General features: G+C 63.7%; 54 protein-coding genes and 1 tRNA gene (2 of these 55 running past the window's edge). 24 read left to right on the forward strand and 31 right to left on the reverse strand.

The genetic code is table 11. From position 1 onward, the window contains the following. From AC1MGT_RS12065 to AC1MGT_RS12095, 7 genes are all read right to left on the reverse strand, one after another. Positions 1–1,962 carry the 5' portion of a glycoside hydrolase family 3 protein gene (locus tag AC1MGT_RS12065; RefSeq protein ID WP_499500364.1) on the reverse strand. The gene continues 558 nt to the left of window position 1, outside the view, so the window shows 1,962 of its 2,520 coding nt (coding positions 1–1,962); its start codon is at positions 1,960–1,962; the stop codon falls past the left edge of the window. 31 nt (positions 1,963–1,993) lie between these two features. Then, positions 1,994–3,358 (reverse strand): GH1 family beta-glucosidase, encoded by a 1,365-nt coding sequence (locus AC1MGT_RS12070; protein ID WP_499500365.1) that lies wholly within the window; start codon positions 3,356–3,358, stop codon positions 1,994–1,996. 132 nt (positions 3,359–3,490) lie between these two features. Beyond that, positions 3,491–4,549: a LacI family DNA-binding transcriptional regulator gene (locus tag AC1MGT_RS12075; RefSeq protein ID WP_499500366.1), complete on the reverse strand. Its 1,059-nt coding sequence runs from the start codon at positions 4,547–4,549 to the stop codon at positions 3,491–3,493. A gap of 60 nt (positions 4,550–4,609) precedes the next feature. Continuing rightward, positions 4,610–5,671: an ABC transporter ATP-binding protein gene (locus tag AC1MGT_RS12080; protein WP_499500367.1), complete on the reverse strand. Its 1,062-nt coding sequence runs from the start codon at positions 5,669–5,671 to the stop codon at positions 4,610–4,612. A gap of 5 nt (positions 5,672–5,676) precedes the next feature. Beyond that, positions 5,677–6,507: a carbohydrate ABC transporter permease gene (locus AC1MGT_RS12085; protein ID WP_499500368.1), complete on the reverse strand. Its 831-nt coding sequence runs from the start codon at positions 6,505–6,507 to the stop codon at positions 5,677–5,679. Next, positions 6,504–7,397: a carbohydrate ABC transporter permease gene (locus AC1MGT_RS12090; RefSeq protein ID WP_183554617.1), complete on the reverse strand. Its 894-nt coding sequence runs from the start codon at positions 7,395–7,397 to the stop codon at positions 6,504–6,506. The genes AC1MGT_RS12085 and AC1MGT_RS12090 overlap by 4 nt, the downstream gene beginning before the upstream one ends. A gap of 4 nt (positions 7,398–7,401) precedes the next feature. Further along, entirely contained in the window at positions 7,402–8,664 is a 1,263-nt protein-coding gene (locus AC1MGT_RS12095; protein WP_499500369.1) for an ABC transporter substrate-binding protein, read from the reverse strand. A gap of 410 nt (positions 8,665–9,074) precedes the next feature. Between AC1MGT_RS12095 and AC1MGT_RS12100 the strand changes: the two genes are divergently transcribed. Together AC1MGT_RS12100 and AC1MGT_RS12105 are read left to right on the forward strand one after the other, a co-directional pair. Next, positions 9,075–10,082: a response regulator gene (locus AC1MGT_RS12100; protein WP_499500370.1), complete on the forward strand. Its 1,008-nt coding sequence runs from the start codon at positions 9,075–9,077 to the stop codon at positions 10,080–10,082. Positions 10,083–10,526: 444 nt separating this feature from the next. Next, positions 10,527–12,179 carry a methyl-accepting chemotaxis protein gene (locus AC1MGT_RS12105; protein ID WP_499500371.1) on the forward strand — a complete coding sequence of 551 codons (1,653 nt, stop codon included), beginning with the start codon at positions 10,527–10,529 and terminating at the stop codon, positions 12,177–12,179. 105 nt (positions 12,180–12,284) lie between these two features. Here the strand turns inward: AC1MGT_RS12105 and AC1MGT_RS12110 are convergent. From AC1MGT_RS12110 to petA, 6 genes are all read right to left on the reverse strand, one after another. Continuing rightward, positions 12,285–12,360 (reverse strand) — tRNA-Thr (locus tag AC1MGT_RS12110). 26 nt (positions 12,361–12,386) lie between these two features. Continuing rightward, positions 12,387–12,893: a ClpXP protease specificity-enhancing factor gene (locus AC1MGT_RS12115; protein WP_332531908.1), complete on the reverse strand. Its 507-nt coding sequence runs from the start codon at positions 12,891–12,893 to the stop codon at positions 12,387–12,389. Positions 12,894–13,026: 133 nt separating this feature from the next. Beyond that, positions 13,027–13,638: a glutathione S-transferase N-terminal domain-containing protein gene (locus AC1MGT_RS12120; protein ID WP_183554595.1), complete on the reverse strand. Its 612-nt coding sequence runs from the start codon at positions 13,636–13,638 to the stop codon at positions 13,027–13,029. Between the two features lie 98 nt (positions 13,639–13,736). Continuing rightward, a complete protein-coding gene (locus AC1MGT_RS12125; RefSeq protein WP_499500372.1) occupies positions 13,737–14,501 on the reverse strand; it encodes a cytochrome c1 in 765 nt (254 codons plus the stop codon). Between the two features lie 30 nt (positions 14,502–14,531). Further along, the gene (locus tag AC1MGT_RS12130) at positions 14,532–15,944 is read right to left on the reverse strand and encodes a cytochrome b (RefSeq protein WP_499500373.1); all 1,413 of its coding nucleotides are present in this window, start codon (positions 15,942–15,944) and stop codon (positions 14,532–14,534) included. A 2-nt stretch (positions 15,945–15,946) separates the two neighbouring features. Beyond that, positions 15,947–16,561, reverse strand: a complete 615-nt coding sequence (gene petA / locus AC1MGT_RS12135) for a ubiquinol-cytochrome c reductase iron-sulfur subunit (RefSeq protein WP_499500374.1) — start codon at positions 16,559–16,561, stop codon at positions 15,947–15,949. Between the two features lie 224 nt (positions 16,562–16,785). Between petA and mscL the strand changes: the two genes are divergently transcribed. The 4 genes from mscL to AC1MGT_RS12155 are packed head-to-tail and all read left to right on the forward strand — an operon-like array spanning position 16,786 to position 19,475. Then, positions 16,786–17,199, forward strand: a complete 414-nt coding sequence (mscL, locus tag AC1MGT_RS12140) for a large conductance mechanosensitive channel protein MscL (protein WP_499500375.1) — start codon at positions 16,786–16,788, stop codon at positions 17,197–17,199. Positions 17,200–17,237: 38 nt separating this feature from the next. After that, positions 17,238–18,407: a trypsin-like peptidase domain-containing protein gene (locus AC1MGT_RS12145; RefSeq protein WP_499500376.1), complete on the forward strand. Its 1,170-nt coding sequence runs from the start codon at positions 17,238–17,240 to the stop codon at positions 18,405–18,407. A gap of 28 nt (positions 18,408–18,435) precedes the next feature. Then, positions 18,436–19,122, forward strand: a complete 687-nt coding sequence (locus AC1MGT_RS12150) for a DUF2461 domain-containing protein (protein WP_183554585.1) — start codon at positions 18,436–18,438, stop codon at positions 19,120–19,122. Positions 19,123–19,133: 11 nt separating this feature from the next. Beyond that, positions 19,134–19,475, forward strand: a complete 342-nt coding sequence (locus AC1MGT_RS12155) for a cupin domain-containing protein (protein ID WP_332531914.1) — start codon at positions 19,134–19,136, stop codon at positions 19,473–19,475. A 182-nt stretch (positions 19,476–19,657) separates the two neighbouring features. Here the strand turns inward: AC1MGT_RS12155 and AC1MGT_RS12160 are convergent, their stop codons facing one another. The 4 genes from AC1MGT_RS12160 to AC1MGT_RS12175 form a co-directional block, all read right to left on the reverse strand. Further along, entirely contained in the window at positions 19,658–20,686 is a 1,029-nt protein-coding gene (locus tag AC1MGT_RS12160; RefSeq protein ID WP_499500377.1) for an NAD(P)H-dependent glycerol-3-phosphate dehydrogenase, read from the reverse strand. A 278-nt stretch (positions 20,687–20,964) separates the two neighbouring features. After that, positions 20,965–21,423: a protein-export chaperone SecB gene (secB, locus tag AC1MGT_RS12165; protein ID WP_183554579.1), complete on the reverse strand. Its 459-nt coding sequence runs from the start codon at positions 21,421–21,423 to the stop codon at positions 20,965–20,967. A 170-nt stretch (positions 21,424–21,593) separates the two neighbouring features. Further along, positions 21,594–21,857 carry a glutaredoxin 3 gene (gene grxC / locus AC1MGT_RS12170; RefSeq protein ID WP_183554577.1) on the reverse strand — a complete coding sequence of 88 codons (264 nt, stop codon included), beginning with the start codon at positions 21,855–21,857 and terminating at the stop codon, positions 21,594–21,596. A 41-nt stretch (positions 21,858–21,898) separates the two neighbouring features. Next, positions 21,899–22,300 carry a rhodanese-like domain-containing protein gene (locus tag AC1MGT_RS12175; RefSeq protein WP_183554575.1) on the reverse strand — a complete coding sequence of 134 codons (402 nt, stop codon included), beginning with the start codon at positions 22,298–22,300 and terminating at the stop codon, positions 21,899–21,901. Positions 22,301–22,389: 89 nt separating this feature from the next. Between AC1MGT_RS12175 and gpmA the strand changes: the two genes are divergently transcribed. The 16 genes from gpmA to AC1MGT_RS12255 all read left to right on the forward strand — a co-directional run bounded on the left by gpmA (position 22,390) and on the right by AC1MGT_RS12255 (position 38,324). Then, on the forward strand, positions 22,390–23,136 hold the full coding sequence (gpmA, locus tag AC1MGT_RS12180) for a 2,3-diphosphoglycerate-dependent phosphoglycerate mutase (protein ID WP_332531917.1): 747 nt from the start codon (positions 22,390–22,392) through the stop codon (positions 23,134–23,136). A 19-nt stretch (positions 23,137–23,155) separates the two neighbouring features. Continuing rightward, positions 23,156–24,640: a murein hydrolase activator EnvC family protein gene (locus AC1MGT_RS12185; protein ID WP_499504283.1), complete on the forward strand. Its 1,485-nt coding sequence runs from the start codon at positions 23,156–23,158 to the stop codon at positions 24,638–24,640. Positions 24,641–24,657: 17 nt separating this feature from the next. Beyond that, positions 24,658–26,136 (forward strand): S41 family peptidase, encoded by a 1,479-nt coding sequence (locus AC1MGT_RS12190; RefSeq protein WP_499500378.1) that lies wholly within the window; start codon positions 24,658–24,660, stop codon positions 26,134–26,136. Positions 26,137–26,175: 39 nt separating this feature from the next. Then, positions 26,176–26,952: a HesA/MoeB/ThiF family protein gene (locus AC1MGT_RS12195; protein ID WP_499500379.1), complete on the forward strand. Its 777-nt coding sequence runs from the start codon at positions 26,176–26,178 to the stop codon at positions 26,950–26,952. Between the two features lie 140 nt (positions 26,953–27,092). Continuing rightward, positions 27,093–27,548 (forward strand): type II secretion system major pseudopilin GspG, encoded by a 456-nt coding sequence (gene gspG, locus AC1MGT_RS12200; protein ID WP_183554567.1) that lies wholly within the window; start codon positions 27,093–27,095, stop codon positions 27,546–27,548. 9 nt (positions 27,549–27,557) lie between these two features. Next, positions 27,558–28,034, forward strand: a complete 477-nt coding sequence (gene gspH, locus AC1MGT_RS12205) for a type II secretion system minor pseudopilin GspH (protein ID WP_499500380.1) — start codon at positions 27,558–27,560, stop codon at positions 28,032–28,034. A 14-nt stretch (positions 28,035–28,048) separates the two neighbouring features. Then, entirely contained in the window at positions 28,049–28,435 is a 387-nt protein-coding gene (gene gspI / locus AC1MGT_RS12210; RefSeq protein WP_183554564.1) for a type II secretion system minor pseudopilin GspI, read from the forward strand. Further along, the gene (locus tag AC1MGT_RS12215; protein WP_499500381.1) at positions 28,432–29,094 is read left to right on the forward strand and encodes a PulJ/GspJ family protein; all 663 of its coding nucleotides are present in this window, start codon (positions 28,432–28,434) and stop codon (positions 29,092–29,094) included. Before gspI ends, AC1MGT_RS12215 begins: the two co-directional genes overlap by 4 nt. Continuing rightward, on the forward strand, positions 29,094–30,065 hold the full coding sequence (gene gspK, locus AC1MGT_RS12220; RefSeq protein WP_499500382.1) for a type II secretion system minor pseudopilin GspK: 972 nt from the start codon (positions 29,094–29,096) through the stop codon (positions 30,063–30,065). Before AC1MGT_RS12215 ends, gspK begins: the two co-directional genes overlap by 1 nt. Positions 30,066–30,082: 17 nt before the next feature. Next, positions 30,083–31,300 (forward strand): type II secretion system protein GspL, encoded by a 1,218-nt coding sequence (gene gspL, locus AC1MGT_RS12225; protein ID WP_499500383.1) that lies wholly within the window; start codon positions 30,083–30,085, stop codon positions 31,298–31,300. Continuing rightward, entirely contained in the window at positions 31,297–31,815 is a 519-nt protein-coding gene (locus AC1MGT_RS12230) for a type II secretion system protein M (protein ID WP_499500384.1), read from the forward strand. Before gspL ends, AC1MGT_RS12230 begins: the two co-directional genes overlap by 4 nt. Beyond that, positions 31,812–32,585, forward strand: coding sequence for a type II secretion system protein N (gspN, locus tag AC1MGT_RS12235; RefSeq protein ID WP_499500385.1), 774 nt, complete (start codon positions 31,812–31,814; stop codon positions 32,583–32,585). Before AC1MGT_RS12230 ends, gspN begins: the two co-directional genes overlap by 4 nt. Continuing rightward, positions 32,585–34,999 carry a type II secretion system secretin GspD gene (gspD, locus tag AC1MGT_RS12240; protein ID WP_499500386.1) on the forward strand — a complete coding sequence of 805 codons (2,415 nt, stop codon included), beginning with the start codon at positions 32,585–32,587 and terminating at the stop codon, positions 34,997–34,999. Before gspN ends, gspD begins: the two co-directional genes overlap by 1 nt. Positions 35,000–35,003: 4 nt before the next feature. After that, positions 35,004–36,425 carry a type II secretion system ATPase GspE gene (gene gspE / locus AC1MGT_RS12245; protein WP_499500387.1) on the forward strand — a complete coding sequence of 474 codons (1,422 nt, stop codon included), beginning with the start codon at positions 35,004–35,006 and terminating at the stop codon, positions 36,423–36,425. A 3-nt stretch (positions 36,426–36,428) separates the two neighbouring features. Beyond that, positions 36,429–37,649 carry a type II secretion system inner membrane protein GspF gene (gene gspF / locus AC1MGT_RS12250; protein ID WP_499456334.1) on the forward strand — a complete coding sequence of 407 codons (1,221 nt, stop codon included), beginning with the start codon at positions 36,429–36,431 and terminating at the stop codon, positions 37,647–37,649. Between the two features lie 42 nt (positions 37,650–37,691). Then, the gene (locus AC1MGT_RS12255; RefSeq protein ID WP_499500388.1) at positions 37,692–38,324 is read left to right on the forward strand and encodes a hypothetical protein; all 633 of its coding nucleotides are present in this window, start codon (positions 37,692–37,694) and stop codon (positions 38,322–38,324) included. Positions 38,325–38,395: 71 nt separating this feature from the next. On the opposite strand, the gene AC1MGT_RS12260 is transcribed toward AC1MGT_RS12255, so the two are convergent. The 11 genes from AC1MGT_RS12260 to AC1MGT_RS12310 form a co-directional block, all read right to left on the reverse strand. Next, positions 38,396–39,127, reverse strand: coding sequence for a helix-turn-helix domain-containing protein (locus AC1MGT_RS12260; RefSeq protein WP_183554543.1), 732 nt, complete (start codon positions 39,125–39,127; stop codon positions 38,396–38,398). Positions 39,128–39,275: 148 nt separating this feature from the next. Then, positions 39,276–39,479 (reverse strand): hypothetical protein, encoded by a 204-nt coding sequence (locus tag AC1MGT_RS12265; protein ID WP_499500389.1) that lies wholly within the window; start codon positions 39,477–39,479, stop codon positions 39,276–39,278. A 19-nt stretch (positions 39,480–39,498) separates the two neighbouring features. Further along, entirely contained in the window at positions 39,499–40,836 is a 1,338-nt protein-coding gene (gene hslU / locus AC1MGT_RS12270; RefSeq protein WP_499500390.1) for an ATP-dependent protease ATPase subunit HslU, read from the reverse strand. A 13-nt stretch (positions 40,837–40,849) separates the two neighbouring features. Continuing rightward, complete coding sequence (gene hslV, locus AC1MGT_RS12275) at positions 40,850–41,386, reverse strand: ATP-dependent protease subunit HslV (RefSeq protein WP_183554537.1); 537 nt, start codon at positions 41,384–41,386, stop codon at positions 40,850–40,852. Positions 41,387–41,685: 299 nt separating this feature from the next. Further along, on the reverse strand, positions 41,686–42,945 hold the full coding sequence (locus AC1MGT_RS12280; RefSeq protein ID WP_499500391.1) for an STAS domain-containing protein: 1,260 nt from the start codon (positions 42,943–42,945) through the stop codon (positions 41,686–41,688). A 267-nt stretch (positions 42,946–43,212) separates the two neighbouring features. Next, on the reverse strand, positions 43,213–43,662 hold the full coding sequence (dksA, locus tag AC1MGT_RS12285) for an RNA polymerase-binding protein DksA (RefSeq protein WP_499500392.1): 450 nt from the start codon (positions 43,660–43,662) through the stop codon (positions 43,213–43,215). Positions 43,663–43,917: 255 nt separating this feature from the next. After that, on the reverse strand, positions 43,918–44,985 hold the full coding sequence (locus tag AC1MGT_RS12290; protein ID WP_499500393.1) for a CobW family GTP-binding protein: 1,068 nt from the start codon (positions 44,983–44,985) through the stop codon (positions 43,918–43,920). A 160-nt stretch (positions 44,986–45,145) separates the two neighbouring features. Beyond that, positions 45,146–46,096 (reverse strand): tyrosine recombinase XerC, encoded by a 951-nt coding sequence (xerC, locus tag AC1MGT_RS12295; RefSeq protein ID WP_499504284.1) that lies wholly within the window; start codon positions 46,094–46,096, stop codon positions 45,146–45,148. A 5-nt stretch (positions 46,097–46,101) separates the two neighbouring features. Next, on the reverse strand, positions 46,102–46,767 hold the full coding sequence (locus AC1MGT_RS12300; RefSeq protein ID WP_332531935.1) for a DUF484 family protein: 666 nt from the start codon (positions 46,765–46,767) through the stop codon (positions 46,102–46,104). Positions 46,768–46,875: 108 nt separating this feature from the next. Then, positions 46,876–48,156 carry a porin gene (locus AC1MGT_RS12305; protein ID WP_499500394.1) on the reverse strand — a complete coding sequence of 427 codons (1,281 nt, stop codon included), beginning with the start codon at positions 48,154–48,156 and terminating at the stop codon, positions 46,876–46,878. Between the two features lie 206 nt (positions 48,157–48,362). After that, positions 48,363–49,412, reverse strand: a complete 1,050-nt coding sequence (locus AC1MGT_RS12310; protein ID WP_499500395.1) for a porin — start codon at positions 49,410–49,412, stop codon at positions 48,363–48,365. A 484-nt stretch (positions 49,413–49,896) separates the two neighbouring features. Between AC1MGT_RS12310 and AC1MGT_RS12315 the strand changes: the two genes are divergently transcribed. Continuing rightward, entirely contained in the window at positions 49,897–51,564 is a 1,668-nt protein-coding gene (locus AC1MGT_RS12315) for a tetratricopeptide repeat protein (protein ID WP_499500396.1), read from the forward strand. Positions 51,565–51,615: 51 nt separating this feature from the next. On the opposite strand, the gene dapF is transcribed toward AC1MGT_RS12315, so the two are convergent. From dapF to AC1MGT_RS12330, 3 genes are read right to left on the reverse strand one after another with little or no spacing between them, the layout of a single operon-like run. Continuing rightward, positions 51,616–52,467, reverse strand: a complete 852-nt coding sequence (gene dapF / locus AC1MGT_RS12320) for a diaminopimelate epimerase (protein ID WP_499500397.1) — start codon at positions 52,465–52,467, stop codon at positions 51,616–51,618. Between the two features lie 4 nt (positions 52,468–52,471). After that, positions 52,472–53,335 carry an LpxL/LpxP family acyltransferase gene (locus tag AC1MGT_RS12325; RefSeq protein ID WP_499500398.1) on the reverse strand — a complete coding sequence of 288 codons (864 nt, stop codon included), beginning with the start codon at positions 53,333–53,335 and terminating at the stop codon, positions 52,472–52,474. Then, on the reverse strand, positions 53,332–54,183 hold the full coding sequence (locus tag AC1MGT_RS12330) for a lysophospholipid acyltransferase family protein (RefSeq protein WP_499500399.1): 852 nt from the start codon (positions 54,181–54,183) through the stop codon (positions 53,332–53,334). The genes AC1MGT_RS12325 and AC1MGT_RS12330 overlap by 4 nt, the downstream gene beginning before the upstream one ends. 184 nt (positions 54,184–54,367) lie before the next feature. Between AC1MGT_RS12330 and metK the strand changes: the two genes are divergently transcribed. Beyond that, positions 54,368–55,533: the 5' portion of a methionine adenosyltransferase gene (gene metK, locus AC1MGT_RS12335; RefSeq protein WP_258837074.1), read on the forward strand. The gene runs 1 nt beyond the window's last position; the window shows 1,166 of its 1,167 coding nt (coding positions 1–1,166); the start codon lies at positions 54,368–54,370; its stop codon straddles the right edge of the window (only 2 of its three bases are visible, at positions 55,532–55,533).

A 55,533-nucleotide genomic window follows, 5' to 3' on the forward strand; every position in this document is an offset into this window, starting at 1 on the left:
GCTGCAGCCGCCTTGCGGGATCGTTTCATCGAGCTTGCCGAGCTTGGAGCGCGTGCCCGCCTTCAGGCCGTAGCCGTAGGCGAACAGCGGTGCGTACTCCTTGTCGCCGACGTTGAGCTTGACCTGGCAGGCCGACTTCGGCCACGAGAACGGCAGCGTGCCGCGGAAGTCATAGCGCTTGCCGCCTGCGATCAACAGGTCCGACACGCCCTTGCCCTCGGAACCCGGCAGCCAGGCCGAGATGAAGGTGTCCGACAGATTGAGCAGGTCGTTGCCGTACACCGGCCGCCCCGTGACCATCACGGTAATCACGGGTTTGCCCTTGCCGGCCACTGCCTGCAGCACGGCCAGGTCTTCCGGATAGCGGCTGCTGTGGCGCAGCGTGCCGGATGGGTGGATGTCGCCATCGCCTTCCGCATACGGGCGCTCGCCGATGATGGCAATGACTGCGTCGAACTGCGTCACGTCGACGTCTTTCGCGTCGACGCTGAAGCGCACGTTCTCGCTGCCGGCCGCTTCGCGAATGCCCGTCAGGATCGTGTCGGCGTTCTTGAAATCGGCATTCGTGGTGGCGGTGCCCTGCCATGTGATCGACCAGCCGCCGCTCTGGTTCGACAGCTCGTCGGCGCTCTTGCCCACGACGAGGATTTTCTGGCCGCGCTTCAGGGGCAGGGCCGGGCCTTCGTTCTTGAGCAGCACGAGCGACTCGCGCACGGCCTGGCGCGCCAGCGCGCGTGCCTGCATCGCATCGTCCTTGCCCGCATACGCGTTCTGGGCCGGGCTCTTGTCGAACAGGCCGGCGCGCAGCTTGACGCGGATGATGCGGGTCACGGCATCGTCGATGCGCGCCATCGGAATCTCGCCCGACTCGACCTGCTTGATCGTGTTGGCGATGAAGGCTTTCCAATCGTCCGGCACCATGAACATGTCGTTGCCGGCGTTGACCGCCTGGGCGCAGCTGTCGTTGCGGCAGCCTTTCACTTCGCCGATGCCATTCCAGTCGGTGACGACAAAGCCATCGAAGCCCATTTTGTTTTTAAGGATGTCGGTGAGCGCCACTTTGCTGCCATGCAGCTTGCCATGCTCGACGCCGGCCGCCGTGTCGGTCCAGCTGTTAAACGACGACATTACGGTCTGCGCGCCCGCCGTCAGTGCCGGGACGTAGCCGGCGCCATGGATGTTGATCAGGTCAACGGCGCTGGCCTCGGTCACGCCGCGGTCCTTGCCGTTCCTGGTGCCGCCGTCGCCGATGAAGTGCTTGGCCGTCGCAATGGTGTTGGCGTCGTCCTTGAAGGCGCCCTGCATGCCTTTGACGTACTCGCCAGCGTAGGTGCGCACGACTTCCGGATGCTCGGCATAGCTTTCATAGGTGCGGCCCCAGCGATCGTCGCGCACGACGGCCAGCGTCGGGCCGAACACCCAGGCGATGCCGGTCGCGCGCACGGCCTTCGCGGTGGCCGCGCCAATCTCGCGCATCAGCTTCGGGTTGCGCGCTGCGCCCAGCCCGATATTGTGCGGGAACAGCGTGGCGCCCGGCACGTTGTTGTGGCCATGGACCGCGTCGGTGCCCCACACGACCGGCACCTTGATTGCCATGTCGGTCTTCATCGACGCGTCGTGGTACGCCTGCGCCAGCGCCAGCCATTCCTTGGCGCTGGCCGCCTTGTTCCCGTTCGGCCAGCTGCCGCCGCCATTAAGCACCGAGCCAAGGTAGTACTTGGTCACGTCGGCCGGCGTGGCGGTCTTGATCTCGGGCTGCGTCATCTGGCCGATCTTCTGGGCCAGCGTCATCTTGCTGACGATTTCCTGGACGCGCTTCTCGAGCGCGGCGTCCTTCTTGACCGCGCTGGTCACGCGCGGCCAGTCGGCCAGGTTGGTGTCGACCGGGGCGGCATGCGCGAAGGCAGGCAAGGCAAGGGCGATCGCAAGGGCGAGCAGGGAAGGGCGAAGCGTGGCTGTCATGGTTTGTCTCGTTCGTTGTCGTTATAGGAATTCATGCCTGGCGCAGGAACGCGCCGTACCATTTGCCGCTGCTCTTGAGGCGGCGTTGCTGCGTAGCGTAATCGATGTGCACGAGGCCAAAGCGCTTCAGATAGCCCTCGGCCCACTCGAAGTTGTCGAGCAGACTCCAGGCGAAGTAGCCCTTGACTGGCGCGCCGCCGTCGATCGCGGCCTTGAGCGAGGCCAGGTGGCGCATCAGGTAATGGCGGCGCTGCACATCGTCGATCTCGCCGTCGGCGCCCACCACGTCGTCAAAGGCCGAACCGTTTTCGGTCACGTACATCGGGCCCGGGTGGTAGTCGTTCTCGATGCGCAGCAGGAGTTCGGTCAGGCCCTCGGGCACCACGGGCCAGCCCATCGCGGTGATCTCGCCTTCGGTGGGCGGCAGCACCTTGGTGTCCAGCGGCGCGTGGCCGGCGGCATGCGCGACGGTTTCGGGGAAGTAGTAATTCACGCCCATGAAATCGGTCTTGACCGCGATGGCGTCCATGTCGCCCGGCGCGACGTCGGGCGCTGCAGCGCCGACCTGCGCGAGCGTGGCTTCAGGATAGCCACGGCCGAACAGCGGATCGAGGAACCAGCGGTAGCGCAGGCCGTCGTGGCGTTCCTTTGCCGCGCTGTCCTCGGCGCTGTCGCTCGCGGCGCGCAGTGGATGCAGGCTGACGGCCATGCCGACCTGCGCATCCGGCACGTTCGCGCGGATCAGCGGCACCGCCTTGCCGTGCGAGACGAGCACATTATGCGCGACCTGCAGCGCTGCCTTCAGGTCGGTCTTGCCGGGCGCATGCCAGCCTTCGAAGTTGCCGATGATCGCCGTGCACCATGGCTCGTTGTGCGTGATCCAGTGTTTGACGCGGTCGCCCAGCGTGCGCGTCATGGCGTCGGTGTACTCAAGGAAGGCATCGATCGTCGCCCGATGTTCCCAGCCACCCGCATCCTGCAGCGTTTGCGGCAAGTCCCAGTGGTACAGCGTGGCCCATGGTTGCAGGCCCCGTTCGAGCATGCCGTCGACCAGGCGCGAATAGAAATCCAGGCCCTTCTGGTTCGGCGCGCCGCCGCCTTCGCTATAGACGCGCGGCCAGGCGATCGAGAAGCGGTAGGCATTCAGGCCCATGCCGCGCGCGATGTCGAAGTCTTCCGGCCAGCGGTGGTAATGGTCGCACGCGACCAGGCCGTTGGAACCATCGCGGATGGTGCCGGGCGTGGCGGCGAAGCGGTCCCAGATCGACTCCACGCGGCCGTCGTCGCGGCCGGCGCCTTCGATCTGGTAGGACGATGTGGCGCAGCCCCACAAAAAATCGCGGGCAAAATCGCTGCGCTGCGGCGCTTGTGGCTCGGGGCGGTTGGCAGTGGTCATGGGTTTCGCTTTATCTGGTCAATAAGGTCTGAATGAAAATTTTCGGGAAAACATCCAAGTCATTTGGAAAGCTTTCCAGTTCGTGTCCAAAAAAATGGCCGCGCGCGGCCGGTGCTGGCTGCGCCAGCGATGTCATGTTTTCTTGCCCTCGTGTTTGGCTTTGGCTTTGGGTTTGGCCTTGCTGCCTGCGGCCCTGGCCAGCGATGCGCGCATCGTCACGCTGACGGGGAACGTGCGCGCCACCGGGCGGCCCAGCTCATAGCAGCGATTGAGCAGGGCGTTGATGCCGGCCAGCGTCATCTCGCGCCACGGCATGTGCACCGACGTCAGGCGCGGCGCCGCGAATTCGGCGCTGGGCGTGTCGTCGTAGCCGATCACCGACAGGTCGCGCGGCACGCTGATGCCGGCTTCCTGGAAGTACGACAGTGCGCCCACTGCCATCTCGTCGTTGGCGCAGAACAGCGCCGTGCACGGCGTCTTCGATTCGACCAGCGCCTTGGCCGCCAGCCAGCCGCCCTGCGGCGAGAAGTCGCTTTCGGCGATCCAGACCTTGTCGGTATCGAGGCCTTCGGCCAGCAGTTCGTGCATGAAGCCATCGACACGCGCCACGTTGTCGACCAGCGCATTCGGCCCGGCGATGACGGCGATGTCGCGGTGGCCATGATCGAGCAGCGCGCGCGCTGCGAGGCGCCCGCCCAGCGCATGGTCGACCGTGAAGCACTGGCCCGGCAGGTCGGCGAAATCGTGGTTGAGCGAGACGATCGTGCGGCGCTTGGCGCCCAGCGCGGCGATGTCGTCATCGGTCAGCGCGCTGGTCATCATGATCAGGCCATCGCAGCCGCGCTCGATCAGAAATTCGATGCCTTCGATGGCCTGGTTGCGCGCGTCGCCCAGGCCCACGCCAAAGGCCACCACCATGTGCAGGCCGGCCGCGCGCAGTTCGGTATCGATGATCTGCAGGATCGGCGTGTAGAAGGTGCCCGACAACACCGGGATATAGACGCCGACCATCCGGCTGGTGCCGGACAGCAGGGCGCGCGCCGCGTGCGACGGGCGAAAACCCAGTTCGTCGATCGCCTTGCGCACGCGCTCGAGCGTGGCGGGCGAGACCGAGCCTTTGCCGCTGACCACGCGCGAGGCGGTGCCGAGACCGACGCCGGCCAGCCGCGCTACGTCCTTGATTGTCGCCACGTGCGATTCCTGTTCGATGAGTGGATCAAAATAACCGCCAAGCATACTGTATTCATCTGACTATGGCATCCCTGATTGCAGCCGATTGCCGGTGGACCCGTCGAACAACGACACCCGCTGCGCATCGATCGCAAAGCGCACCGATTGACCGGCTGCCAGCGGCCGCGCATCGTGCACGATGGCGGACAATACCTGCCCGGCGCAATCGAGCCACACGACCTGGTGATTGCCCATCGGCTCGACCAGCGTGACGCTGGCCTGCAGCGCGCCCTGCTCGTCGATCCGGAGATGTTCGGGACGCGCGGCCAGCGTCACGGCGCCCGCCGCAACGGCACCTGCCAGTTGCAGCGTGACGCCTCCGGCGCTGAAGCGCCCGGCCGCATCGATGCTGCCGTCAATAAAATTCATCGACGGCGAACCGAGAAAGCCCGCCACGAAACGGTTTGCCGGCGTCTCGTAGACCTCGGCCGGGGTACCGATCTGCTGGATGCGGCCGCCCTGCATCACGACGATGCGGGTCGCGAGCGTCATCGCCTCGGCCTGGTCGTGCGTCACGTAGATCATCGTCGATCCCAGACGCTGGTGCAGCAGCTTGAGTTCGCGCCGCAGTTCGGCGCGCAGCTTGGCGTCCAGGTTCGACAGCGGCTCGTCGAACAGGTACACGCCCGCTTCGCGCACGAGCGCGCGCCCGATCGCGACGCGCTGGCGCTGGCCACCGGAGAGCTGCGCCGGTTTGCGATCGAGCAGGGCGCCCAGCTGCAGCATCTCGGCCGTGTGGCGCACGCGGCGCGTCACTTCCGCCTTCGGCGTGCCGGCGATGCGCAGGCCGAACGACATGTTCTTCTCGACCGTCATCGTCGGATACAGCGCGTACGACTGGAACACCATGCCGATCCCGCGCTCGCTCGGATCGGCGTGGCTCATGTCGCGCCCGCCGATTTCGATGGCGCCACCCGAGACGTCGATCAGGCCCGCGATGCTGTGCAACAGCGTGGACTTGCCGCAGCCCGATGGGCCGAGCAGCACGAGAAATTCGCCCGGTGCGATCTCCAGATCGAGGTCGCGGATGATCTCGTTATTGCCGCGGGTGATGCACAGTTTGCGCAGATGGACATTCGACATGAGGGTCAGCCTTTCACGGCGCCGGCAGCGATACCGCGCACGAACCAGCGTCCGGAGATGAAGTAGATCACCAGCGGCACGGCGGCCGTCAGGATGGTGGCGGCCATGTTCACGTTGTACATGCGGGTGCCGGTAGTGGTGTTGATCACGTTATTGAGCTGCACTGTCATCGGCAGGTTCTCCCGGCCAGCGAACACCAGGCCCAGGATGTAATCGTTCCAGACACCCGTGACCTGCATGATCGCAGCGACCACGATGATCGGCAGCGACATCGGCAGCATCACCTGCAGGAAGATGCGCCAGAAACCGCCGCCATCGATGCGCGCGGCCTGGAACAGCTCGTGCGGCACCGACGCATAGTAATTCCGGAACAGCAGCGTCATGAGCGGCATGCCGAAGATGACGTGCACGACGACGATCGCCGGCAGCGAGCCGAAGACGCCGGCATGCGCCATCATCCACACCAGTGGATAAATCATGACCTGCACCGGAATGAAGGCGCCGGCCAGCAGCACGCCGAACAGCAGGTTCGCGCCACGCGGGCGCCAGAACGACAGCGCATAACCGTTGATCGCGCCAAGCAGGATCGGGATCACGGTGCTGGGCACGGCGATCGCCACCGAATTCCAGAAGCCCTGGCTGACCGCGCCCCAGGCTGCGCGCCACGGATCGAGCGTGGCCACGCCGGGCAGGGCGAACACGTTGCCCATCCTGATCTCGGTCATCGGCTTGAACGACGTGATGACCATGACATACAGCGGCAGCAAAAAGAACAGCGCGGCGCTCAGCAGAAAAGCGTAGACGCCGATGCGGGCAGGGGAGAGGCGCGCTGTCATGCGTGCCCTCCGTTCAAACGCGCGCGGCGGCTGCGCGCATACGCATACGGCGCGAGCAGTGCCAGCACCGGCACCAGCAGCGTCACGGCGCCGGCCGATGCGAGGCCGATGTTCGAGCGCAGGAACAGGTGGTCCATGATGAACTTGGCCGGCACTTCGCTGGCGATGCCAGGGCCGCCCTGCGTCATTGCGACCACGGCGTCGAACAGCTTGACGACGGCGGTCGAGAGCAGCAGGAACACGGTCGCCACGGTGGGGCCGAGCATCGGCAGCACGATCTGCAGGTACACGCGCCAGGCCGGAATGCCATCCAGCCGCGCGGCCTTGTAAATCTCGGGATCGATGCCGCGCAGGCCGGCCAGCATCAGCGCCATGACCAGGCCCGAGGCCTGCCACACGGTGGCGATGACGACGGTGTAGATCACCAGGTCCTGGTGCACGATCCAGTCGAACGAAAACCCGGGGAAGCCCAGCTGGCGCACGGCGCCTTCGATGCCGCTGCCTGGCGCCAGCAGCCATTGCCACACCAGACCCGTGGCGATGAACGACATCGCATACGGATACAGGAACACGGTGCGCAGCAGGCCTTCGCCCTTGACGTTCTGGTCGATGAACACGGCCAGCAGGAAGCCGATGACCATGCAGGCGACGATGAACACCGCGCCGTAGATGGCCAGGTTATGCAGCGACAGCAGCCAGCGCTCGTTGTCAAACAAGCGCACGTACTGCGCCACGCCGATGAATTTATCGGACGGGAAGGTGCGCGACGCCGTGAACGACGTGCGCAGGGTCCACAGCGCGCCGCCGACGTAGGCCAGCAGCACCGTCAGCGCCATCGGCAGCAGGGCGATATGGGGACTGAGGTGCCGGGAGAGTCGGGATGCGTGCATGGCGTCAGTACTTCAAGGCGCGGGCAATGCTGCGCTGGACCTTCTCGACGCGCGTGTCCATATTCCAGTACGCGGTCAGGATGTCCTGCATTGCCCCGTTCTGGTCGGGCGTCAGATAGACCTCTGTCACGCCGACCTGGCGCGAGCGGTCCTTGATGATGGCCACGCCCTTTTGCGCGCACAGGTCGAGCTCACTGGACTGGGCATCCAGGCGCACCGGGATCGAGCCTTTCAGCTTGCTGAACGCGATCTGCAATGCGGGCTGCGAGACGACTTGCGCCAGCAGTTGCTGGGCCTTGATGGCGTCCGGCTTGTCGGTGCGCGGGAAAACGAAGACGTCGCCCTGCATCAGGTAAGGCGTGTCGGGCTTGAGGCCGGCGATGCAGCCATAGTGCTTTCCGGGCAGCTGGCCGGCATTGGTGAATTCGCCCTTGGCCCAGTCACCCATCACCTGAAAGCCCGCGCGGCCACTGATGACCAGCGCCGTCGCATCGTTCCAGTTGCGTCCCGGCGCGCCCGGATCGACGTACGACTTCATGCGCTTGAAGGCCAGCAGCACGTCGCGAAAGGCAGGCGAGAGGATCGTGGCCTGGTCACGGTCGCGGATCACTTTCAGATACAGATCGCGCCCGCCGATATTGGCGAGTAAAGCCGAGAACAGCACGGTCTCCTGCCACGACTGGCCACCGTGAGCCAGTGGGATGAGACCTGCGGCCTTGAGCTTGTCGAGCGCCGCGAAGAGTTCCGGCATGCTCGCCGGTTCGCGCGTGATGCCAGCTTTCTTGAAGGCGGCTTTCGAGTACCAGATCCACGTCTGCATGTGGATATTGAGCGGCACCGCGTAGTAGTGGCCATCGTGCTTGATGACGTCGATCAGCGGCTCGGGCAGGATGCGGTCCCAGTCCTGGGCCTTGGCGACGGCGTCGACATTGTTGAGCATATTCTGCTCGATGACATCGGTGAACTGCTTGGAGGTGTTGAACTGCGCAGCAGTCGGCGGGTTGCCGCCGATGATGCGGTTGATGGTGACGGCGCGCGACTGGTCGCCGCCCGCGATGGCGCTGTCGACCCACACGCCGCCGGCATTGCGAAACGCCTGGGCGACCTGCTTGACGGCGTTCGATTCGCCGCCCGAGGTCCACCAGTGGATGACTTCTGCTTTCGGTGCGGCCGCACTGGCTGGCGCGCTGCCGAGCACGATACTCAGCGCACCTGCAGCGGCGCACAACCATGCGCAGGCTGCTGCCAGGTTGCGGGATTTGACCATCTTGTCTCCGTTCAGTGCCATGTTTTTTTGGCACGTTGGAAACGTTACCATTGGCTTTGCCCGACTATAGCATCGGGTCAATTGACGGTCAAACTAAACTTGCGGATTGTAATTGTTGGAGGAACGTTCTGCCATGGGCAACGTACGCAAGTCCGAAATCAGGCAGCGATCGAAGCGGAAAAAATGCACATGGTTTTCTTCCTCGTGTAGAGTAATAGTTAATCTTTCAAGCGGCGAAAAAGGTGGTTGCCGCACCTGGCGGTTGCACGACGCTTCGGAGGCATGTTGAGAAATTCGAAAATATTTCCACGTGTACGATACCTCGGGATCTACGTTGATCGGGCAGGCCTGTTTGCCTGCCACGCCCGCGCAAGATCAATCGCGCTGACCATTGCGCATGTCAGCAACCCATGAGTCGCCCGACCATTTTACTTGTCGACGATGAGCCCGCCAACCTTGCCATGATGCGCAAGGTGCTCAGCGATGACTACACGCTGGTGTTTGCCCGCAACGGCGCCGAAACAATGGCGGCGCTGCACAAGCATCGGCCGGCCATGGTGTTGCTGGACATCGGCCTGCCAGACATCAACGGCTATGACCTCTGCCTTAAAATCAAGCAGAGCGATACGACCGGGACCATCCAGGTCATTTTCGTGACGTCCTACGCGGACCCTGTGAATGAAGCAGCCGGGTTTTTCGCTGGTGGGGTCGACTACATCACGAAACCCGTGTCGCCGCCGATCGTGCGCGCGCGCGTCGCCAGCCATTTATCCCAGGTGCGCGCGGAATTGCTGGCCAGGAGTTACCGCGAGGCGATCTCGATGCTGGGCCAGGCAGGGCATTTCAACGATACCGATACCGGTGCGCATATCTGGCGCATGGCCGCCTACGCAAAGGCGCTTGCCAAAGGGGCAGGGTGGAGCGCCGAAGACAGCGAGCAACTCGAACTGGCGGCGCCGATGCATGACACCGGCAAGATAGGCATTCCCCAGTCCATCCTGCGCAAACCCGGTCCACTGGACGACGCCGAGTGGGCCATCATGAAAACCCATCCACAAATTGGCTACGACATTCTGAGCAAAAGCGCAGCGCAGGTGTTCCAGCTCGCCGCCGAGGTGGCGTTGTATCACCATGAGAAGTGGGATGGCAGCGGCTATCCGGCCGGCCTGGCCGGCGAGGCCATTCCCCAATCGGCGCGCCTGGTGGCGCTCGCCGACGTGTTCGACGCCCTGAGCATCAAGCGCCCGTACAAGGAACCCTGGCCTGTCGACAAAATCGTGGCCTATGTGGATGGCCGCTCAGGGACGGATTTCGATCCGGCGCTGGTGGCGGTGTTTCACAGGATGCTGCCGGAGTTGCTCGACATACAGCAGACATGGGATGCGCGGAGTAGCGAGCTGCACCCTCGTCAGGGATGATCCAGAAAAAGCCCAACCTGAAGGATGGCTTTTTAAAAATGATGACCAGGATGCAGGGTTAACCCTCGCAGAAGATGGCATTAAGCTGAACCGCATTTGTCGGACTTTTGCTACACAGTGGCATGATAATAGTGGCGAGGTGCAACTTTCCCATGAGAAATTGCGATAAGCTTGGTACATAGTCACCGCTCACATTCACGCGCTGGGAGATCTATGCTACGAGTGCCTTTTCATACCTGCTGCAATGGCAGTGTATATATACACTCGCCCCCGCCTTGAAATACATGCGGGGATGCCAACCGCTTGTTTCATTTCTTCTATTCTTGGCAAATGCCTGATAAACGTTCTATTTTCACAAGAGATTAGAATCGGCTTGTCGAACTACGTCATTCTGCTTGGAACAAATATAACCGACAGTATGGTGTTTCTTAATTCGGAGTCATCATGTACTTTTTCAAGCAGCGTCTTAGTCGGCAACTGACAATCGCTTTTGCGACTCTAGTTTCAATTATTGTGGCCATATCTGCGCTGGCAGTATTCAGCTTGAGTGAAGCCCAGTCCAACTTCGACGGTTTTGTTGGTGATGAGTTCAACCGCGGCAGTGTTGCGCGTGATGTTAGATCATCAGTCAGCGCAAGGGCAATTGCAGCGCGCAATCTTATTTTATTGAATACGCCTGCCGACATCGCTGCAGAAAAGGCTGCAGTGATGGCCGCCCACGAGCGTGTAAAAGACCGTATGGCGTTGCTGAAAAGATTGCTTGATCTGGATAATAAAGCGACGCCAAAAGAGCATCAACTCTACGATGAGTTGGTCCGTATTGAGCAGCGTTATGGCCCTATTGCGCTGTCTATCGTCGAGATGGCGCTGAACGGCAAGAAATCTGAAGCAACTGAAAAAATGAATGCCGAGTGCCAGCCACTATTAAAGAAGCTGATCGCTACGGTGGGCGCATATGCAAAATTGATCACTAGTTCGGCAGAAGGTGAAATCCAGAAATCAGCTGAAAAATTCCGCGCCAAGCGTTTGTTGTTGATCTGCGTGTCGCTAGTTGCCGTAGTCACGGCGATTGCACTTTCACGCTTGATAAAACGCAGCTTGCATCGCTCTTTGGGCGCCGATCCTCACGATTTGAGAAAAGCCGCGAATCAGGTCCGGTCCGGGGACCTGGGTACGTTACCGGAAGCAGCAACCGCGCCGGCAAACAGCGTCATGGCGTCACTTGGAGAGATGCAGCAATCATTGGCAACCATCGTACATAGTGTCCGTCGTTCCTCCGATACGATCGAGTCCGGTTCAACAGAGATTGCTGATCGAAATAAAGATTTGTCGGCGCGGACTCTGGAGCAGGCCAGGCAGTTGCAGGAAAGTGCAAACGCGATGGAGAAAATTACCGGGACTATTCGGGTCAATGCCGACACCGCGGCCCGTGCCAGTGACTTGGCGTTGAGTGCGCGCGCCGCTGCCGAAAACGGCGGTACCATGGTCGACGAAGTTGTCATCACCATGCAAAAAATCACGGCGAGCTCCAAAAAGATTGAAGACATCATTTCTGTAATTGACGGAATCGCCTTCCAGACCAACATCCTTGCGTTGAACGCCGCAGTCGAGGCGGCCCGTGCGGGTGAGCAGGGCAGGGGGTTTGCCGTCGTGGCGAGTGAGGTTCGCGCACTGGCGCAACGCAGCGCACAGGCGGCCAAGGAAATCAAGGTACTGATTATTGACAGCGTCGGCATGATCGGCTCGGGAGCGGGCATGGTGTCAAACGCTGGTGAAGCAATGACCGCCATCGTCAGCGAAGTAAAGAGCGTTGCTGAGCTGATCAGCGAAATCAGCACGGCCACCCGTGAGCAGACCATGAGCATCAGCAGCGTTGGCGAGACCGTCATGGCACTGGATCAAGGCACCCAGCAAAACGCATCACTGGTCGAGCAGATGGCCGATGCCGCAGATGCGCTGAACCAGCAGGCGCATAGCCTGGTGTCGGCAGTGTCAGTATTTAAAGTTGCAGGGGGCAACGATATGACCAGTGACGCAGGCAAGGTGCCATCCAATCGCCGAACACAGTCGCCACTGCAACTGCAAGCGGTGGCGTGACCCTATGTGACCGTGGAATGATCCGGTTCTCACGTTGATCCAGGCTACATGGTGCCCAGAAAGCAAAAAGCCCAATCCTGAGGATTGGGCTTTTTACTGACTAACTGGTGCCGGCTGCCGGTTTCGAACTGGCCACCTGATGATTACAAATCAACTGCTCTACCAAATGAGCTAAGCCGGCGTGATCTTTAGAGCAAGAATTATACGCTATTTGATCCGCGTGAGGGTCGGTCGTCCACCCTTCTTCGGTGGCTCGTCATCGCCACCCGACGGAGGGGCAGACACTTCCGTATCCGGCACCACCGGCGAATCCACGCCCTTGGACGGCACCGCTGACAGCGATGGCCCCGCAGGCGCCGTACCCACTTCTGGCGCCGATCCATCCGACGACGCAGCAGGCAATGCACCCACTTCAAACGCCATCCCCTGGCCATTCTCGTTGGCATAAATCGCCAGCACATTGTGTACAGGGATATAGATCTCGCGCGACACGCCGTTGAAGCGTGCACGGAAGTGAACTGCGTCGTTATCCATCTTCAGTGCCGAGGTGGCGCCGAAGCTGATGTTCAGGATGATCTCGCCCTTGCGGACGTATTCCATCGGCACCGTCGTCGATCCATCGACCTTGACTGCGAGGTAAGGCGTAAAGCCACTGTCGGTGCACCATTCGTAGATGGCGCGCAGCAGGTAGGGTTTGGTGGAGATCTCTGACATGGTGGTATGGGCTAGCAATACAGGCAAAACGGGCGTTCGCGCCAGTCTATCGGATTCGCCCGAAGAACGTCCGATTCCGGCGCGTACGGTGCGGCTGACAACAGGGGGCGGGAATAAGCCCGCCCCAGGTCCATCAACGACGCATCACTTTCTCGGACGGGGTCAGCGCCTCGATGTAGGCAGGGCGCGAGAAGATGCGCTCGGCGTACTTCATCAACGGTGCAGCCGTCTTCGACAGTTCGATGCCGTAGTGGTCCAGACGCCAGAGCAGCGGCGCGATGGCCACGTCGAGCATCGAGAACTCGTCACCCAGCATGTACTTGTTCTTCAGGAACAGCGGTGCCAGCGTGGTCAGGCGGTCGCGGATTTCGGTGCGGGCCTTGTCGTGGATCTTGTCGTTCGACTTGTTGCGCTCGCTTTCCAGCGTGTGCACGTGGACGAACAGCTCTTTTTCGAAGTTGAACAGCATCAGGCGGGCACGGGCGCGCATCAGCGGGTCGGCCGGCATCAGTTGCGGATGCGGGAAGCGCTCGTCGATGTACTCGTTGATGATGTTCGATTCGTACAGGATCAGTTCGCGCTCGACCAGGATAGGCACCTGGCCGTACGGGTTCATCGTCGAAATATCTTCCGGCTTGTTGAACAGGTCGACGTCGCGCACTTCGAAGTCCATGCCCTTTTCGAACAGGACGAGGCGGCAGCGTTGGGAGAACGGGCACGTGGTGCCGGAGTAGAGAACCATCATGGTTTATAGTTCCTTAAGAAACAAAGGGGTGCAGCGCCGAGCACTCACCCCAGAGAAATGATTGCCCGTATTATAGCCAACCGGACAACGAAAGCGAATTACTTCACTTCTTTCCAGTACGATTCATTCAATCGCCAGGCCAAAAAGGCGAAAATCGTCAGGAACAGGAGCACGAATGCCCCCAATCGCTTGCGTGTCGCCTGCGCCGGTTCGGCCATCCAGACCATGTAGGCGACCAGGTCGGCCGTGGCCGTGTTGAACTCCTGCTGGGTCATGGTGCCGGGGCTCACTTGCTCGAAGCCGGCGAAGGTGTGGACCATCTTGCCGGACTCATGCGGATCGGGCTGCTCCGTGAACTTTGCCGTGCGAATCCCCTGCTGCAGCCACATGGCGTGCGGCATCGCGACATTCGGCACCACCATATTGTTCCAGCCGGTCGGGCGCGTCTCGTCCTGGTAGAACGTACGCAGATAGGTGTACAGGTAGTCGGCGCCCGAGCCGCCCGGCGACGCCTTGGCGCGCGCGATCACCGACAAATCCGGCGGCACGGCGCCGAACCAGGCCTTGGCATCGTTCGGTCGCATGGCCGTGGTCATCATGTCGCCGACCTTGTCGGCAGAAAACAACAAGTTTTGCCGGATCTGGTCATCTGTCAGGCCCAGGTCGCGCAGGCGGTTGTAGCGCATTGACGCGGCCGAGTGGCAATTGAGGCAGTGGTTGACGAACAGTTTGGCGCCGTTTTGCAGTGACGCCAGGTCGGCGCGGTCCGGGGCGCGGTCGAGCGGGAAGCTGCCTTCGGCGGCGAATGCCAGGCCGGGCGTCAGGGCCAGGATGGCGAGCAATTTTTTCACAAGCAATGTCATGGGATGTCCTTGTGCGCGGGTCCGAAGGCGTCAGTGCGGGGTGAAGGTGACACGGGTCGGCACCGGCTTGAAGGTGCCCATCGTGCTCCACCACGGCATCAGGAGGAAGAACCCGAAGTACGCCAGCGTGCACACTTGCGAGATCAGCGTGAACGCGGCCGTCGGCAATTGCGTGCCCAGGTAGCCCAGCGTCACGAACACCACGGCAAACACCGCATACACCCACTTGTGCCAGTCCGGGCGGTAGCGCAGCGAGCGGGCCGGTGAGTGGTCCAGCCATGGCATGCCGGCAATGATCATCACTGATGAACCGAACAGCACCACACCCCAGAACTTAGCGTCGAGCACCTGCGGCAGCATGCCGATGATTACCAGCAGCCCGATCACGGCGATGATTGCCTTGGTCGTGAAGGCCAGGCGCGACTTGAACCAGATGAAGACGACGTAGGCGGCGACCGCTGCCATCAGCACATACATGAAGTCGGCCGTGGTGGCGCGCAGCACCGAATAGAACGGCGTGAAGTACCAGGTCGGCGCGATGTGCGACGGGGTCTTCATCGAGTCGGCCGGCAGGAAGTTGTTGTACTCGAGGAAGTAGCCGCCCATCTCAGGTGCGAAGAACACGACCGCCGAGAACAGCAGCAGGAACACGCTCACACCGAACAGATCCTTGGTGGTGTAGTACGGGTGCGACGGGATCGTGTCGAGCGGGTAGCCGTCCGGGCCGATGTGGTCCTTGACTTCGATGCCGTCCGGATTGTTCGAGCCCACTTCGTGCAGCGCCGTCAGGTGGGCCACCACCAGACCGATGATGACCAGGGGCAGGGCGATCACGTGGAAGGCGAAGAAACGGTTCAGCGTGGCGTCCGACACCACGTAGTCGCCGCGGATCCACAGCGACAGGTCACTGCCGATCACGGGAATTGCGCCGAACAGGTTGACGATCACCTGCGCGCCCCAGTACGACATCTGGCCCCACGGCAGCAGGTAGCCGAAGAATGCCTCGGCCATCAGGCACAAAAAGATGCCGAAGCCGAACAGCCAGACCAGTTCACGCGGCTTGCGGTACGAGCCATACATGAGGCCGCGCGCCATGTGCAGGTAGACGACGATGAAGAAGGCCGACGCGCCGGTCGAGTGCATGTAGCGCACCAGCCAGCCCCACGGCACTTCGCGCATGATGTACTCGACCGAGCCGAAGGCCAGCGCCGCGTCGGGCTTGTAGTGCATCGTGAGAAAAATGCCGGTGACGATCTGCAGCACCAGCACGAGGGCCGAGAGCGAACCAAACAGATACCAGACGTTGAAATTCTTGGGCGCGTGGTACTTGCCCCACTGATCGTTCCACAGCTTGCTGGCCGGAAAGCGGTCGTCGACCCAGGCCAGTGCCTTCTGGGCCGCCGGTGCATCGGCGGGCAGCTTTGTCTCCTTGAACGCGCCCATGGTTATGCCTCGCCTTTCTCGTCTTTGCCGATCACGATCCTGCTGTCGGAGAGATACATGTACGGGGGAACGTCCATATTCGTCGGCGCCGGCTTGTTCTTGAAGACGCGTGCCGACAAATCGAAGGTCGAGCCATGGCAGGGGCACAGGAAGCCGCCGGGCCAGTCGCTGGGAAGGTTCGGCTGCGGGCCGGCGGCCAGGCGCGACGAGGGCGAACAGCCAAGGTGCGAGCAGATGCCCACGGTGACAAGAACTTCCTTGTGTTCGACGCGTGCGCGGTAGGGATTCTTGCAGTATTCCGGCATCTCGAGCTGGAATATCTTTTCGGAGGCGGGGTCGGCCAGTTCGTCCTGGTCTTTTTCGAGCGTGGCCATCATGGCAGGGGTACGGCGCAGGATCCAGACCGGCTTGCCGCGCCATTCGACGACTTTCATTTCGCCGGGGGCGACGTCGCCGATATCGACTTCAACCGGCGCGCCTGCGGCCTTGGCGCGCTCGGATGGCTGGAAGGTGCTGACCAGGGCTCCCGCCGTGGCCACGCCGACGACGCCGCCTGCGGCGCATGTCGCGACCAGCAAGCCCCGTCGACCAGGATCGACCTGCTTTTGAGTACTCATACCAACCCCACTCCGTGAATATACGAATTATAAGAATTAAGTCCGAGCTTCCAGCTTGCAAAATTATATGTGAACGGCAACACCTATAGAAAAAATATTGTCTCGCCTACACGCCTTGCGAAAATGGTCTTTTGCACCATCCCGGCACCCCGCTGGACACCGCCGCCGAGAGGCATCGGTTATCATGCGATTACTTATTTCAAGAACAATGAGAGGGGTTAATCATGGCAATGATGGACGAATTCAAGAAGTTTGCGATGCGGGGCAATGTGATGGACCTGGCCGTCGGCGTGATCATCGGTGGGGCCTTTGGCCGCATCGTCGATTCGCTGGTCAAGGATGTCATCATGCCGCCGATCGGCGCGCTGTTCGGCGGTCTTGATTTCGCCAATTATTACATCCCCCTCAATGGCCAGGGCTATAACCTACCACTTGCCGAGGCGCAAAAGGCGGGCGCCGTGCTGGCATACGGTAATTTCTTGACGATCATGCTGAACTTTATCCTTCTTGCATTTGTCATCTTTCAGATGGTGCGCTTGATGAACCGCCTGCGCGGCCCCGTCGAAGCGCCGACACCGGCTGCCACGCCCGAAGACGTGCTGCTGCTGCGCGAGATCCGGGACGCCCTTAAAAAGTGAAAGATGACATCGTCCGCGACATAAGGCCCCCGCATCCGTTGCGGCGCTTCTGGGTCCGTTCATGGCTGCTGTTTGCGCAAACGGTCACGGTGGCGCTGGCCATCTGGTTTGTCGTGGCCGCGTTGCGGCCGGCCTGGCTCGAATCGACGCCGGCGCCGAAGCAAGTGCAGGTGGGCGCGCCCGGCAAACCGGTGCCGATGCTGCAGGCGCCGCCCCGGCCCGCTACCGGCAGCTACCGCGACGCTGCCGCCAAGGCGATGTCGTCGGTGGTCAATATCTACACGAGCAAGGCGTCGCGCGAAGCGCATCCGCTGCTGAAAGACCCGCTGTTTCGCCGCTTCTTCGGCGGCGACCGCGCGCCGCAGGCCGAGCAGCTGGCCAGCCTTGGCTCGGGCGTCATCGTCAGCAGCGACGGTTACATCGTCACCAATTTCCATGTGATCGATGGCGCCGATGCGATCGAGGTGGGCCTGGCCGATGGCCGCAAGGCAGCGGCAACGCTGGTCGGCACCGATCCGGAAACCGACCTGGCCGTGATCCGCATCAAGGAGCGCAACTTGCCGGTGATGGTATTGGGTGACCCGGAACTGGCGCGCGTGGGGGATGTCGTGCTGGCCATCGGCAACCCGTTCGGTGTCGGCCAGACGGTGACGATGGGAATCATCTCGGCGCTGGGCCGCAACAACCTGCACATCAACCACGTCGAAAATTTCATCCAGACCGATGCCGCGATCAACTTCGGCAACTCGGGCGGGGCGCTGGTCGATACCAACGGCCACTTGCTGGGCATCAACTCGGCGATCTATTCGCAGAGCGGCGGCTCGGTGGGCATCGGGTTTGCCATTCCCGTGTCCACCGCCAAGAGCGTGCTGGACGCCATCGTCAAGAACGGTGAGGTGGTGCGCGGCTGGATCGGCATCGAGTCACAGGACATCACGCCCGAAATGGTCGAGAGCTTTGGCTTGTCAAAACGTAGCGGCGCCATGATTGCCGGCGTGGTGCGCGGCGGGCCGGCCGAGCGCGCCGGGATTCAGCCGGGCGACATCCTGGTGGCAGTTGCTGGTAAAAAAGTGGCTGATACGAGCGAGATGCTCAAGCTGGTGGCCCAGCTCGAGCCGGGCGCGTCCGTACCGATGACGATCGTGCGCCAGGGGCGCGAAACAGCGATCGCCGTCAAGGTCGGGCGCCGTCCACGCCAGACGCCCTGAACTTTTTGAATTCTATTTTCGGACCCACATGCACCTGCGCGACCTGACGCAATACCTGAACGAACTGACCGAGAGCAATAACCGCCCGTGGTTCATCATGAACAAGCCGCGCTACGATATCCTGCGCGAAGAATTCCAGGAGGTTGTTACTGAACTGATCCGGGCCATCACGGCCTTCGACAAGCAGGTCGCGGCCTGCAACCCGAAGAAGGCGATGTTCCGCATCAACCGCGACATCCGCTTTTCAAAGAACAAGACGCCGTACAAGACGCGCTTCTCGGCCGGCATCACGCCGAACGACAAGCGCCGGCCAAGTGCCGGCGGTGGCTCGACTTATTATTTCCAGATCGATGCCAACGGCAAGCTCGGTTTTGGCGTCGGCGAATACCTGCCGCCACCGCCGCGCCTGAAGGCCATTCGCGAGCATGTGGTCAACGATGCGACGGGTTTTGGCAAAATGTTGAAGAATAAGCATCTCCGCGCCACCTATGGTGACCTCCTGGACGAGGACAAGTTGCAGCGTCCACCAAAGGGTTTCGATGCGGATCATCCGCATGTCGAATACCTGAAGCTGAAAAGCTTCTTCGTGTGGACCGAAGTCGATCTGGCGCTCAATGCGCCGGAAAAACTGGTGCCGCAACTGGCGCAGGGATTCAAGGACGCATTTGCGCTGGTCACCTGGCTGCGCAGCGTTCCAGAACAACACGACGAATAGAGGAGGGCGACATGGCCTTGCATCACGCTACATCCGGCGAGAAAATCGCATTGCAACGCGGCGATAACGATATCGCCCATTTCACCTCGGTGGCCCTGGTCAAGACCGAGCATATGGAACTGATCCGGCTGGTGCTGCCGGTGGAACGCCCCATCCCCGAACACCGGGTCGATGGTGAAGTGACGGTGCTGTGCCTGGAAGGCGAGATCGCCGTCGATGCGCACGGTGCAACGACGTCGCTATTGCCCAACGAGATGGTGTATCTGAGTGGCGGTGTGCCGCACACGGTGCGCGCCGTGAAGGACGCGGTGGCGCTCATGACGATCTTGATCGGGCCGCAGCAAGCTGCCTGATACGCGGCTCGGACAAATTGCTTGGTGGCTTACTACACGCCGCAACAAATTGCTTGATGCGTAGGGTGGACGGCTACGCCGTCCACGCGGTGATGGTTGGCGGCGAGATCATCCGGCATGTAAGCGGCGCTGGTATCGACCGCCGCGTGGACGGGTAACCCGCCTCGCCGGCCGCATCCACCCTACGCGACTTCGATCCTCGGATCGCGCGCCAGCAAGCCCGCCGCCGTCTGCGCGGCATCCACCCCATCGAACAGCACGCCCGCCACCGCCTCGGTGATCGGCATGTCCACGCCCAGCTTGTGCGCCAGCTCGCGCACCGCCTTGGCACATGGAACGCCTTCGGCCACATGGCCCAGCTCGGCCACGATGGTGGCCAGCGCCTTGCCCTCCGCCAGCGCCAGGCCCACGCGCCTGTTGCGCGACAGATCGCCCGTACACGTCAGGATCAGGTCGCCCATGCCGCTCAGGCCCATGAACGTGCCCGGCTGCGCGCCCAGCGCCAGTCCCAGGCGCGTGATCTCGGCCAGTCCGCGCGTGATCAGCGCGGCGCGGGCGTTCAGCCCCAGGCCCAGGCCGTCCGATGTGCCGGTGGCAATGGCCATCACGTTCTTGACGGCGCCGCCGACTTCCACGCCGACCAGGTCGTCGCACGAATACACGCGCAGGTTGTCGCCGTGCGCCAGCGCGACGACGCGTTCGCGCAAGGCGCGTGAGCTCGATGCCACAGTCAGCGCGCATGGCAGGCCGCGCGCCACTTCCTGGGCAAACGACGGGCCCGACAGCGCCGCGCCCGGCACTGTGTCGCCCAGCACTTGCGCGACCACCTGGTGCGGCAGCAGGGCGGTGCCGGCCTCGAAGCCCTTGCACAGCCAGACGACGTTCGGGATCGAGCGGCCGCGCAATTGTTCGAGCAGGGGGCGCAGGCCGGCGACCGGGCACGCCAGGATCAGGAGCGGCGTTTCGTCCGGCGCGCTCGTGGCGACATGGGCCAGCGCGGCGTCGAAGTCGGCGCTCACACGCAGGGATGCCGGCAGCGGATGGCCCGGCAGGTAGGCGCGGTTGTCGCGCGCGGCGTCGATGTCTTGCATCTGCTGGGGATTGCGGCCCCACAGCAGCACGTCGTGGCGTGCCGCCAGGGCGATGGCCACGGCAGTGCCCCAGGCGCCGGCGCCCAGGACAGTGATTTTGGTGAGATTATTCTGTTGCATGGAACTCCTGCAGAGGATTACAGGCCCCAGACATCCGAGACCTTGATGTAGCCGTCGATACTGTCGCGTACAGGATCGCGCGGATAGTGCCGACAGTCTTGAAATCAAAGGCGAATGCGCGCGGGGCGACCGGCAATGCGGCGCGTGAGGCGGTCAACGGGGAGCCGGCAAGACGGCGGGCGGAGAACATGGCGGGCCTGGATGGTGGTTGAAACCGGGACACCGGACATCTGGCACGAACGCGGCGTGGCGCCGCGTTCGTCGGGTACGACTGCTGCTTAGTTCGACGGCGCTGCTGCGGCTTCGGCCATGGCCTGGGCGCGCTGCTGGTAGAAGGCTTCGAAGTTGATTTCGGCCAGATGCACTGGCGGGAAGCCGGCACGGCTGATCACGTCAGCGATGTTCGCGCGCAGGTAAGGATAGATGATGTTCGGGCAGCCGATGCCCAGCAGTGGATCCATCTGGTCAGCCGGGATGTTACGGGCTTCGAAGATGCCTGCCTGCTTGCCTTCGACCAGGAACGCAACCTTGTCCTTGACCTTGGCGGTGACGGTGATCGTCACGGTCGACTCGTAGATGCCTTCGGCGATGCTTTCAGCACCCACGTCGAGCGACACTTCGATCGCTGGCGCTTCTTGCTCCAGGAAGATCGATGGCGAGTTCGGTTGCTCCAGCGACATGTCTTTCAGGTAGACGCGTTGGATTTGGAATACTGGTTGCAGAGTTTCGTCGGACATGGAACGCTTTCTAATAATAGTGGGAAGTGGCGGGCCACTCCGGTTGCCTGGTCGAGCGCGACGTCGTGAACGGGCCGTCGGATCGAACACGACGGCAATTGTAGCAAAATCAACTTGCTTGCAATAGCAGTCTTGCCGCCGACGGCCGCGCTACGCAGTGCGCATACAGCTTACTCGCCCTTGAGCAGCGGGTCCAGGCGGCCTGCCTGGTCCAGCGCATACAGTTCGTCAAAGCCGCCGACGTGGGTATCGCCAATATAAATCTGTGGGACCGTGCGGCGACCGGTGCGCTGCATCATGACCTGGCGTTGCTCGGGATCCAGATCGACACGGATGCCTTCGATCTCGGTGACACCCTTGGCTTCGAGCAGGCGCTCGGCGCGGACGCAGTAAGGGCAAGATGCGGTGTGGTACAAAACGACGTGAGCTGCCATGATGAATCCTTTCGTGTGCCCGATCGACTCGATGGGGCGGTTTATTTGGTGAGCGGCAAGCCTGCAGCCTTCCAGGCCGCCAGGCCGCCTTCCAGGCTGTGGACGTCCTCGAAACCGGCCGCCTGCAACTGGCGCGCCGCCTTGTCGCTGCGTGCGCCAGTTTGGCAGACCATGACGACAGTCCGGTTTTTCGACTTGTCTAGTTCGCCAATGCGAGCACCCAAGTCTGCCAGCGGGATGTGTTTCGCGTCGCGCAGGTGACCGGCGGCGAATTCTTCGCTGCTGCGCACGTCGACGATCGTGGTCTTGCCGCGGTTGATCATCTGCGTCAGCTGCAGCGGCGATGCGCGTTTTCCGCGCGGCGCCAGGGCTGGCCACAACAGCGCGCCGCCAGCGAGAACGGCGATCGCTACGAGGAAAATGTTATCGATAATGAATTTCACAAGGGTTCCGATTGGTTGAACTGAATCGGGGCATTATAAAATAGATGCTGGACCGGACATCAACCAGAAATTTTGCGAAAAGAGCTTTCATGTACAAAATCGTATTCATGCGCCATGGCGAATCCACCTGGAACCTGGAAAACCGCTTCACAGGCTGGGTCGACGTCGACCTGACCGCCAAGGGTGTGGCTGAAGCAAAGGCCGCTGGCCGCGCGCTCAAGGAAGCCGGTTTCACCTTCGATCTCACGTATACCTCGGTGCTCAAGCGCGCGATCCGCACGCTGTGGCTGGCGCTGGACGAGATGGATGCGATGTATCTGCCGGTCAAGAACGACTGGCGCCTGAACGAGCGTCACTACGGCGCGCTGCAGGGCCTCGACAAGGGCGAGACCGCCGCCAAGTTCGGCGACGAGCAGGTGCTGGTCTGGCGCCGCAGCTACGACACGCCGCCGCCGGCGCTCGAGAAGGATGATTCGCGCACGTCGTTCAATGACCCGCGCTACGCCAGCCTGGACGAGAGCCAGATTCCGCTGACCGAATGCCTGAAAGACACCGTGGCACGCGTCATGCCGGCCTGGAACGACGAGATCGCGCCAGCCATCCGCGCCGGCAAGAACATCCTGATTTCGGCCCACGGCAACAGCCTGCGCGCCATCATCAAGATGCTCGACAACATCAGCGACGCCGACATCGTGGGCCTGAACATCCCGAACGGCCAGCCGCTCGTGTACGAACTCGACGCCGACCTCAAGCCGATCAAGCACTACTACCTGGGCGACCAGGCGGCGATTGCCGCTGCCATGGCCGCGGTCGCAAACCAAGGGAAGGCGAAGTAATCTTTTGCGTTTGCCAACCATGAAGGACGCCGGCAGCAAGCTGTTGTGCACACTGCTGGCGGTCGCGCTGTCCGGCGCGTTCGCGTCGGACGCGTGGGCGCAGCGCCAGACCGAGCGCAGCCGCCAAAAGGCGGCGGCCGAGAAGCAGCGCGCCGGCATCCAGCAACAGCTGGCCGCCATCAAGCGCGACATCAACCAGACCGAAAACGCCAAGGAAGACGCGGCCGACACGCTGGCCGAGTCCGAGGCCGCCATTTCCGACGCCAACCGCGCGCTGCGCGATCTGGCCGAGGAACAGGATACGACGGCCACCCGGCTGCAAGCGCTGGCGAATCAGCAAGCCCAGCTGGCGCAGACCATCGGCGCCCAGCAACAGCAGCTGGCCAGGCTGCTGCGCGAACATTATGTGGCCGGCAACGAAGACCGCATCAAGCTGCTGCTGTCGGGCGACAATCCGAACCGTATCAGCCGCGATCTGCAGCTGATGGCGTACGTGTCGCAGGCCCAGGCGCGCCTGCTGGACTCGGTGCGCAACAACCTGGCGCAGGTCGAAGTCAACCGCGACAAGGTTGAAAACGCCCAGCAAGAGCTGGAAGAAATCGCCCAGGAACAACTCGATCAGAAAGCCATGCTCGAGAAGGAAAAGGCACGCCGCGCGGCGCTGCTGGGCACGCTGTCGAGCAAGCTGGCCGACCAGCGCAAGCAGGCCGACCGCCTGAAGGGCGACGAAGAGCGCATGTCCGGCCTCGTCGACCGGCTGGCGCGCCTGATCCGCGAACAGGCCGAAGCCGAGCGCAAGCGTCAGGTAGCGGCTGCTGCTGCGGCCGCTGCCAAGGCCAAAGCCAAGGCCGAGGCCGATGAAAAAGCCCGTCTGCTGGCGCAGGCGCGCGCCAAGGCAGCGGCCGAAAGGCGCGCCGAGCGCGAACGCGAACGTGAGCGCATCGCGCGCCAGAACGCGAACGCCAAGCCGGGCGTCAAGCCCGAGCCGCTGCCGGCGCCGCTCCCCGCGCCGGTCAAGGAAGCACCGGTCGTGGCCGAGCAGCCGCTGCCGGCGCCAACCCGGCCCGAACCGGCGCCTGAGGTTGCGCTGGGTCCGGCAGCGCCGTCCGGCTCGTTTGCCTCGCTCAAGGGCCGCATGAGCAGCCCGATCAATGGCAGCGTCGTGGCGCGCTTCGGCACCCGCCGCGGCGATGGGCCGAACTGGAAAGGCACCTTCTTCAAGGCGCCCGAAGGCACGGAAGTGCGCGCCGTGGCCCCGGGCCGCGTCGTGCATGCCGACTGGATGCGGGGCTTCGGCAACCTGATCATCATCGACCATGGCGGCGAGTACCTGTCGATCTACGGTTACAACCAGGCGCTGCTCAAACGCCCCGGGGACAGCGTGCGCGCGGGCGAGGCGGTGGCCAGCGCGGGCAACACCGGTGGCAACGAAGAATCGGGGCTATACTTTGAGCTCAGGCGTAACGGCAAGGCGTTCGACCCGGCAGGCTGGGTCCGGTTCTAGGTCACCACAGGGTACACATGGGCATGAAAGCAAAGGGGTTCGGACTGGTCGGCGTGGGGATGGTGTTGGGTGTGGCGGCGTCGTTCCAGTTGTCCGCCTATGCACAAAAAACCGGCACCGCCACGTCGCTGCCACTGGACGAGCTGCGCCAGTTGGCCGATGTGTATGGCCTGATCAAGACCGACTACGTCGAGCCGGTCGAAGACAAGAAATTGCTCACCGAAGCCATCGGCGGCATGGTGGCCTCGCTCGACCCGCACTCCGTGTACCTCGACCAGAAAGCGTTTCGCGACATGCGCGAAGCGGTGCAGGGCAAGTTCGTCGGCGTGGGCGTTGAAATCTCGAATGAAGACGGCTATATCAAGGTCGTCTCGCCGATCGAGGACACGCCCGCGTTCAGGGCCGGCATCAAGTCGGGCGACCTGATTACCCGGATCGACAATGTCCCGGTGCGCAATATGTCGTCCGATGACGCCATCAAGCGCATGCGCGGCAAGGTCGGCAGCAAGGTCACCTTGACCATCGCCCGGCCCGGCGACGACAAGCCGTGGGTCGTGCCGCTGGACCGCCGCGAAATCAAGGTCGTCAGCGTCAAGGCCAAGGTGGTCGAGCCCGGTTACGCCTGGCTGCGCATCAGCCAGTTCCAGGAAAACACCCTCGACGAGCTGGCCAAGAAAACCAAAGAACTGTACGCCGAACAACCGGACATCAAGGGCCTCGTGCTGGATCTGCGCAACGATCCGGGCGGCCTGCTGCCAGGCGCGATCGGCGTCACGGCGGCATTCCTGCCCCAGGCCGATCAGGTCATCGTCAGCACCAAAGGGCAATTGCCCGATTCGAACCAGTCGTTCTACGGCCGGCGCGAATTTTATGCCCAGCGTGGCGACCCGCTGGCCGGGTTGCCGGCCGGGCTCAAGACCGTGCCGATGGTGGTGCTGGTCAATGGCGGCTCGGCATCGGCCTCGGAGATCGTCGCCGGCGCGCTGCAGGATTACCAGCGCGCGATCGTGATGGGCAGCCGCACGTTCGGCAAGGGCTCGGTGCAGACGCTGCGCCAGTTGTCGCCCGACACCGCGATCAAGCTGACCACGGCGCGCTATTACACGCCGAAAGGGCGGCCCATCCAGGCCACTGGTGTGCAGCCCGATCTGCGGGTGGACGAAACGGCGGACGGCGACCTGCTCAACGCCCTGCGTGTGCGCGAATCGGATCTGCAGCGCCATCTGGTGGCCGAAGGCGAGCAGCCTGCAACTGCTGGCAAGGACCAGGCGGCAAGCCTGGCTCAGCAACAACGCGCGCTGGCGCTGATGAAAGACCGCAAGCCGCTCGAGTTCGGCAGCAAGGACGATTTCCAGCTGGCCCAGGCCATCAATCACTTCAAGGGCCTGAAGGTGGTGCTGGCCAAGGGCGAGCCGGTCGAAGAAAAACCGGCGCCGGCGCCATTGCCGGGCGCGGAAAACAAACCGCCCGAGCTGCATGCGCCAGCCAAAAAGTAACGTCTGGTGGAGGATAACGTCCTCCACCGCGCTTTCCCCATGAACGACAACCAACTCCTGCGCTACTCGCGCCACATCCTGCTCGACGACATCGGCATCGAAGGCCAGCAGCGCCTGCTGGACGCCCACGTCGTCATCATCGGCGCCGGCGGCCTCGGTTCGCCCGCGGCACTGTACCTGGCCTCCGGCGGCATCGGCCACATCACGCTGGTCGATGACGACACGGTCGACCTGACCAATCTGCAGCGCCAGGTCATGCACACGACCGGGCGCATCGGTGAGCCGAAGGTCGAGTCCGGCCGCGCCGCCCTGCTGGCGATCAACCCCGACATCAAAGTCAGCGCCCTGCGTGAGCGCGCCGGCCCCGAACGGCTGCTGGAACTGGCGCGCGCCGCCACGGTCGTACTCGATTGCAGCGACAACTTCGCCACCCGCCACGCCGTCAACCGCGCCTGCGTGGCGGCCGGCACGCCGCTCGTGTCGGGCGCCGTGATCCGCTTCGACGGCCAGCTGGCCGTGTTCGACGCGCGCCAGCCGACTGCGCCGTGCTACGCCTGCCTGTTCCCCGAAGACACTGGCTTCGAGGATGTGGCGTGCAGCACGATGGGCGTGTTCGCGCCGCTGGTCGGCGTCGTGGGCGCAGTTCAGGCTGCCGAGGCGATGAAACTCATCATGGCCATCGGCGAACCGCTGGTGGGACGTCTCTTAATGCTCGACGGCAAGTATATGGAATGGACCGCCATCGGCGTGGCGCGCAACCCGGCGTGTCCGGTGTGCGCGGCGCGTCATGGTGAGAGCGGCAACACTGTTGATTAGTGGTGTCTTAACGGGCATTGCGAAACGTGGTGTGCAGGTGAACGTGACATACAATTGCGTACTTTTCGCAGGTACGCTTGTCATATTTCGGGCTTATACTGTGCCGGTTCCATCGATTCCCTTGTCATCACACAGAGCTTATGAATTTTCAACGTACTCAGCGCAACACGCGCAGCACAGGTCGTGCACGCGGTTTTACCCTGGTCGAGATCATGGTTGTCGTGGTCATCATCGGCATTCTTGGCGCGCTGGTCGTGCCCAAATTGCTGGGCCGCACGGGTGAATCGCGTGTCACGGCTGCCAAGGTCGACATCGCCACGATGATGCAGGCGCTCAAGCTCTACAAGCTCGACAACCAGCGCTACCCAACCACCGAGCAGGGTCTGGTCGCACTGACCACCAAGCCGACCTCGGGTCCGTCGGCCAATGGCTGGAAAGAAGGCGGCTACATCGAGAAACTGCCGAAAGACCCATGGGGTAACGCTTACCAATACCTGTCGCCGGGCGTCAAGGGCGAGGTCGACGTGTTCTCGTACGGCGCTGACGGGCAGCCGGGCGGTACTGGCGAAGACACCGACGTCGGTTCCTGGGACTAAGTTATCTCCATGCCGGCCATGCGCACAGCGCGCACACGCGGCTTCACCCTGGTGGAGCTGCTGGTCGTGATGGTCATCATCGGCCTCACGCTGGGCATGGCCACGCTCAACGCCATCCCGAGTCCGCGCCAGGATCTCGATAAAGAAGCGCAGCGCCTGGCGCTGCTGCTGCAACTGGCGCGCGATGAAGCGATCGTGCGTAACCGGCTGGTCGCGTTCGAGGCTAATGGCGACCGCTACCGCTTCATGGTGCGCGGCGACGCCGGCTGGGAGCCGGTCACGCGCGACGACCTGCTGCGCGAGCGTGAATTCAAGAATTCACCACTGCAATTGATCTTGGAACCGGCCGGTACCGGCAACCCCGACATGCTGCGCATCACGTTTGGCCGCGAGCCGGTCGACCGCCCGTTCGTGCTGACGATGGCCAAGGGTGCCAATACGGTCGCGATCCGCGCCGATGGCATCGGCCACTTCACTGTCGAATGACATCCCCCGCCACCATGCGCCCAGTTTCCCGACCTGCCGCCGGTTTCACGCTGCTCGAAGTGCTGGTGGCGCTCGTCATCGTCGGCACGGCGCTGGCCGCCGGCCTGCGCGCGGTCGGCAGCCTGACCTCCAACAGCCAGGGCTTGCGCGCATCGATGATGGCGACCTGGTCGGCCGAGAACCGGCTCGTGCAGATCCGCCTGGGCCGCGAGTTCCCCGAAGTGGGCAAGCGCAGCTTCCCGTGTCCGCAAGGCGGCCTGAACCTGATGTGCGAAGAAGAAGTCCTGACCAGCCCGAACCCGCTATTGCGCAGGATCGAAGTCTCGGTATTTGACGTCGACAAGCCTGGCCGCCGCATTGTCAAACTGATCCAACTGGTTCTGAGGCCTTCCCCGGTATGACGCGGATCCCGAGCAGCAGGCGCCCTGCAGGCTTTACCCTGGTCGAGCTCCTGGTGGCGATCGCCATCCTCGCCATGGTGGCCGTTCTCGGCTGGCGCGGCCTGGACGGCATCGTCCGCGCGCGCGTGGCGCTGACTGCCGACATGGAAACCACACGCGGCATGCAGCTCGCCTTTGCCCAGATGGAAAACGATTGCGAGCACGCGGCCGGCAACGACATCATGGCCGGTCGTCCCGCGCTGCTGTGGGATACCGACCGCCTGATCCTCGTGCGCAAGGTGTTTGTCGAGAACGAACCGTCGCGTCTGCAAGTGGTGAGCTACCGCGTCGTCGCGGGCCAGCTGGTGCGGCGCGAGTCGCCCGGCACGCGCGACCTGATCCAGATCGAGCAGCTGTGGCAAGCCATCGCATCCGATGCAGCTGCCGAGAATGCGCCGTCCGTCGTGCTGCAGGTTGGCGTGGTCGGCATGCAGGTGCAGGGCTGGCAAAACAATGCCTGGCGCAACGAACCGACCGCTGTGGGCGGCGGGACGCCGGATCCCACCTCGAACGAGTCGCCTGCCAAAAACGCGCAAGACCCGACCGGCGTGCAGGTAGCGTTGACCGTGCAGGGCCTGGCCCAGCCGATGGTCAAGGCATTCCTGCTGGGAGGCACCTGATGCATCGCCACCTCACACGCCAGCGGGGCGTTGCCGTCGTCACTGCCATGCTGCTGACCACACTGGCCATCTCCATTGTCGCCAGCCTGTTCTGGCAGCAGCAGGTGCAGGTGCGCTCGATGGAAAACCAGCGCCTGCAGTCGCAGACCAAGTGGATCCAGCGCGGCGCGCTCGACTGGGCCAGCGTGATTTTGCGCGTCAATAACAATAGCAACTACACTTCGCTTGATCAGGTCTGGGCCACGCCACTGGCAGAAACCCGGCTCGACCAGTACATCGAGCGTGAGCGGATCCAGGGCGAAAACTTCGATGCGTCGCTGTCCGGGCAGGTTCTGGACGCCACGGCGCGTTACAATCTGAACAATCTGGCCAAGGGCGGCACGCCCGACAAGGCAGAGATCGAAGTCATGCGCAGGCTGCTGACCAATCTGCGCCTCGAAGCGCGGCTGGCGCAGCCGATTGCCGAGTTCGTTGCTGCCGGTCAGCCCCTGGTCGCCGAGCCGCCGCAAGAAGGTACAACCCCGGTAGCCCAGAAGCCGCGCACCGGGGCGCCGATACGGCTGGAGCGGGTCGATGATTTGCTGATGGTGCCAGGTCTCAAGCCCGAAGCGGTCGAGCGGCTGCGTCCGTTCGTCATCGTGCTGCCGGCATCGAATACGGATGTCAATGTCAATACTGCGGCGCCTGAGGTACTGGCCGCCGTGCTGCCGGGAAGTTCGATGGCCGAAGCCAATTCGATCGTCGCGCAGCGCCAGCGCGTGCCGTGGGCCGATGTCGAGAAGTTCAAGACCTCGTTGCAGAATCCGCAGCCCGAGGTCCAGCCGAAGATCACCGTCAAGAGCACGTATTTCCTGGTGCAGAGCCGGATCCGGCTCGACCGGGCCGCATTGGATGCCGAATCGCTGGTGCGAGTCGGCGGCAATCTGGTCAATTCCGGTAGTGTGAACGTGATCTGGACCCGCCAGAACTGAGAAGAAAGCGAGACAGTTTGAGTACTCTTTATATCCGGCATCCGGCACGCAGTCAGTGCGAAGGCGCCCTGTGCCGCTTCGCGCTGGTCGGCGACAACGGCGCTATCGGCCAGCAGGGCGAGGGCGTGCTGCGCAATCTGGGCGACGTCGTTGCCGCCAGCCGGCGCGTGGTGCTGGTACTGGCCGCCAGCGACGTCACGCTGCTGTCCGTGCAAGCCCCGCCGCTGGCCGGCGCCCGCCTGCGCGCGGCGCTGCCGGCGCTCGTCGAAGAACATATTCTGGGCGACCCGCTCGATTGCGTGCTGGTGGCTGGCCCGGTGCAGCCCGATGGCCGCCGGCCCGTGGCCGTGGTGCAGCAAGCCTGGCTCGAGCCGCTCGTGCGGGCACTGCTCGCGCTCGGTGCGCGCCAGATCGCCGCCATCCCCGAACAACTGTGCCTGCCGCTGCATCCAGGCAGCGTCAGCGCCGCCGTCGGCAACGGCGAACTGATCCTGCGCCAGAGCCAGTATGACGGCCTGGGCCTGGCGCTCGACGGCAGCCCGGTGATGGCATTGCAAACGGCGCGCGCGCTGTCGGGCGATGCGCCCCTGGTGCTGTACGTCGATCGTGAACAGCTGGGTGAATACAATGCGCTGGTGGCCGAAGCCGGCCCCGGCATCACGCTGGAAAGCGACGACTGGGCGCACTGGATCGCCGGCGCCAGGGGCAGCACCGGCCCCGTGCTCGACCTGGTGCCAGGCCTGGGCACGGCCGGCGTCGCGCAGCGCGACTGGCGCCGCTGGCGCTGGCCGATCCGCCTGGCGCTGGCGGCCGTGGCGATCAACCTGATCGGCCTGAATGTCGAATGGCTGGGCCTGAAGCGCGAAGCCGATGCCGTGCGCCTGCAGATGAGCCAAACGTTCCGCTCGGTGTACCCGAACCAGCCGGCCATCGATCCGGTCGTGCAAATGCGCCAGAACATCGACCGCGCCAGGGCCGGCAGCGGCCAGGTGGCCGGTAACGAGTTCAACTGGATGGCCGCCGCCTTCGGCGAAGCGACACGCACACTGGGCGTGCCGCCTGCGATTGCATCAATCGACTACCGCGAACGGACCCTCACCGTGCGCGTCAAACCAGAGTCCACCAACCCCGGCATGGCCGACCAGCTCCGCGCGTCCCTGTCGTCACGTAACCTCAGCCTGGAGTCGCCCGACGCGACCACCTGGCTGATCCGCAGCACAGGAGCCAAGCCATGAGCGCCATCGGCAAACTGAGCGGCCTGCGCGAACGCGTGGGCGGCTACTGGAGCGCGCGCACCGCGCAAGAACGCAAGTTCCTGCTCGTCGGCGGCGGCGTGGTGGCGCTGACGCTGCTGTACCTGGTGCTGCTCGAACCGGCGCTGACTGGCCGCGAACAATTGCGTCGTGCACTGCCCGAGCTGCGCCAGCAAGCCGCGCAACTCGACGCGCTGGCGGCCGAAGCGCGGGCCGTCGCGGCCCAGCCGGCGCCGGCCGTCGCACCCGTCACGCGCGAGGCGCTGGCTGCCAGCATGACGGCCAGCGGCCTGAACCCCGCGTCGCTGTCGGTCAGTGGCGAATACACCAAGGTGCAACTCAATGGCGTGTCGTTCGCCAACCTGATGGCCTGGCTCGACGCGCAACGCCGCGACAGCCGCCTGCTGGTGCAGGACGCGCAATTTACCGTCAAGGATGCTCTTGGCCAGGTCGATGCCACGCTCACGCTGCGTCAAAGCACCGAGCCGGCTGCATGAGGCGGGCGCTGACGTGGGGCCTGCTGGTGGCGCTGGCCGTGGTGGCAACGGTGCTGGCATTTTTGCCGGCGGCCTGGCTTGGCCCCATGGTCGAACGCCAGACCGGCGGTCGATTGACGCTGGGGGATGCGCAGGGTACGCTTTGGCGCGGCTCGGCCTTTATTGGCGGGGCGCCGGGCCAGGGCGGTGCGGTTACGCCATTGCTGCCAGGCCGTTTTGCCTGGACCCTGTCGCCACTGGTGCTGGTGGGCAATGTGAAGATGACGCTCGAAAACGCACAGGCGTTGGCCAATCCGGTGCGCGTGCAGGGCAGCTGGTCGCAGTGGCAGGTCAATGCCGGCGAACTCCTGCTGCCAGCCGAAGGGCTGTCCGGCCTGGGCGCGCCGCTCAATACGCTCGCGCCCACCGGCCGCATCCGGCTTTCCTGGAATACGCTTGACCTGCTGCGCCAGCAAAACATCGTGACGCTGCAGGGTCGTACCACGCTGTCGATGAGCGACATGGGTTCGCGCATGTCGCCCATCAAGCCGCTGGGCAGCTACGAAATGATCATGGACTGGCGCGGACCGCAGGCCGATCTGACGCTGCGTACCGTGCGCGGCGCCCTGCTGCTGTCGGGCGCAGGCACATTGCAGAACGGCCGCCTGCGCTTTTCAGGCCAGGCAGCGGCCGCCGATGGCTATGAAGACACTCTGGGAACCATGTTGAATCTGCTGGGACAGCGCCGGATGGTGAACGGCAAAAACGTAATCGCACTCGAGTTCAGATAATGAAGAAAACAGACCACACCACCTTCGCGCACCTCGAACTTCCGGCCCTGCGCCGTCTTGCCGCCGGCGCCATGCTGTGCTGCGCCGCTTCCGCCGTCGTCACGACCCTGGCCCTGCCATTGTCGGCATCCGCGCAAGAGACTGCGAACGCCGCAGCGCTCAGCTTCGTGAATGCCGACATCGAATCGGTGATCAAGGCGATCGGCCACTACACCGGCATGACCTTCATCATCGACCCGCGCGTGAAAGGCACGCTGACGCTGGTGTCCGAAAAGTCGCTCAGCAAGAGCGAAGCCTTTGGCCTGCTCACGTCGACCCTGCGCCTGCAGGGCTTCGCGGTGGTCACCAGCGGCGACGGTTATGCCAAGGTGGTGCCCGAGGCCGAAGCCAAGCTGCAATCGTCACCCACGCAAGTGGGCGGCGTGCGCTCGAGCAAGGCCACCGGCGACCAGATCGCCACGCAGGTGTTCTACCTGTCGTACGAATCGGCGGCCAACCTCACCGCCGTGCTGCGCCCGCTGATTTCGCCGAACAACTCGATCATGGCCAACCCGGGCAACAACACCCTGGTCGTGACCGATTACGCCGACAACCTGCGCCGCCTGGCGCGCATCATCGCCGCGCTCGACGCGCCGGTGGCTGCCGAGCTCGACGTGATCCCGATCCGCAACGCCATCGCCAGCGATATCGCGCAACTCGTCACGCGCCTGATGGAACCGGCTGCGGGCGGCGACTCGGGCCGCGTCACGGTGCTGGCCGATCCGCGCACCAACGCCGTCATCGTGCGTGCGCCGTCGCAGGCCCGCGCCAACCTGGCCAAGAGCCTGATCGCGCGCCTCGATCAAGAAAGCTCCAGCCGCGGCAATATCCACGTCGTCTACCTGAAAAACGCCGACGCCAGCCGCGTCGCGCAGACGCTGCGCGCCGTCGTCTCGCAAGATGCCTCGGCCGTGCCGGTGCAGCAGCAGGGCACGTCGGGCAGCTCGATCACGTCGGGCACCGGCAGCGGGCAGGGCGGCAGCGGCGCCGGCGGACTGGGCGGCCAGCAAGGCCAGCAGAGCAGCACCGGCATGGGCGGCACCGGCAATACTTTCGGCCAGCAAAGCCAGCTCACCGCCAATGCGGGCGGCGCCGGCGGCGGCCAGGGGTCCGGCTTCATCCAGGCCGATGCCTCCACCAACAGCCTGATCATCACCGCGCCGGACGCCGTCTACCGCAACCTGCGCTCGGTCATCGACCAGCTCGACGTGCGCCGCGCCCAGGTCTATATCGAAGCCCTGGTGGTCGAAGTCACGTCCAACAAGGCATCCGAATTCGGCGTGCAGTGGGTTGGCGCGACGGGCGACTCCGACAGCAAATACCGCTTCGGCGGCTTGCAGAACTACACGGGCGGCGGCTCGAGCAGCAGCATCGTCAACCTGGCGCTGGCCGCCAGCCAGGGGACCAGCGCCACGACCACGCCAAGCGTGCCGTCGGGCCTGACCTTCGGCCTGTTCCGCCAGATCGGCGGCGAGCTGGGCCTGGGCGCCGTGGCCCGCGCACTGGAAAACGACGGCAACGCCAACATCCTGTCGACGCCAAACCTGATCACGCTCGACAACGAACTGGCCACCATCAAGGTCGGCCAGAACGTCCCGATCATCACCGGCTCGTACACCACGTCGGGCAACAACAGCGGCAACCCGTTCCAGACCGTTGAGCGGCAAGACGTCGGCCTGCTGCTCAAGGTGCGCCCGCAGATCTCGGAAGGCGGCACCATCAAGATGGCCATCTACCACGAGAATTCGAGTGTCGATGCGTCCACCCGCAACCTGGCGTCGGGCCTGACGACCAATGTGCGCGCCATCGAAAGCAATGTGCTGGCCGACGATGGCCAGATCATCGTGCTGGGTGGCCTGATCGAAGACACCGAGGGCGACGGCGAAGAAAAAGTACGCGGCCTGGGCGACATCCCGGTGCTGGGCAACCTGTTCAAGTACCGCACCCGTACGCGCAACAAGACCAACCTGATGGTGTTCCTGCGTCCGGTCGTGGTGCGCAGCAAGGATGCGTCGAATTCGATCGCAATGGACCGCTACGAATTCATGCGCGCCGCTGGCGCTGCCGGCCGGCCTGAAAGCTCGCCGCTGCTGCGTGACCTGGGTGCGCCGCTGCTGCCGCCGCTGGTGGGCGGTCAGCCGCCGGCAGGTGGCGGGATGGCAACGCTGCCGGTCCAGGCGCCGCCACCGGCCAACGCCGCGCCGGGCGCATCGAACGATGGCGCGGCCAATCGTCCGGGCGCCTCGCGTTCAAGCGCTGCGAACCCGGCGACCAATGCGGCAGAAACCGCACCGGGTGCAGCATCTGGCGCAGTATCTGGCGCCCCCCTTCCAGCCTCGCAATTTCGCCCGGTGACGCCACCGAACCGGGAGTAATCACATGACCAATCTCTTGCCCTACGCGTTCGCCCGTGACCACGTCGTCCTGGCGCGCGGCACTGGCGAGCCGGGCCAGAGCGTCGAAGTGCTGGTCTCCAGCGCGACCGCGCCGGCCGCCATCGCCGAGGTGTCGCGCCGCTTCGGCCGCATCCAGCTGCGCCGCATGGACAAGGACGAGCTCGACACCGTCATCGCCGGCGCCTATGCCGGCGGCGGCAACGACGCCTCGCAGGTCGTCGACGAGTTCGATGCCGACCTCGATCTGACCAAGCTGCTGCAGGATGTCCCGGCGATCGAAGATTTGCTCGAATCGTCCGACGACGCGCCCGTGATCCGGATGATCAACGCGCTATTGACGCAATCGCTGCGCGAAGGCGCATCCGATATCCACATCGAACCGTTCGAGCAGACGTCAGTCGTGCGCTTTCGCATCGACGGCGCGCTGCGCGATATCGTGCGGCCCAAAAAGGCCATCCACGCGTCGCTGATCTCGCGTATCAAGATCATGTCGCAGCTCGACATCGCCGAAAAACGCCTGCCGCAGGATGGCCGCATCACGCTGCGCGTGGGTGGTAAACCAGTCGACGTGCGCGTCTCGACGCTGCCGACCGGCCACGGCGAGCGCGCCGTGCTGCGTCTGCTCGACAAAGAGGCAGGGCGTCTCGACCTGTCGCACCTGGGCATGGCCAGCGATCTGTTGCCGCAGTTCGACCGCCTGATCAACCAGCCGCACGGCATCGTGCTGGTCACCGGCCCGACCGGCTCGGGCAAGACCACGACGCTGTACGCGGCGCTGTCGCGCCTGAATGCGGCGACGGCCAACATCATGACGGTCGAAGACCCGATCGAGTACGACCTGAACGGCGTTGGCCAGACCCAGGTCAATGCCCGTATCGACATGACGTTCGCAAAAGCGCTGCGCGCCATCCTGCGCCAGGATCCCGACATCATCATGATCGGCGAGATCCGCGACCTGGAAACGGCGCAGATTGCCGTCCAGGCATCGCTGACGGGTCACCTGGTGCTGGCCACGCTGCACACCAACGATGCGGCCTCGGCCGTGACGCGCCTGCTCGACATGGGCATCGAACCGTTCCTGCTGTCCTCGTCGCTGCTGGGCGTGATGGCCCAGCGCCTCGTGCGTAAACTCTGCTCGCAGTGCAAGACTTTCGACGGCAGCACCTGGCACGCGGTCGGTTGCGAACGTTGCGGCCACACCGGTTACCACGGCCGCGTCGGCGTCTACGAGCTGTTAGAGACCACCGACCAGATCCGCGCCCAGATCCACAACCGCGCGTCCGAAGCCGACATCCGCGTCGCGGCGCTGGGCGTGGGCATGAAGACCATGCGCGAGGACGGCGAACGCTGGCTGCTCGATGGCACCACCACACGGGCCGAAATCGTGCGCGTGACCAAGGACTAACCGATGCCGGCATTTCGTTACGAGGCCGTTGACAACGGGGGCGCTACCCGCAAGGGCGTGGTCAACGCCGACAGCCCGCGCGCCGCGCGTGCCGACCTGCGCGCACAGGGCCTGACGCCGCTGAGCGTCGAAGCCATCGCGGCCCAGCTCGACGCCGCCGGCGTGGCCCGTTCGCGCGGCATCGGCGAGCGCCTGTCGCAAAACGAACTGGCGCTGTTCACGCGCCAGCTGGCCAGCCTGCTGGAAGCCGGCCTGCCGCTCGAACAAGCCTTTACCGCTTTGCTCGAACAGGCCGAGCGGCCGTACGTGCGCGACCTGGTCGCGTCGATCCGCGCCGAAGTCATCGGCGGCTCGGCCTTTTCCACCGCCCTGACGCATCATCCGCGCGACTTCGCCGAGATTTATCGGGCGCTGGTCGGCTCGGGCGAGCAGATCGGTCAACTGTCGCGCGTGCTCTCGCGCCTGGCCGACTACATCGAGCGCCGCAACGCCCTCGTGCAGAAGGTGCGCCTGGCCTTCACGTATCCGGCGATCGTCACCGTGGTCGCGTTTGCGATCGTGATTTTCCTGCTCACCTACGTGGTGCCGCAGATCGTCTCGGTGTTTGCCAACACCAAGCAAAAGCTGCCGTTTCTCACGGTCGTCATGCTGGCCGTATCCGACTTCGTGCGCGCGTATGGCATTGTTGTCGGCATCCTGATTGCCGGCGCATTCTGGCTGTGGCGGCGCGCGCTGCGCAATCCCGTGCTCAAGCGCCGCTGGCACACGTGGTTGCTGACCGCGCCCATCTACGGCAAGTTCGAGCGCAGCCTGAATACCGCGCGCTTTGCCAGCACGCTGGCGATCACCACCGGCTCGGGCGTGCCGATCCTGCGCGCGCTCGACACCAGCCGCGAGACACTGTCGAACGTGGCGATGGCAGAACTGGTCGAGCAGGCCACGGCCAGCGTGCGCGAAGGTGTGAGCCTGGCGCGCGCGCTGTCGGCGCAAAAGCTGTTTCCACCGATGCTCGTGCACATGATCCGCGCCGGCGAGATCACCGGCGAACTGCCGGCCATGCTCGAGCGCGCTGCCAATTCGCAGCAGGCCGATCTCGAGCGCCGCACGCTGACCATCGCCGGCCTGCTCGAGCCGGTGCTGATCCTGGCGATGGGCCTGGTCGTGCTGCTGATCGTGCTGGCCGTCCTGATGCCGATCATCGAAATCAACCAGCTGGTGCAATAAGGATCGCGTAGCGATGCCAATGACCGAGATGCGAAAGACACCATGAACAAGCGTTTGCCCCTTCTTTTGAGCCTGCTGGCCCTGATCGTGCTGGCCGCTTCCAGCGCCTATTGGGTGCTGCAGCTGTACAAGCCCGAGCAGCGCCCGCTGGCTGCAGCGCCGCTGGCGACCCAGCCAGAGCCGAGCCCTGAAGCCGCAGCCACGCTGTTTGGCGGGCAGCCGATGGTCGCGATTTCCAGTTTCCAGTTGACTGGCGTGGTCTCTGCCGGCGCCAACAGCGCCGTGATCCTGGTGGCTGACGGGGCGCTGCCGAAAGCGGTGCGCATCGGCCGCGAGATTGCGCCCGGCGTCGTGGTGGCCGAAGTGCATCGGCGTTATGTGATGTTGTCCGATAACGGTGTCATGAAGCGCGTCGAACTGGCGCCAGATGCCGGCCAGTCGAGTGCGATCAGCCAGCCGGTGCCGCGCGCGATGCCGCCGCAGCCGGTGATGGAGCCGCAAATGGCGCCGGGCGTGGTCAGCGCGCCGCCGATGATGCAGAGCGCACCACCGGACGCCAATCAACAGGGGATGCAAGGCCAGCCCCGCGATCCGCCGCCGGAGCAGGACAACCCCGGCCAGCCGCAGATGCCACAGAACGCGCAGCCGATGAACGGAGAGCGGCCGGTAATGTAATCAGCTCGGTGTCGGCAGCGTGGCCGCGCAGAAGCAGCCTCCGTCGCAGCCGCCGCAGCCGCAGCCGCCGCTCAGCGCCGCAATGCCGTAAACGCCGCCAGTTCCCACGACCGGAAGCCCAGTAGCAGCGTATGCCCCTTGCGCTCGTCGGCCGGCAGACGCCGGTCGTTGCGGTGCAGCCGCGCCAGTTCGGCCGCCAGTTGATCAATCTTCAGCGACAGTTCGAGCGCACTGGCCGGCGACAGCCGCGCCGGCAGGCACAGCAGTGCTTCGCCAGCACCGTCGAAGCGGCCTGAGAAATAATCGTTTACCACGTTCTCGCGGAAGAAATGCTGCACCGGGCCATCCGGCAGCCAGCGAAATGCATTCGACACCCGCAGCAGATAGCGGTTCAGCGGTTTCAGTTCGATCAGCCCCAGCCGGTCGAGCTCGGCGAGCAGCGTGATGCACTCGGCCTCGGTCAGGTCGTAGGTCTCGATGATCTGTTCGATGCTCCAGTGGCCCAGGCAGCAGATCGCCATCAACAGCAGGCGCGGGTTGGCAACAATGGAGCGTTCCTGCGTCAGGCTCAGCGCATCGAGCTGGGGCCGCGCCTCAATCGCCCCGCGCAGCAGGTCTTCCAGGCCAATGCCGGTGGCCTGACAAATCTCCGCCAGGCGCGACAGCGCCATATCCTTTTGCCCGAACATGCGCTTGACGCTCGACTCGCTCACGCCAATGCGCTCGGACAGCGTTTTATACGTGATGCCGGCCGCGCGCAAGCGTATGCGCAGCGCGTCCAGGATCAGATCGGGTGAACTCATTGGCGATCCAGAGAAAATGACAACGGCTGACTTTAACGTTGAATCACGGTGCGGACAAGGCGCGTACACCGGAATGGGTCCCGCTGGCCAAAAAAAGCGGACACCGAGGTGTCCGCAAAGAGTGTATGCACGGTAGAACTGGCGCCTGTCAGTCGTCGTCGCCGGCCACCAGCTTGACCTTCTTGAGCGCCTGCTTGGCGGCAGTGCGCTCGCTCGAGAGCGGCTTGGCATGCGGGCCGGCGGCGCGCGCCTTGGCCAGCGCGGCGATGGGATTGCGCGGCTTGCCCGCTTGCTGCGACGGTTCGATCCGCAACCGCATTTTCTGCCGCGTCGCCAATGCCTTGTTTGCCATGCCGGCCTCCTGCAAGAATTTACAGCACGTAGCGTGACAGGTCTTCGTTGACCGCCAGCGCGTCGAGCCGTTCGTTGACAAAGGCCGCGTCGATGCGCACCACCTGGTCTTTTTCCGACCCGGCAGTAAACGAGATTTCCTCGAGCAGCTTTTCCATCACCGTGTACAGGCGGCGCGCGCCGATGTTCTCGGTGCGCTCGTTGACCGAGAACGCGATCTCGGCCAGACGATGGATGCCTTCGTCCAGGAACTCGACCTGTACGCCTTCGGTGGCCAGCAGCGCCTGGTATTGCTTGGTCAGGCTGGCGTGGGTCGACGTCAGGATGCTCTTGAAGTCTTCGATCGACAGCGATTCAAGCTCGACGCGGATCGGGAAGCGGCCCTGCAATTCAGGAATCAGGTCCGATGGCTTGGACAGGTGGAACGCGCCCGATGCGATGAACAGGATGTGGTCGGTCTTGATCATCCCGTACTTGGTGTTGACAGTCGTGCCCTCGACCAGCGGCAGCAGGTCGCGCTGCACGCCGGCGCGCGAGACATCGGCGCCGCCGTGCTCGGAGCGGGTGGCGATCTTGTCGATCTCGTCGAGGAACACGATGCCGTTCTGTTCGACGTTGGCGATGGCCTTTTGCTTGAGCTCATCTTCGTTGAGCAGCTTGCCGGCTTCTTCGTCGATCAGGATCTTCATGGCTTCCTGGATCTTGAGCTTGCGCGGCTTCTTGCGTGCACCGTTGGCACCGGCAAACATCGACTTGATCTGCTCGGTCATTTCTTCCATGCCCGGCGGCGCCATGATTTCCATCTGCGGCGCCGCGTCGGACACTTCGATCTCGATTTCGCGATCGTCGAGTGCGCCTTCGCGCAGGCGCTTGCGGAAAGTCTGGCGCGTGGCGTCGCCTTCCTTGCTGTCGGGCGTATTGGCGGTGTTGAAGCCAAAGTCGCGCGCCGGCGGCACGAGGATGTCGATGATGCGGTCTTCGGCGGCGTCTTCGGCGCGCTGGCGCACTTTCTTCGCTTCGCTGGCGCGGGTCTGCTTGATGCCGATGTCGATCAGGTCGCGAATGATGGTGTCAACGTCGCGCCCGACGTAGCCGACCTCGGTGAACTTGGTCGCTTCGATCTTGATGAACGGCGCATCGGCCAGCTTGGCCAGGCGGCGCGCAATCTCGGTCTTGCCGACGCCCGTCGGGCCGATCATCAGGATGTTCTTCGGCGTGATCTCATAGCGCAGCGGTTCCTCGACCTGCTGGCGGCGCCAGCGGTTACGCAGCGCAATCGCGACGGCCTTCTTGGCCTTGCCCTGGCCGACGACGTGCTTGTCCAGCTCGGAGACGATTTCGGGTGGGGTCATGTTCATGAAGCTGTTCATATCAATCCAGGGTCTCGATGATGTGGGACATGTTCGTGTAGATGCACAGCTCGCCCGCGATGGTCAGCGCCTTCTTGACCACTTCGGCAGGCGCCATGTCGGTGTTCTCGTACAGGGCCTTGGCGGCCGACTGGGCATAGATGCCGCCGGAGCCGATCGCGCCGATGCCATCTTCCGGCTCGAGCACGTCGCCATTGCCGGTGATGATCAGGGTGGATTCGCGGTCGGCCACGAGCAGCATGGCTTCCAGGCGGCGCAGCACGCGGTCGGTGCGCCAGTCCTTGGCCAGCTCGACCGAGGCGCGCAGCAGGTTGCCCTGGTGCTTTTCAAGTTTGCCCTCGAAGCGATCGAGCAGCGTGAAAGCGTCGGCGGTGCCGCCGGCAAAACCGCACAGGACCTTGCCCTGATACAGCTTGCGCACCTTGCGGGCCGAACCCTTCATGACGACGTTGCCGAGCGTGACCTGCCCATCGCCGCCGAGCGCGACCTGATTGCCGCGGCGTACGCTGACGATGGTTGTACCGTGAAATTGTTCCATTTTTACCTCGTGATTGTCTGGCTACCAGCAGGTGGGGACCGTGCGCAGGATTGCAAGATTATCCGAACGGGAAATACCGATGCGCTCCCACAGCCGGGGTCAGGTCTGACATTCGGACACGACCTCAGCTTTAGCCACTTCCAATAGTGTTTTGCCCAGTATTCGCATGGCCAGTGCCAACTAGTTCCGGCTTCCTGACTGTCGAGATCGTGTCCGAATGTCAGACCTGACCCCCGCTTTTCGGTCGAGATCGTGTCCGAATGTCAGACCTGACCCCGGCTTTTCGGTGTGCTGTAGCGTCAGTAGCGGTGTGGATAGAGCCGCACGCTGCCGCCGGCGCCCAGCAGCCGCAGCAGGGCGGCGACCAAGTGGTTCAGTTCGCGCAGCTCGACCGTGCGGCCGGTTGCTGCCTGCCCAACGAGCCGCGCCAGCAGGCTGCCGGCGCCGACGTAGTCGATGCGCGCCAGCCGTGAGCAGTCGAGCACGAGTGTGTCGCGCTCTGCGGCGTAGGCGTCGATGGCGGCCAGCAGCGCTGGCTCGGGGCTGGTGATCATGGCTGGCAACATGAAGCGGTCGCCGTGACTTGGGGCAGGTGCGGCCGTCGAGACGTGGCGGGGCGCTTCGAACGAGGGCGGCGAGACTTCGTAGGTGACGCAGTAATCCATTGCCGCTTCTTCGAAATCCTTTTCGCGGTTGGTCAGCAGCAGCAGTTCGAGCAGCAGAAGCCACGGCGCCGGGCTGGCCCCGCGCTTGCCGATGACGAGCATGGGACGCAGCGTCGTGATCAGGGTGTCGGCGCCGGCCAGCACCAGGCCGCGGTCGCTCGCGCGCAGCGTTTGCAGTGCGGTCAGCAGGCAGTCGGCGCCGTCCGTGTCGATGCTGCGCACCTTGCCGAAGTCGAGCCGCACATTGGGCGCCTGCGCGTCGAGCACGCGGCGCAGGCGGGGCGCGACGGTTGCATCGAGCAGCGTGTCGAAGGTTTCGGTGGCGGCCAGTCCCTGTGCCGGCTGGCTCGCCACCGAGGCAGGCGCGAGCGGCTTCCAGGTGGGCGGCGAGGTTTCGAAGTGGCTGGCGTAATCGATGGCGATGCTCTCGAACAGTTCTTCGCGGCCATCGGCCTGGTACAGGTCGAACAGCATCCACCATGGCAGGCGTTCGTGGCGGCCCAGCGTCGCGAGCGATTCGCGCAGCAATTGTTCGGCAGCGGCGCTCTGGCCGTTGGCGTACAGGATGGCGCTTTCGTCGACCGCCGGAGCGCTCGCGGGCGCAGCGGCCTGGTCGGGGATGTCGTCGGGATCGGGCGCGGCCGCCACCGTGACGCCGTTGGCGGGACGGCGGCCACTGTCCCAGGCCGGCTCGTCGTCGAACATGTCGGACGCAAATTCGAGTTCGATTTCGTCGATCTTGGCAGCGGTGGCGCGGGCGATTTCACGCTGGCGTTCGCGCTCGGCGTCAGACGCCAGGCGTGACGGTTCGCCGCGCAGGCGCGACTCGGGTGGCGGCCAGCTTGGCGCGGCCACCGCATCGTTCTTTTTCTTCAGGAAGGAAAAAAGCCCCATGCTCACCGTTGTCTCGATAACGTGTCCACCATGACCTTAGCACGGACCCTGGCGACGGATGCTGAGCACACGTGGCCGGGCGTCAGTGTAGCCTAAGGGCAATGTTGGTAGGATATTGAGCAATTGTAGCGTGTACGCATGGCCAGGACGGCAGCTGTCATGCGTCGTTACAAACATCAAGAAATGGTGTCTGCAAACAAAAAAAGCATGCGACAAGGTCGCATGCTTTTTGGTCGGTGCTGAATCGCTGTTCAGCACGCACATCAATCAGTCGCCGTACAGCTTCTGCTTGAGTTCGCGACGCTGCTGGGCTTCCAGCGACAGCGTGGCGGTAGGGCGCGCGATCAGGCGCGGGATGCCGATGGGCTCGCCGGTTTCTTCGCACCAGCCGTATTCGCCGCCGTCGATCGACTGGATCGATTGCTGGACTTTCTTGAGCAGCTTGCGCTCGCGGTCGCGGGTGCGCAGTTCGAGCGCATGTTCTTCTTCGATGGTTGCGCGGTCGGCCGGATCGGGAACCAGCACGGTTTCGCGCAGGTGTTCCGTGGTTTCGCCGGCGTTCTTGAGCAGTTCGCGCTCGAGTTCCTGCAGGCGGTTCTTGAAGAATGCCAGCTGGGCCGCATTCATGTAGTCGCCCTCGCTCATCGCGCGAATCTCGCCTTCCGTCAGGAGGCGTTCGTCGGACTGGGCGGTATTCGGTTTCGTTGTTTTAGTCATGATGCCTTCGATACGACAGAGGTTTGCATTTTATCAGCTTGCCAATCAGCAACACCGCACAAATGGGTGCATGCCGGGCAGGCTGCCTTGATGACGACGGTACGCCATCCTATCTCCGTCCGCGCCGCATGGGCGGCAAGGGCGGTTCACCACTGGCTGTTTGAAGCGCGTCGTGGCGGTCCGTGCGGCCCGGCCTGGCAAACTGTCGACGCATGGCGCCGGACATGCCTGCTTGGCCAGTCAAACTGATGCAGTTTATACCAAACACTGTTCCAGTCCGCGGATAAATACGTCTTTTGGTAAATTTTTACCAATAAAGACCATCTTGGTGGCGGGCGTTTCATTCTCCCCCCATTTCGGTCCCACGTCGCTGCCCATGATCTGGTGCACGCCCTGGAACACGACCTTGCGATCGACGCCATCCATCCGCAATACGCCCTTGTAGCGCAGCATTTGCGGGCCGAAGACCTGGACCAGGCTGCCAAGGAATTGTTCCAGGCGCTCCGGGTCGAATGCACGCTCGCTCTTGAACACGAACGCGGCGATGTCGTCGCTGTGGTGGCTGTGATGATGATCGTGGCTGCATGACGCATCGTGCACGTGGTCGTGACCGTGGCCACAATCGGCGCCATGCTCATGGTCGTGATCGTGCCCGTCTTCACCATCGACACGCAGGAAATCGGGATCGATGTCCAGCTTATCGTTCAGGTTGAAGCCGCGCAGGTCGAGCACGTCGGCAATCGGCGCGCGGCCGAAGTCGCTCGTGGCGATCGGGGCGCGCGGGTTGATGCGCTGCAGGCGCGCCTTGAGCGCATCGACGGCAGCGGCATCGACCAGGTCGGTCTTGGACAGCAGGATCTTGTCGGCAAAGCCCACCTGGCGCTGGGCTTCTTCGTGCGCAGTCAATTGTTCCATCGCGTGGCGGGCATCGACCACGGTGACAACGGCGTCGAGCAGGTAGTGGGCGCCAACTTCTTCATCGACAAAGAAGGTCTGGGCCACCGGCCCCGGATTGGCCAGGCCCGTCGTTTCGATGACGACGCGGTCAAAACTGATCTCGCCAGCGGCGCGTTTCTTTGCCAGGCTGTTGAGTGCTTCGATCAGGTCGCCACGCACGGTGCAGCAGATGCAGCCGTTGTTCATCTCGATGATCTGCTCGCCCGAGTCCTGCACCAGGATTTCGTTATCGATGTTTTCTTCACCGAATTCGTTCTCGATGACGGCGATGCGCATGCCGTGGTCTTCCTGCAGGATGCGGTTGAGCAGGGTGGTCTTGCCCGCGCCGAGAAAGCCGGTGAGGATGGTGCTGGGGATCAGGTCCATTGGTTCGCTACTCGTGGTTGACATCAAGGTTGGACAAAAGAACCGGGGGATTATGCCGCAATTCTTGCAACCTCACCATCTGGCGTGTCGCGTGCCGATCGCATGCAAACCATGGAAGAAATTTCTGAGCCTGATCGCGCTGGGCGTGGTTCGGTCCGCTTCAGGACTCCGGCTTGGCTTTCGCCCGCGGGTGCGCCGCGTCATACACTTTTGATAAGTGCTGAAAATCTAGTGCCGTATAGATTTGCGTGGACGTGATGCTGGCGTGGCCCAGCAGTTCCTGCACCGCACGCAGGTCGCCCGACGATTGCAGCAGGTGTGACGCGAACGAATGGCGCAGCACGTGCGGGTGCACGTGCACCGGCGTGCCGGCGCGCAGCGCGTGCTGCTTCAGGCGGGTTTGCACGACGCGCGGCGTGATGCGGGTGTCGCGCGCCGACAAAAACAGCGCGGCGCCACCGTCGCGCGCGGCAGGGCGCACCGCGAGCCAGCGCGCCAGCGCCTCGCGCGCCGGGCCGCCGACCGGCACCCGGCGCATCTTGTTGCCTTTGCCGGTCACTACCACTTCGCCCGCCTGCAGGTCGAGCCAGCCCAGCGAGCCCGGCTGGCCGCCGCGTGCATCCTGCCAGGCCACGTCCAGACCCGCCAGTTCCGACACGCGTAGCCCACTTGAATACAGCAGCTCGAACATCGCGTGATTGCACAGCTCGAATGGCTCGAGATGGCCGCGCTGGTTTGCTTCCATCAATTGCACGGCGTCGTCGACCGCGAGCGCCTTCGGCAAGCTCTGCGCGCGCTTGGGGGCGCGCACGCCGTCGACCGGATTGGCGGCAAGCGTCGTCTGGTGCGACAGCCATTCATAAAAGCCGCGCCAGCCCGAAAGCTTGCGCGCAATGGTGCGCGCGGACTGGCCACCGGCATGCAGCTTGCCGGCAAAACGGCGGATGTCGGCGTGCACCAGCCGCGCCCAGTCGCTGTGGCCGGCCAGCTCCGCGAGCTCGGCCAGGTCGCGCCGGTAGGCCGCGATCGTGTGCGGTGACAACTGGCGCTGGGTGGCCAGTTCGCCGAGGTAGCGCGCGGCCCAGTCGGATGGCGGCTCGCGCGTGTCCATGCTGGTCAAGCGCGCAGCGGCGCCAGGGCGGTGGTGGCGGTGGCAGCGATGTGGACCAGGAAATCGGTCGCCATCGCGGTGGTGAAGCGCGCCGGATCGGGCGAACCGAGCACCAAGAGGCCAAAGCTCTGGCCCGGCGCGCCGAGCGGCAGCATCACCGTCGAGCGGATCGCGTCGGCGTCGTCCAGCCAGCGCACCGCTTCGAAATCATTGTTCGGGCCGCAATACGGCGCGCGCAGGCTGTTGGCGAAGATACGTGCGTCGTCCGAGACATTGCTGGCAAACCAGGCGTCGGCATGTTCCGGGGCCACATGCCACAGGCGCAAGGTTACTTGCGGCACGGTGAAGTGGGTGCGTAAACCCTCGGTCAGGTCGCGCGCCATCGCGGCGCCGCCTTTCGACACCAGCAGGGACTGGGTCCAGGCGTGGAAGCGGTTGGCGATGCCGGCGTTTTCTTCGGCGCGGCGCGACAGGTCGGACAGGCGCAGTTCGAGCGCACGGTACTTGTCACGCATGACTTCCATCTGGCGTTCCTGGAGCGACACGGTGCGGCCGGTCAGCGGACTCGACAATTTCACTTCACCCAGCAAGCCGGCTTGCTCCTGGAAGAATTCCGGGTGATCGGTCAGGTATTGTGCAACAGTGCTGGCGTCCAGTGGTGCAGTGCTCATGGGGGAATAGGGTATTGAAAATGGATCGGGTCATTTTAACCGACGCTGGGCGTTGCACCGGAGAACAAAAAAGACGCCCGCAGGCGTCTTTTGATGAATGGGGATTCGTCAGAAGCGGTGACGGATACCCAGCTGCAAGGCGCGGCCATCGGCGCCTGGCGCTTCGGTAAAGCCGCCCGGATTGCCCGAGGTGCCCGGCGAATACTGGGCTTCGTTGTCGTTCTTGATGAACGCCAGCGCCGTGTACAGGTCGGTACGCTTGGACAGGTAGTAGTTGTAGCCCAGCGCGTACAGGTTGGCATCGCTGTTGGACGCGGTGCGGTCGTTCTGGTGCGCGTACGACGCGACGATGCGGCCGTTGCCGATCTTGTAGTGGAGGCCGACCTGATAGCTGTTGGCGTCCTGCTTGGTGTTGGCCGAAATCGCACTGGCAAAAATACCGCGCAGTGCCTGCTGGGTCGGGAGCGGGATGCCTTGCGCGGTCAGCGCCGGGCCCACGGCTGTGTCCCAGCCATTCAGGTAGTCGGGGATCAGCGCCGAATTCTCGTTGCGCTGGCTGTGGAAGCCGGCGAAGAATTTCCAGCTTTCGCCCAGTGCGTAAGAGCCGCCAACGGTCAGCGTGCGCAGGCTTGGGCGATTCTGCTGGTCGTAGCCATGGTTGTAGCCAACGCCGACGTCGAAACCGTTGGCTTTGTACGTTACCGCGCCAGCGCGGAACTTGTTATAGCGGCCGAGGTAACCGGAATTGCGCGCGCCATACATCACCGAACCGCCCAGGCCGTTTGGCAATGCGATGCGGTACTGGATGGCTTCCTGCGAGCGGATGTCCGCGCCCAGCGCGGTAAAGCCGGCAGTGCCGCCCGTGACGTGGCCCCAGGTGCCGGCCGTGCCCGACTCAAACGCATCGGCCATATTGAACACTTCGTAGCCAGGCGTGTACATGCGGCCCAGCAGCACGGCGCCGATCGGGGTGATCAGGCCGACCATCGAGGTGCGGTCGAACAGGGCTTTTTCCTGGTTGACGGCAGGGCCGCCCGGCGGCTGGATGGCCGCTTGCAGACGGTCGCGGATGGCGACCGGGATGCGTTCCATGCCGCGCAGCAGGTAGCGGCCCGGATTGTCGTTCATCAGCGTCGGCTGCTGCGAACCGGTGTCGAGTTCGACGCGGGCTTCGAGATTGAAAATCGCCTTGTAGCCATTGCCCAGGTCTTCGGAGCCACGCAGGCCGAGGCGTGAGCCATCGGCGCCGCCGCTGTAGATCTTGGTCGGGCCGCCTTTTTGCCACATCACGCCGGCGTCGGCAATGCCGTAGATCTGGACACTGGTCTGGGCCAGGGCGGTGCTTGCGAAGGTCGCGCCGAGCAGGGCGGCGATAAGGCATTTTTTCATGGTGTCTCCATATTATTTTCTTGTCGCGTGGCATGGGCCCGCTACGCAAATATGCCATTGCCTTGCTGCACTGTACAGAACGCTCGTTCGGAAAGGCCTTGGTAGCGCATCCTCGTTGTGAAAAGGCTACAGAGTGTTGCAAACGACAAGGGCGGACACCGTTACCGGTGCCCGCCCTCGAGAAGTTGTGGTCCGCTACAGTTGGTTCAGAACGTGTGGTGAATGCCGATGTCGTACTGGTTGATCGTGCCCGGGGCGGTCGGGCCGCCTTTTTTGCGCGACACGTCAAAATACAGGTAGGTACGCTTGGACAGGCTGTATTCATAGCCCAGAGACAGTTGCTTGACCTTTTCCAGGCCATCGGTGTCCTTCTGACCATAGCCAGCGAGGAATTTCCCAGGGCCGACCGTGTAATTCGCGCCCACCACCCACGAACTGGTATCAGTATTGAACAGGCGCGTATTGTCTTCGTCGAGCCGTGTGAACGTGCCCATCAGCTTGAGTTCGGGTGTCGGGCTCACCGAGGCGCCGATCGACCAGACCTTCGATTCGACGGCGTTGCGCTCGTAGGCGGCCATCAGCGCAGCCGGGCCGTTGTTGTAGGTGCCGGAAATGGAGAACGGATTGGTCGAGGCTTCAGTACTGGCCGCATACTGCGGCGCCGCTGCACTGCCACGGCCGATGATGGCGACGGCGCCATTGTTTTCTTTGGTGGCGATGGCCGTGTTGAGCTGGAAGCCGTTCACGACCGGCGAGTTGTACCAGACCGCGTTCGACCAGCGATTGGCGGTGGAACCGACCGGGTCGAGGGGCTGCGAGCTGTAGCCGGCCACGCTCAGGTCGGTATAAAAGCCGCCTGCGGTTTCGATCGCGTGGAATGGTTCGAAGGCACCGATGGTTTCGTGGAACGGGGTCAGGCCGCGGCCGATGCGCAGCATGCCGAAGTCACCCTGCAGGCCAACACGGCTCTGGCCCTGGAACAACCGGCGTCCATTGCCATCGGGGCCGATTTCGGCGCTGCCGGTGTCCGGCTCATAGCGCGTTTCAAGCTGGAACAGGGCCTTGAGGCCATTGCCCAATTCTTCGGTGCCCTTGAAACCGAGGGTGTTGGCCGAGCGCTTGCCGATGCTGACATTCTGGCTGCTGCGCTTGACGATGCCGGCATCGAGGTTGCCGTAGACCTGTACTGACGTCTGCGCATGGGCCGCACCGGCGCAAGCGCCAAGCAGTGCGACAGCCAGGAGAGAGGTCTTCATCGGGGTAATCCTGTCAATAAAGTGAACACGTACATCTGGAGCGTTGAGACCTGGCTGAACGCGCGATACGTGCACCTTAAATCTTTCAAACGTCAAGACTAGCTAATCCGTCAATTATCGGGGGGCCGCCGCGCTCCTTGCCAATAAATCGAACCGTGCTGTTGTATTTTTGAAACGAGCGTCTTAAATCAGGGTAATGCGGCGCCTTTCAACGGGGCAACCCGACGTTTGCCGGCCTCGGCCTGACAGTTTGTCTTGCGAATATCCGGAACAGTTTCATCGGATTCGTGCTGTTTTGTGACCTCTCAATCCGCTCCGGAATCCAATCGAATCGCCATCTGCCACGGCGTAGACTTTGGCCTCGTTCGCACAGCAGCGCCGCGTGGTGCCGATAGCTTGTATATTTGCAACTCCCACGTTGCCGCTGTGTGTCGCAGGCACACTTTCCATGGCGTTCACGTCATGTCTCTCACGTATTCCAACGATGGCTAACCGCGAAGAACTGGCGATCATCCGCAATGCCCGTGCCGGCCAGGTGGCAGCCCAGCTCGCGCTGGGCAAGCTGTACCTGTTTGGCAGCAGCAGCTTGCCGCAAAGCCTTCCTACCGCGCTGCACTGGCTGGAGCGCGCGGCGCGGCAAGATTGTCCGCCAGCCTGGCAATTGATCGGCAACCATATCCCGCTTGAATTAGCGCAGCGCGACGCAGCCGGCGTGTCGCAGTGGTACGAACGCGCGTATGACGATGGCAGCGTGCATGCCGGGCTCGTGTTTGCGCAACTGGTGCTCGATCCCCTGGCGCCGACCGCGCAACAGCAGCAGCCCAAAGCCGTGCGCGCGCTGGAAGACGCCGCGCGGGCCGGGTTTTCGCATGCCCAGGTGCTATTAACCCGGCAACACGAGCAGGCCGCCAGCAGCGCGGCAGTCACGCCGGCCATGGCGGCGCGTACGCAGGCGGTGCAGGGTGCGACCCATGGCGCGCCGCATGGCGCGAGATTCTCGCCCGCGCAATGCGCCGCCATGGTGCAGCATGCAGGCCTTGACGCCCTGTGGTTCGCGCGGCGCTGGGCCGATTATCTGCACCTGGCGTTGCCGCAGGCGCGGGCGCTGGTAGATGAACACGGCGAGCGCGGCGAGCCCGGCGAACTGCGCCGGTTCGCGCCGGACGAGATCGCGCTGCTGTCGCGTTGCGCGCGTCTGATGGATCCTGCGCTCGATGGGGTCCATGGCGTGGGTGGCGCCGATGGTGTTGGTGATGTAGGGGTGGCCGGCGCGGCGCCGGCGCCCTGCGATCCCGGTGAGCTGGCCATCTTCTGGGAACTGGCTGCCGCCGAACACGATCCCCACGCGCAACTGGCGCTGGGCCTGCGCTCGGCACGCATGCGGGTGGATGGCCGGCGCATTGGCAGTGGCGATGCGCATGCTGCGCACGTTGCCAATTTCAAACGGGCGATCCGTTGGCTGACACTGGCGGGCGAGCAGGGGCTGGCCGAGGCGTGGTACGCGCTGTCGCGTATCTGTATCAAGCCAGAATTCTCACAGCGCAATGTCGCCGATGCCCAGCGCTACCTCGAACGCGCGGCTGAGATGGGTTACCGCGACGCGCAACTTGAATGCGGCCACAACGCCTGGCGCGCGCGCCGCGAAAACGAGAACAACGATGTGCGGGCCGTGTACTGGCTGCAAAAGGCGGCGCAGCAAGATGCGCCGGACGCGGCCGGCCTGCTGCACAAGATCGCGCCGCGCCTGACCACCACACCGTACACCGACACGGGTGCCTTGCTGGCGCTGCACGCCGGGGCGCTGGCGGGGCATCCGCTGCTGGCGGCGCGTCTCGAACTGGCGCAGCTGTTCAACCTGTCGCGCCCCGAAGCCCTGCTGCTCGATGTGGTGGCCGCCGACCAGGGCCATTGCCTGGTCATCGATATCCGCGCCAGTTACGGACGCAGCAAGCGGCGGTTGGTGATGGTGGCGCCGGGGCCCGAGCGTCAGGCGCTCGACCGCATCGTGCGCCTGTTCGACCCGGTCGATTGTGGCCCGGCCGGGCCGGAAGGCAACTACCGCCAGCGCCTGTACCGGCTGCGCACGCTGCTCAACATTGCGCAGCCTGACAGCGACGATGGCGCCGGGACCGACGTCGGATTGGCGGCCTGACGCGCATGTCGTTCAATCAAGGCACGGCCGCCTGACTTGGCGGCATCAGGCTCAGATCTCGACTTCGCCTTCAAACACCGACACGGCCGGGCCGCTCAGGTATACCGGCTGATCCGGGCCGGCCCAGGCGATGCTCAGTTCACCGCCACGGGCCGAGACGCGCACCGGCGAATCGAGCAGGCCGCGCCGGATGCCGGCCACGACCGCGGCGCAGGCGCCGGTGCCGCAGGCCAGCGTCTCGCCCGCGCCGCGCTCGAACACGCGCAGGCGGATATGGTGCCGGTCGATCACTTGCAGGTAGCCGGCATTGACCCGTTTCGGAAAGCGCACGTGGCGCTCGATCAGCGGGCCCGTCTCTTCCACCGGCGCCGCATCGACATCATCGACCACTTGCACCGCATGCGGATTGCCCATCGACACCACCGATACGAAGACGGTTTCATCGCCGACTGGCAGCGGCCACAAGGTGTCGTCGCCCTGGGCCATGCCTGCCAAACCGGTTTCGTCGAACGGCACGTCGGCCGGCACGAGGCGCGGGGCGCCCATGTCGACCGTGATGCTGCCATCGTCTTCCAGGCGCGGGTTGATGATGCCCGACATGGTCTGCACGCGAATGCTGCGCGCCTGTGTCAGCCCCTTGTCGACAACAAAGCGCACGAAGGCGCGCGAGCCGTTGCCGCACTGCTCGACCTCGCCGCCATCGTTGTTGAAGATGCGATAGCGAAAGTCCACCCCAGCGTCAGTCGGGCGTTCCACGACCAGGATCTGGTCGGCGCCGATGCCGAAGCGGCGGTCGGCCAGGCGGCGCCATTGCGCGACGCTCAAGTCGACCTGCTGGTTGATTGCATCGACGACGATGAAGTCGTTGCCGGCGCCGTGCATCTTGGTAAATTTCAGTTTCATGGCTTTAATCGTACAGCGAAGGTTCACCCGGCGGCCGGGTTTTAAAACGTTTGTGGGTCCAGAAATATTGTTCCGGCGCTTCGCGCACGCGCTCTTCAATAAAAGCGTTCATGCGGCGGGTGGCTTCGACCATATCGTCGCCCGGGTAGTTTTCCCAGGCCGGATAAAAGCGTACGCGCCAGCCCTGGTAATTCGGCAGGTAGGTCGCGATGACAGGAATGACCTTGGCGCCGGTCGTGCCGGCAATGCGGCCCAGCGCGGTGAGGGTCGCGGCCGGCACGCCAAAGAATGGCACGAACTCGGCATCCTTTTCGCCGAAGTCCATGTCGGGCAGCATGAAGTAGGGCAGGCCGTCGCGCAGTGCGCGCAGGATCGGCTTGATGCCTTCCTTGCGCGTCACCAGGCGTACCGGGCCGTAGCGCTCGCGGCCGTGACGCAGCAGGCGGTCAAAGTCTTCGTTTTTTTGCGGCACGTACATGCTGCACACCGGAATCACACGGGCGCCGATGCCGGCCACGTCCAGGCACACGAAGTGCGGACACAGCAGGATCGTCGGGCCGTCCTGCATGGCGGCCAGCGGCACCGATGGTTCGATCTGGATCAGGCTGCGCACGCGTTCTTCGGGCGCCCACCACAGGATCGAGCGCTCGAAGATGCTGCGGGCGTAGGCGCGGAAATGCTGTTTGGCGATCGTGCGGCGCGCGCGCTCATCGAGCTCGGGCAGGCACAGGCGCAGATTGGTCAGCGCGATCTTGCGGCGCTTGCCAAGAATCAAAAACATCAGGCTACCGATCGCTTCGCCGAAGCGCCCCAGAATGGGCAACGGCAGGAAATGCAGCAACCACATAAATCCCAGCAAGATCTTCATGGCACGACCTCGGTGTCCGGGCCCGCCACGCCGTCCGGCTGCTTGTAGCGGTTATAGCTCCAGAAATACTGCGCTGGCGCACGGGCGATCAGGTGCTCCATCGCGCGGTTGATCGCGGCTGCCTGCTCGGCACCGGTGCCCGACAGGTCGCCATCGAACTCGACGAAGCGCACGATGTAGCCGGCGCCATGCGGACGGCGCTCGGCATACACCAGCAGGATGTCGGCCTTGCCGAGCTGGGCCAGCTTGGCCGGCAGCGTCATCGTGTAGGCATTGCGGCCAAAAAATGGCGCCCAGACGCCTTCGCCTTCTTGTGGCACCTGGTCTGGCAGCAAGCCGATCGGCTGGCCGCCCTTGAGCGTCTTGGCCAGGATGCGCACGCCCGACAGATTGGCCGGCGCCAGATGCAGGTTGTGGCGCGCACGGGCGCCTTCGACCAGCGGCTTCAATGCGCTCTTGCGCGGCGGGCGATACATGACCGTCAACGCCGTGCGCAGCGCAATTTGCTGGGCCGTCATTTCAAAGCAGCCCAGGTGTGGCGTAAGAAAGACAATCCCGCGACCGGCGTCGAGCCGCGCCTGGACCAGGTCCCAATTCTCTACCGTGGCATGCCTGGCAACCCGCTGCGGGTTGGCGCACCAGACGAACGCGAGCTCGATCGCGGCCTTGCCGGCCTCGGCCACGGCCGCGCGCCAGTGGGCGTCATAGCCGGCCTGGGCCAGGTTGGCGCGCAGGCGCTTGCGATACGATGGCGACAGGCCATATACCAGCCAACCCATCGCTGCGCCCAGGGCGTGCAGGAGTGGCAAGGGAAAAACGGAGAGTATCCGGAAAAGTACAACTAGCATGTCGTTTGTTGGGTAGTGGACGCCACGCGCGTTTCCACACCAAAATTCCAAGGAAGCGTAAAATACCACTTTATGCTGGATCCGCCGAGTTAACAGACAACTTGCGAAGCGGAATATAAATGTCGCTAAAGCGTCGCAGGCTCAGTTTGCTGCGGCAGAATTATGACCCGTAACAGGAGCCTTCATGTCGAACGACTACCTCTTTACCTCTGAATCCGTTTCCGAAGGCCACCCAGACAAGGTGGCTGACCAGATTTCCGACGCCATCCTCGATGCGATCCTGACCGAGGATCCAACCGCCCGCGTCGCTGCAGAAACGCTGTGCAATACCGGCCTCGTCGTTCTCGCCGGTGAAATCACCACCCACGCCAACGTCGACTACATCAAGGTCGCACGTGACACCATCAAACGCATCGGCTACGACAATACCGATTTCGGCATCGACTACAAGGGTTGCGCCGTCATGGTCTGCTATGACAAGCAGTCGCCGGACATCGCGCAGGGCGTCGACGAAGGCAAGGGCATCGACCTCGACCAGGGCGCCGGTGACCAGGGCCTGATGTTCGGCTATGCCTGCGATGAAACGCCAGAGCTGATGCCAGCTGCCATCTATTACGCGCACCGCCTGGTCGAGCGCCAGTCGCAGCTGCGCAAGGATGGCCGTCTGCCATGGCTGCGTCCGGATGCCAAGTCGCAAGTCACGCTGCGCTACGTGAATGGTCGCCCGGTGGCGGTCGACACCGTCGTGCTCTCGACCCAGCATCATCCTGACGTCACGCACGCGCAGATCGAAGAAGCCGTCATCGAAGAAATCATCAAGACCACGCTGCCGCGCGAATGGCTCAAGGACACCCGTTTCCTGGTCAACCCGACCGGCCGCTTCGTCATCGGCGGCCCGCAGGGCGATTGCGGCCTGACCGGCCGCAAGATCATCGTTGACACCTACGGCGGCGCAGCACCGCACGGCGGCGGCGCGTTCTCGGGCAAGGATCCTACCAAGGTCGACCGTTCGGCTGCGTACGCCGCCCGCTATGTGGCGAAGAACATCGTCGCCGCCGGCCTGGCGCGTCAGTGCCAGGTGCAGGTCAGCTACGCCATCGGCGTGGCGCGTCCGATCAATATCACCGTGTACACCGAAGGCACCGGCGTGATCCCGGACGACAAGATCGCAGCGCTCGTCAACGAGCACTTCGACCTGCGCCCGAAAGGCATCGTCCAGATGCTCGATCTGCTGCGTCCGATCTACACCAAGACCGCTGCCTACGGCCACTTCGGCCGCGAAGAGCCGGAATTCACGTGGGAACGCACCGACAAGGCAGCCGAACTGCGCGCAGCGGCCGGCATCGCCTA

The organism is Telluria sp. BA11 (genome assembly GCF_056680305.1).

What these genes read in the sequence shown, in the direction of transcription:
- AC1MGT_RS12070 (WP_499500365.1), bottom strand. Translation starts at nt 3,358, where the DNA reads ATGACCACTGCCAACCGCCCCGAGCCACAAGCGCCGCAGCGCAGCGAT.
- AC1MGT_RS12080 (WP_499500367.1), bottom strand. Translation starts at nt 5,671, where the DNA reads ATGTCGAATGTCCATCTGCGCAAACTGTGCATCACCCGCGGCAATAAC.
- AC1MGT_RS12085 (WP_499500368.1), bottom strand. Translation starts at nt 6,507, where the DNA reads ATGACAGCGCGCCTCTCCCCTGCCCGCATCGGCGTCTACGCTTTTCTG.
- AC1MGT_RS12090 (WP_183554617.1), bottom strand. Translation starts at nt 7,397, where the DNA reads ATGCACGCATCCCGACTCTCCCGGCACCTCAGTCCCCATATCGCCCTG.
- AC1MGT_RS12095 (WP_499500369.1), bottom strand. Translation starts at nt 8,664, where the DNA reads ATGGTCAAATCCCGCAACCTGGCAGCAGCCTGCGCATGGTTGTGCGCC.
- AC1MGT_RS12100 (WP_499500370.1), top strand. Translation starts at nt 9,075, where the DNA reads ATGAGTCGCCCGACCATTTTACTTGTCGACGATGAGCCCGCCAACCTT.
- AC1MGT_RS12105 (WP_499500371.1), top strand. Translation starts at nt 10,527, where the DNA reads ATGTACTTTTTCAAGCAGCGTCTTAGTCGGCAACTGACAATCGCTTTT.
- AC1MGT_RS12115 (WP_332531908.1), bottom strand. Translation starts at nt 12,893, where the DNA reads ATGTCAGAGATCTCCACCAAACCCTACCTGCTGCGCGCCATCTACGAA.
- AC1MGT_RS12120 (WP_183554595.1), bottom strand. Translation starts at nt 13,638, where the DNA reads ATGATGGTTCTCTACTCCGGCACCACGTGCCCGTTCTCCCAACGCTGC.
- AC1MGT_RS12125 (WP_499500372.1), bottom strand. Translation starts at nt 14,501, where the DNA reads ATGACATTGCTTGTGAAAAAATTGCTCGCCATCCTGGCCCTGACGCCC.
- AC1MGT_RS12130 (WP_499500373.1), bottom strand. Translation starts at nt 15,944, where the DNA reads ATGGGCGCGTTCAAGGAGACAAAGCTGCCCGCCGATGCACCGGCGGCC.
- petA (WP_499500374.1), bottom strand. Translation starts at nt 16,561, where the DNA reads ATGAGTACTCAAAAGCAGGTCGATCCTGGTCGACGGGGCTTGCTGGTC.
- mscL (WP_499500375.1), top strand. Translation starts at nt 16,786, where the DNA reads ATGGCAATGATGGACGAATTCAAGAAGTTTGCGATGCGGGGCAATGTG.
- AC1MGT_RS12150 (WP_183554585.1), top strand. Translation starts at nt 18,436, where the DNA reads ATGCACCTGCGCGACCTGACGCAATACCTGAACGAACTGACCGAGAGC.
- AC1MGT_RS12155 (WP_332531914.1), top strand. Translation starts at nt 19,134, where the DNA reads ATGGCCTTGCATCACGCTACATCCGGCGAGAAAATCGCATTGCAACGC.
- AC1MGT_RS12160 (WP_499500377.1), bottom strand. Translation starts at nt 20,686, where the DNA reads ATGCAACAGAATAATCTCACCAAAATCACTGTCCTGGGCGCCGGCGCC.
- secB (WP_183554579.1), bottom strand. Translation starts at nt 21,423, where the DNA reads ATGTCCGACGAAACTCTGCAACCAGTATTCCAAATCCAACGCGTCTAC.
- grxC (WP_183554577.1), bottom strand. Translation starts at nt 21,857, where the DNA reads ATGGCAGCTCACGTCGTTTTGTACCACACCGCATCTTGCCCTTACTGC.
- gpmA (WP_332531917.1), top strand. Translation starts at nt 22,390, where the DNA reads ATGTACAAAATCGTATTCATGCGCCATGGCGAATCCACCTGGAACCTG.
- AC1MGT_RS12185 (WP_499504283.1), top strand. Translation starts at nt 23,156, where the DNA reads ATGAAGGACGCCGGCAGCAAGCTGTTGTGCACACTGCTGGCGGTCGCG.
- AC1MGT_RS12190 (WP_499500378.1), top strand. Translation starts at nt 24,658, where the DNA reads ATGGGCATGAAAGCAAAGGGGTTCGGACTGGTCGGCGTGGGGATGGTG.
- AC1MGT_RS12195 (WP_499500379.1), top strand. Translation starts at nt 26,176, where the DNA reads ATGAACGACAACCAACTCCTGCGCTACTCGCGCCACATCCTGCTCGAC.
- gspG (WP_183554567.1), top strand. Translation starts at nt 27,093, where the DNA reads ATGAATTTTCAACGTACTCAGCGCAACACGCGCAGCACAGGTCGTGCA.
- gspH (WP_499500380.1), top strand. Translation starts at nt 27,558, where the DNA reads ATGCCGGCCATGCGCACAGCGCGCACACGCGGCTTCACCCTGGTGGAG.
- gspI (WP_183554564.1), top strand. Translation starts at nt 28,049, where the DNA reads ATGCGCCCAGTTTCCCGACCTGCCGCCGGTTTCACGCTGCTCGAAGTG.
- AC1MGT_RS12215 (WP_499500381.1), top strand. Translation starts at nt 28,432, where the DNA reads ATGACGCGGATCCCGAGCAGCAGGCGCCCTGCAGGCTTTACCCTGGTC.
- gspK (WP_499500382.1), top strand. Translation starts at nt 29,094, where the DNA reads ATGCATCGCCACCTCACACGCCAGCGGGGCGTTGCCGTCGTCACTGCC.
- AC1MGT_RS12230 (WP_499500384.1), top strand. Translation starts at nt 31,297, where the DNA reads ATGAGCGCCATCGGCAAACTGAGCGGCCTGCGCGAACGCGTGGGCGGC.
- gspN (WP_499500385.1), top strand. Translation starts at nt 31,812, where the DNA reads ATGAGGCGGGCGCTGACGTGGGGCCTGCTGGTGGCGCTGGCCGTGGTG.
- gspD (WP_499500386.1), top strand. Translation starts at nt 32,585, where the DNA reads ATGAAGAAAACAGACCACACCACCTTCGCGCACCTCGAACTTCCGGCC.
- gspE (WP_499500387.1), top strand. Translation starts at nt 35,004, where the DNA reads ATGACCAATCTCTTGCCCTACGCGTTCGCCCGTGACCACGTCGTCCTG.
- gspF (WP_499456334.1), top strand. Translation starts at nt 36,429, where the DNA reads ATGCCGGCATTTCGTTACGAGGCCGTTGACAACGGGGGCGCTACCCGC.
- AC1MGT_RS12255 (WP_499500388.1), top strand. Translation starts at nt 37,692, where the DNA reads ATGAACAAGCGTTTGCCCCTTCTTTTGAGCCTGCTGGCCCTGATCGTG.
- AC1MGT_RS12260 (WP_183554543.1), bottom strand. Translation starts at nt 39,127, where the DNA reads ATGAGTTCACCCGATCTGATCCTGGACGCGCTGCGCATACGCTTGCGC.
- AC1MGT_RS12265 (WP_499500389.1), bottom strand. Translation starts at nt 39,479, where the DNA reads ATGGCAAACAAGGCATTGGCGACGCGGCAGAAAATGCGGTTGCGGATC.
- hslU (WP_499500390.1), bottom strand. Translation starts at nt 40,836, where the DNA reads ATGAACATGACCCCACCCGAAATCGTCTCCGAGCTGGACAAGCACGTC.
- hslV (WP_183554537.1), bottom strand. Translation starts at nt 41,386, where the DNA reads ATGGAACAATTTCACGGTACAACCATCGTCAGCGTACGCCGCGGCAAT.
- AC1MGT_RS12280 (WP_499500391.1), bottom strand. Translation starts at nt 42,945, where the DNA reads ATGGGGCTTTTTTCCTTCCTGAAGAAAAAGAACGATGCGGTGGCCGCG.
- dksA (WP_499500392.1), bottom strand. Translation starts at nt 43,662, where the DNA reads ATGACTAAAACAACGAAACCGAATACCGCCCAGTCCGACGAACGCCTC.
- AC1MGT_RS12290 (WP_499500393.1), bottom strand. Translation starts at nt 44,985, where the DNA reads ATGGACCTGATCCCCAGCACCATCCTCACCGGCTTTCTCGGCGCGGGC.
- xerC (WP_499504284.1), bottom strand. Translation starts at nt 46,096, where the DNA reads ATGGACACGCGCGAGCCGCCATCCGACTGGGCCGCGCGCTACCTCGGC.
- AC1MGT_RS12300 (WP_332531935.1), bottom strand. Translation starts at nt 46,767, where the DNA reads ATGAGCACTGCACCACTGGACGCCAGCACTGTTGCACAATACCTGACC.
- AC1MGT_RS12305 (WP_499500394.1), bottom strand. Translation starts at nt 48,156, where the DNA reads ATGAAAAAATGCCTTATCGCCGCCCTGCTCGGCGCGACCTTCGCAAGC.
- AC1MGT_RS12310 (WP_499500395.1), bottom strand. Translation starts at nt 49,412, where the DNA reads ATGAAGACCTCTCTCCTGGCTGTCGCACTGCTTGGCGCTTGCGCCGGT.
- AC1MGT_RS12315 (WP_499500396.1), top strand. Translation starts at nt 49,897, where the DNA reads ATGGCTAACCGCGAAGAACTGGCGATCATCCGCAATGCCCGTGCCGGC.
- dapF (WP_499500397.1), bottom strand. Translation starts at nt 52,467, where the DNA reads ATGAAACTGAAATTTACCAAGATGCACGGCGCCGGCAACGACTTCATC.
- AC1MGT_RS12325 (WP_499500398.1), bottom strand. Translation starts at nt 53,335, where the DNA reads ATGAAGATCTTGCTGGGATTTATGTGGTTGCTGCATTTCCTGCCGTTG.
- AC1MGT_RS12330 (WP_499500399.1), bottom strand. Translation starts at nt 54,183, where the DNA reads ATGCTAGTTGTACTTTTCCGGATACTCTCCGTTTTTCCCTTGCCACTC.